This window comes from Cytobacillus sp. Bva_UNVM-123 (genome assembly GCF_046351715.2).
Lineage (GTDB): Bacteria > Bacillota > Bacilli > Bacillales > Cytobacillaceae > Cytobacillus.
On sequence record NZ_CM177772.1, the window covers coordinates 748,610 to 806,280 of the forward strand.

The 57,671-nt window shown below is 37.9% G+C and carries 59 protein-coding genes and 1 riboswitch (1 of these 60 cut by a window edge); of the genes, 53 read left to right on the plus strand and 6 right to left on the minus strand.

The annotated features are described in order from the left end of the window. Positions 1 to 306, minus strand: partial view of a M15 family metallopeptidase gene (locus KDN24_RS03650; RefSeq protein ID WP_409975337.1) — the beginning only. The gene continues 447 nt to the left of window position 1, outside the view; the window shows 306 of its 753 coding nt (coding positions 1–306); its start codon is at positions 304 to 306; its stop codon lies off the left edge, out of view. A 485-nt stretch (positions 307 to 791) separates the two neighbouring features. Between KDN24_RS03650 and KDN24_RS03655 the strand changes: the two genes are divergently transcribed. From KDN24_RS03655 to KDN24_RS03770, 24 genes are all read left to right on the plus strand, one after another. Beyond that, positions 792 to 1,448 carry a response regulator transcription factor gene (locus tag KDN24_RS03655; protein WP_409975338.1) on the plus strand — a complete coding sequence of 219 codons (657 nt, stop codon included), beginning with the start codon at positions 792 to 794 and terminating at the stop codon, positions 1,446 to 1,448. Between the two features lie 7 nt (positions 1,449 to 1,455). After that, on the plus strand, positions 1,456 to 2,880 hold the full coding sequence (locus KDN24_RS03660; RefSeq protein ID WP_409975339.1) for a sensor histidine kinase: 1,425 nt from the start codon (positions 1,456 to 1,458) through the stop codon (positions 2,878 to 2,880). A 19-nt stretch (positions 2,881 to 2,899) separates the two neighbouring features. Continuing rightward, on the plus strand, positions 2,900 to 3,658 hold the full coding sequence (locus KDN24_RS03665; RefSeq protein ID WP_409975340.1) for a hypothetical protein: 759 nt from the start codon (positions 2,900 to 2,902) through the stop codon (positions 3,656 to 3,658). A gap of 239 nt (positions 3,659 to 3,897) precedes the next feature. Next, on the plus strand, positions 3,898 to 4,383 hold the full coding sequence (locus KDN24_RS03670; RefSeq protein WP_491348310.1) for a hypothetical protein: 486 nt from the start codon (positions 3,898 to 3,900) through the stop codon (positions 4,381 to 4,383). Between the two features lie 400 nt (positions 4,384 to 4,783). Further along, complete coding sequence (locus tag KDN24_RS03675; protein ID WP_409975342.1) at positions 4,784 to 6,487, plus strand: methyl-accepting chemotaxis protein; 1,704 nt, start codon at positions 4,784 to 4,786, stop codon at positions 6,485 to 6,487. 759 nt (positions 6,488 to 7,246) lie between these two features. Next, positions 7,247 to 8,491, plus strand: a complete 1,245-nt coding sequence (locus KDN24_RS03680; RefSeq protein WP_409975343.1) for an alanyl-tRNA editing protein — start codon at positions 7,247 to 7,249, stop codon at positions 8,489 to 8,491. Positions 8,492 to 8,662: 171 nt separating this feature from the next. Beyond that, positions 8,663 to 8,980: a DUF3870 domain-containing protein gene (locus KDN24_RS03685; protein WP_409975344.1), complete on the plus strand. Its 318-nt coding sequence runs from the start codon at positions 8,663 to 8,665 to the stop codon at positions 8,978 to 8,980. Between the two features lie 169 nt (positions 8,981 to 9,149). Beyond that, entirely contained in the window at positions 9,150 to 9,974 is an 825-nt protein-coding gene (gene dppA / locus KDN24_RS03690; protein ID WP_491348311.1) for a D-aminopeptidase DppA, read from the plus strand. Between the two features lie 14 nt (positions 9,975 to 9,988). Then, positions 9,989 to 10,918 (plus strand): ABC transporter permease, encoded by a 930-nt coding sequence (locus KDN24_RS03695; protein ID WP_409975346.1) that lies wholly within the window; start codon positions 9,989 to 9,991, stop codon positions 10,916 to 10,918. Positions 10,919 to 11,087: 169 nt separating this feature from the next. After that, entirely contained in the window at positions 11,088 to 12,041 is a 954-nt protein-coding gene (locus tag KDN24_RS03700; RefSeq protein WP_409975347.1) for an ABC transporter permease, read from the plus strand. A gap of 9 nt (positions 12,042 to 12,050) precedes the next feature. Further along, positions 12,051 to 13,049: an ABC transporter ATP-binding protein gene (locus tag KDN24_RS03705; RefSeq protein WP_409975348.1), complete on the plus strand. Its 999-nt coding sequence runs from the start codon at positions 12,051 to 12,053 to the stop codon at positions 13,047 to 13,049. 73 nt (positions 13,050 to 13,122) lie between these two features. After that, on the plus strand, positions 13,123 to 14,769 hold the full coding sequence (locus KDN24_RS03710) for a peptide ABC transporter substrate-binding protein (protein ID WP_409975349.1): 1,647 nt from the start codon (positions 13,123 to 13,125) through the stop codon (positions 14,767 to 14,769). A gap of 664 nt (positions 14,770 to 15,433) precedes the next feature. Further along, entirely contained in the window at positions 15,434 to 16,354 is a 921-nt protein-coding gene (locus KDN24_RS03715; RefSeq protein WP_409975436.1) for a S66 peptidase family protein, read from the plus strand. Between the two features lie 12 nt (positions 16,355 to 16,366). Beyond that, the gene (locus KDN24_RS03720; RefSeq protein ID WP_409975350.1) at positions 16,367 to 17,467 is read left to right on the plus strand and encodes a mandelate racemase/muconate lactonizing enzyme family protein; all 1,101 of its coding nucleotides are present in this window, start codon (positions 16,367 to 16,369) and stop codon (positions 17,465 to 17,467) included. A gap of 180 nt (positions 17,468 to 17,647) precedes the next feature. After that, a complete protein-coding gene (locus tag KDN24_RS03725) occupies positions 17,648 to 18,577 on the plus strand; it encodes a C40 family peptidase (protein ID WP_409975351.1) in 930 nt (309 codons plus the stop codon). 2 nt (positions 18,578 to 18,579) lie between these two features. Then, positions 18,580 to 19,602, plus strand: coding sequence for an ABC transporter ATP-binding protein (locus tag KDN24_RS03730; RefSeq protein WP_409975352.1), 1,023 nt, complete (start codon positions 18,580 to 18,582; stop codon positions 19,600 to 19,602). 1 nt (position 19,603) lies between these two features. Further along, the gene (locus tag KDN24_RS03735; protein WP_409975353.1) at positions 19,604 to 20,392 is read left to right on the plus strand and encodes a serine hydrolase; all 789 of its coding nucleotides are present in this window, start codon (positions 19,604 to 19,606) and stop codon (positions 20,390 to 20,392) included. 398 nt (positions 20,393 to 20,790) lie between these two features. Further along, a complete protein-coding gene (locus KDN24_RS03740; RefSeq protein WP_409975354.1) occupies positions 20,791 to 21,804 on the plus strand; it encodes a siderophore ABC transporter substrate-binding protein in 1,014 nt (337 codons plus the stop codon). A gap of 19 nt (positions 21,805 to 21,823) precedes the next feature. After that, positions 21,824 to 22,840 (plus strand): ABC transporter permease, encoded by a 1,017-nt coding sequence (locus KDN24_RS03745; protein WP_409975355.1) that lies wholly within the window; start codon positions 21,824 to 21,826, stop codon positions 22,838 to 22,840. Continuing rightward, entirely contained in the window at positions 22,837 to 23,901 is a 1,065-nt protein-coding gene (locus KDN24_RS03750; protein ID WP_409975356.1) for an iron chelate uptake ABC transporter family permease subunit, read from the plus strand. Before KDN24_RS03745 ends, KDN24_RS03750 begins: the two co-directional genes overlap by 4 nt. Continuing rightward, positions 23,898 to 24,650 (plus strand): iron ABC transporter ATP-binding protein, encoded by a 753-nt coding sequence (locus KDN24_RS03755; RefSeq protein WP_409975357.1) that lies wholly within the window; start codon positions 23,898 to 23,900, stop codon positions 24,648 to 24,650. The genes KDN24_RS03750 and KDN24_RS03755 overlap by 4 nt, the downstream gene beginning before the upstream one ends. A 455-nt stretch (positions 24,651 to 25,105) precedes the next feature. Beyond that, positions 25,106 to 25,249 (plus strand): cytochrome c oxidase subunit 2A, encoded by a 144-nt coding sequence (locus KDN24_RS03760; RefSeq protein WP_409975358.1) that lies wholly within the window; start codon positions 25,106 to 25,108, stop codon positions 25,247 to 25,249. A 20-nt stretch (positions 25,250 to 25,269) separates the two neighbouring features. Further along, on the plus strand, positions 25,270 to 25,752 hold the full coding sequence (locus KDN24_RS03765; protein WP_409975359.1) for a cytochrome c oxidase subunit II: 483 nt from the start codon (positions 25,270 to 25,272) through the stop codon (positions 25,750 to 25,752). Then, a complete protein-coding gene (locus KDN24_RS03770) occupies positions 25,749 to 27,401 on the plus strand; it encodes a b(o/a)3-type cytochrome-c oxidase subunit 1 (protein ID WP_409975360.1) in 1,653 nt (550 codons plus the stop codon). The genes KDN24_RS03765 and KDN24_RS03770 overlap by 4 nt, the downstream gene beginning before the upstream one ends. A 168-nt stretch (positions 27,402 to 27,569) precedes the next feature. Here the strand turns inward: KDN24_RS03770 and KDN24_RS03775 are convergent, their stop codons facing one another. Both KDN24_RS03775 and KDN24_RS03780 read right to left on the minus strand, forming a co-directional pair. Continuing rightward, positions 27,570 to 28,007 (minus strand): Dps family protein, encoded by a 438-nt coding sequence (locus tag KDN24_RS03775; protein WP_409975361.1) that lies wholly within the window; start codon positions 28,005 to 28,007, stop codon positions 27,570 to 27,572. Positions 28,008 to 28,152: 145 nt separating this feature from the next. Then, a complete protein-coding gene (locus tag KDN24_RS03780; protein WP_409975362.1) occupies positions 28,153 to 28,734 on the minus strand; it encodes a YqaA family protein in 582 nt (193 codons plus the stop codon). Between the two features lie 212 nt (positions 28,735 to 28,946). On the opposite strand from KDN24_RS03780, the gene KDN24_RS03785 reads away from it, so the two are divergent. Further along, positions 28,947 to 29,816, plus strand: a complete 870-nt coding sequence (locus KDN24_RS03785) for a sulfite exporter TauE/SafE family protein (RefSeq protein ID WP_409975363.1) — start codon at positions 28,947 to 28,949, stop codon at positions 29,814 to 29,816. 67 nt (positions 29,817 to 29,883) lie between these two features. Here KDN24_RS03785 and KDN24_RS03790 read toward each other — a convergent pair whose 3' ends face one another. Next, positions 29,884 to 31,077, minus strand: coding sequence for an FtsW/RodA/SpoVE family cell cycle protein (locus KDN24_RS03790; protein ID WP_409975364.1), 1,194 nt, complete (start codon positions 31,075 to 31,077; stop codon positions 29,884 to 29,886). Positions 31,078 to 31,321: 244 nt separating this feature from the next. Next, positions 31,322 to 32,680: a magnesium transporter gene (gene mgtE, locus KDN24_RS03795; RefSeq protein ID WP_409975365.1), complete on the minus strand. Its 1,359-nt coding sequence runs from the start codon at positions 32,678 to 32,680 to the stop codon at positions 31,322 to 31,324. A 387-nt stretch (positions 32,681 to 33,067) separates the two neighbouring features. On the opposite strand from mgtE, the gene KDN24_RS03800 reads away from it, so the two are divergent. The 28 genes from KDN24_RS03800 to KDN24_RS03935 all read left to right on the plus strand — a co-directional run bounded on the left by KDN24_RS03800 (position 33,068) and on the right by KDN24_RS03935 (position 56,942). Then, positions 33,068 to 33,934, plus strand: coding sequence for a PHP domain-containing protein (locus tag KDN24_RS03800; protein WP_409975366.1), 867 nt, complete (start codon positions 33,068 to 33,070; stop codon positions 33,932 to 33,934). Positions 33,935 to 34,071: 137 nt separating this feature from the next. Continuing rightward, positions 34,072 to 34,773: a GntR family transcriptional regulator gene (locus KDN24_RS03805; RefSeq protein WP_491348312.1), complete on the plus strand. Its 702-nt coding sequence runs from the start codon at positions 34,072 to 34,074 to the stop codon at positions 34,771 to 34,773. 116 nt (positions 34,774 to 34,889) lie between these two features. Beyond that, positions 34,890 to 35,312 (plus strand): phosphonate C-P lyase system protein PhnG, encoded by a 423-nt coding sequence (phnG, locus tag KDN24_RS03810; protein WP_409975368.1) that lies wholly within the window; start codon positions 34,890 to 34,892, stop codon positions 35,310 to 35,312. Between the two features lie 62 nt (positions 35,313 to 35,374). After that, the gene (gene phnH, locus KDN24_RS03815) at positions 35,375 to 35,983 is read left to right on the plus strand and encodes a phosphonate C-P lyase system protein PhnH (RefSeq protein ID WP_409975369.1); all 609 of its coding nucleotides are present in this window, start codon (positions 35,375 to 35,377) and stop codon (positions 35,981 to 35,983) included. Further along, positions 35,971 to 37,101 (plus strand): carbon-phosphorus lyase complex subunit PhnI, encoded by a 1,131-nt coding sequence (locus tag KDN24_RS03820; protein WP_409975370.1) that lies wholly within the window; start codon positions 35,971 to 35,973, stop codon positions 37,099 to 37,101. The genes phnH and KDN24_RS03820 overlap by 13 nt, the downstream gene beginning before the upstream one ends. Continuing rightward, positions 37,094 to 37,948 carry an alpha-D-ribose 1-methylphosphonate 5-phosphate C-P-lyase PhnJ gene (locus KDN24_RS03825; RefSeq protein ID WP_409975371.1) on the plus strand — a complete coding sequence of 285 codons (855 nt, stop codon included), beginning with the start codon at positions 37,094 to 37,096 and terminating at the stop codon, positions 37,946 to 37,948. The genes KDN24_RS03820 and KDN24_RS03825 overlap by 8 nt, the downstream gene beginning before the upstream one ends. Next, entirely contained in the window at positions 37,949 to 38,788 is an 840-nt protein-coding gene (locus KDN24_RS03830) for an ATP-binding cassette domain-containing protein (protein WP_409975372.1), read from the plus strand. It begins immediately after the preceding gene. A gap of 57 nt (positions 38,789 to 38,845) precedes the next feature. Beyond that, positions 38,846 to 40,024, plus strand: a complete 1,179-nt coding sequence (phnM, locus tag KDN24_RS03835) for a phosphonate metabolism protein PhnM (RefSeq protein ID WP_409975373.1) — start codon at positions 38,846 to 38,848, stop codon at positions 40,022 to 40,024. A gap of 27 nt (positions 40,025 to 40,051) precedes the next feature. After that, complete coding sequence (gene phnL / locus KDN24_RS03840) at positions 40,052 to 40,768, plus strand: phosphonate C-P lyase system protein PhnL (protein WP_409975374.1); 717 nt, start codon at positions 40,052 to 40,054, stop codon at positions 40,766 to 40,768. Between the two features lie 142 nt (positions 40,769 to 40,910). Next, a complete protein-coding gene (gene phnD, locus KDN24_RS03845; RefSeq protein WP_409975375.1) occupies positions 40,911 to 41,945 on the plus strand; it encodes a phosphate/phosphite/phosphonate ABC transporter substrate-binding protein in 1,035 nt (344 codons plus the stop codon). Between the two features lie 33 nt (positions 41,946 to 41,978). Further along, a complete protein-coding gene (gene phnC, locus KDN24_RS03850) occupies positions 41,979 to 42,767 on the plus strand; it encodes a phosphonate ABC transporter ATP-binding protein (protein WP_409975376.1) in 789 nt (262 codons plus the stop codon). Continuing rightward, on the plus strand, positions 42,757 to 43,542 hold the full coding sequence (locus KDN24_RS03855; RefSeq protein ID WP_409975377.1) for a PhnE/PtxC family ABC transporter permease: 786 nt from the start codon (positions 42,757 to 42,759) through the stop codon (positions 43,540 to 43,542). Before phnC ends, KDN24_RS03855 begins: the two co-directional genes overlap by 11 nt. Next, positions 43,542 to 44,408, plus strand: coding sequence for a PhnE/PtxC family ABC transporter permease (locus KDN24_RS03860; protein ID WP_409975378.1), 867 nt, complete (start codon positions 43,542 to 43,544; stop codon positions 44,406 to 44,408). The genes KDN24_RS03855 and KDN24_RS03860 overlap by 1 nt, the downstream gene beginning before the upstream one ends. Before the next feature lie 292 nt (positions 44,409 to 44,700). After that, positions 44,701 to 45,477 carry a hypothetical protein gene (locus KDN24_RS03865; protein WP_491348313.1) on the plus strand — a complete coding sequence of 259 codons (777 nt, stop codon included), beginning with the start codon at positions 44,701 to 44,703 and terminating at the stop codon, positions 45,475 to 45,477. 51 nt (positions 45,478 to 45,528) lie between these two features. Continuing rightward, a riboswitch (cobalamin riboswitch) is annotated at positions 45,529 to 45,717 on the plus strand. A gap of 277 nt (positions 45,718 to 45,994) precedes the next feature. Further along, complete coding sequence (locus KDN24_RS03870; protein ID WP_409975380.1) at positions 45,995 to 46,987, plus strand: ABC transporter substrate-binding protein; 993 nt, start codon at positions 45,995 to 45,997, stop codon at positions 46,985 to 46,987. 46 nt (positions 46,988 to 47,033) lie between these two features. Next, positions 47,034 to 48,011, plus strand: a complete 978-nt coding sequence (locus KDN24_RS03875) for a FecCD family ABC transporter permease (protein ID WP_409975437.1) — start codon at positions 47,034 to 47,036, stop codon at positions 48,009 to 48,011. Between the two features lie 3 nt (positions 48,012 to 48,014). Beyond that, entirely contained in the window at positions 48,015 to 49,484 is a 1,470-nt protein-coding gene (locus KDN24_RS03880) for a bifunctional ABC transporter ATP-binding protein/adenosylcobinamide amidohydrolase (RefSeq protein WP_409975381.1), read from the plus strand. Beyond that, the gene (gene cbiB / locus KDN24_RS03885) at positions 49,481 to 50,446 is read left to right on the plus strand and encodes an adenosylcobinamide-phosphate synthase CbiB (protein WP_409975382.1); all 966 of its coding nucleotides are present in this window, start codon (positions 49,481 to 49,483) and stop codon (positions 50,444 to 50,446) included. The genes KDN24_RS03880 and cbiB overlap by 4 nt, the downstream gene beginning before the upstream one ends. Continuing rightward, a complete protein-coding gene (gene cobD / locus KDN24_RS03890; protein WP_409975383.1) occupies positions 50,421 to 51,497 on the plus strand; it encodes a threonine-phosphate decarboxylase CobD in 1,077 nt (358 codons plus the stop codon). Before cbiB ends, cobD begins: the two co-directional genes overlap by 26 nt. Further along, the gene (locus tag KDN24_RS03895; protein ID WP_409975384.1) at positions 51,479 to 52,057 is read left to right on the plus strand and encodes a bifunctional adenosylcobinamide kinase/adenosylcobinamide-phosphate guanylyltransferase; all 579 of its coding nucleotides are present in this window, start codon (positions 51,479 to 51,481) and stop codon (positions 52,055 to 52,057) included. The genes cobD and KDN24_RS03895 overlap by 19 nt, the downstream gene beginning before the upstream one ends. Continuing rightward, positions 52,054 to 52,917 (plus strand): cobyric acid synthase, encoded by an 864-nt coding sequence (locus KDN24_RS03900; RefSeq protein WP_409975385.1) that lies wholly within the window; start codon positions 52,054 to 52,056, stop codon positions 52,915 to 52,917. The genes KDN24_RS03895 and KDN24_RS03900 overlap by 4 nt, the downstream gene beginning before the upstream one ends. Further along, positions 52,904 to 53,695: an adenosylcobinamide-GDP ribazoletransferase gene (gene cobS / locus KDN24_RS03905; protein ID WP_409975386.1), complete on the plus strand. Its 792-nt coding sequence runs from the start codon at positions 52,904 to 52,906 to the stop codon at positions 53,693 to 53,695. Before KDN24_RS03900 ends, cobS begins: the two co-directional genes overlap by 14 nt. Continuing rightward, entirely contained in the window at positions 53,653 to 54,288 is a 636-nt protein-coding gene (locus KDN24_RS03910) for a histidine phosphatase family protein (RefSeq protein ID WP_409975387.1), read from the plus strand. Before cobS ends, KDN24_RS03910 begins: the two co-directional genes overlap by 43 nt. After that, complete coding sequence (locus KDN24_RS03915) at positions 54,222 to 54,656, plus strand: bifunctional adenosylcobinamide kinase/adenosylcobinamide-phosphate guanylyltransferase (RefSeq protein WP_409975388.1); 435 nt, start codon at positions 54,222 to 54,224, stop codon at positions 54,654 to 54,656. The genes KDN24_RS03910 and KDN24_RS03915 overlap by 67 nt, the downstream gene beginning before the upstream one ends. Positions 54,657 to 54,705: 49 nt before the next feature. Next, a complete protein-coding gene (locus tag KDN24_RS03920) occupies positions 54,706 to 55,290 on the plus strand; it encodes a cob(I)yrinic acid a,c-diamide adenosyltransferase (RefSeq protein ID WP_409975389.1) in 585 nt (194 codons plus the stop codon). Between the two features lie 104 nt (positions 55,291 to 55,394). Continuing rightward, positions 55,395 to 55,886 carry an ECF transporter S component gene (locus KDN24_RS03925; RefSeq protein ID WP_409975390.1) on the plus strand — a complete coding sequence of 164 codons (492 nt, stop codon included), beginning with the start codon at positions 55,395 to 55,397 and terminating at the stop codon, positions 55,884 to 55,886. Between the two features lie 448 nt (positions 55,887 to 56,334). Then, a complete protein-coding gene (locus tag KDN24_RS03930) occupies positions 56,335 to 56,574 on the plus strand; it encodes a histidine phosphatase family protein (protein WP_409975391.1) in 240 nt (79 codons plus the stop codon). Beyond that, the gene (locus tag KDN24_RS03935) at positions 56,574 to 56,942 is read left to right on the plus strand and encodes a histidine phosphatase family protein (RefSeq protein ID WP_409975392.1); all 369 of its coding nucleotides are present in this window, start codon (positions 56,574 to 56,576) and stop codon (positions 56,940 to 56,942) included. Before KDN24_RS03930 ends, KDN24_RS03935 begins: the two co-directional genes overlap by 1 nt. 39 nt (positions 56,943 to 56,981) lie before the next feature. Here the strand turns inward: KDN24_RS03935 and KDN24_RS03940 are convergent, their stop codons facing one another. After that, entirely contained in the window at positions 56,982 to 57,545 is a 564-nt protein-coding gene (locus KDN24_RS03940) for a GNAT family N-acetyltransferase (protein ID WP_409975393.1), read from the minus strand. Between the last annotated feature and the right edge of the window lie 126 nt (positions 57,546 to 57,671).

A 57,671-nucleotide genomic window follows, 5' to 3' on the forward strand; every position in this document is an offset into this window, starting at 1 on the left:
ATTGATCTCTGGATTCTCTAACACGGTTGGAACATCTACTTTCACCAAATCATCAGGTTCATATGTTTTATCTAAGCTCAGCTCTTTATTGACAAGGGCATATAAAGTTGGATCTTGATTATATTTATTTGCAATTCCTTTAGACTCCTTACTTGTTTGCGCTAACGAGTCAGTAGCCGTCTTACCTTGTGGTACAGTTTGACTATTATTTAAGGAATCAGCTTCTTCTGGAGAATTTGTACAAGCTGTTAGTCCGATAGTAAGTATGCTAGCTCCGAGTAAGCTAATCCATCTGTTAGTCCTCATTTCATTCACTCCTTTATCCCGCATCAACGGGCTGTAAGCCCCCCACTTCAAGAAGTTGTGGAAACAAAAAATTCTAAGTGGGGGATCTAACAGCCCCTAAATGCCCGATTAGTCCAACTAACAATCAGTGGGGGATGGGGCAGACTAAGAACGCGACGTCCTCCCAAATGCTTCTCATTTGGTCGTGCGATGTATCGCTGACGAAGCCTTCCTTGTCCTGTCGCAACGTCTGTTACTAGCACATCCTGTGCATCGGAAAACCCCCACTGATTGAAGTTTCACTATATACAAATTAGTTTAGATGTCCGATATATGAGAAGTTAGATGAAGTTGTAACGAAGTTGTAAAGGATGAATCTCCCCCTCTTAATAATTATGATTTTGTGATTGAAAAATATGACTTTTGCTATAATTGACATTGCAATATTTACAAATAGATGTTAGTAATAGGCATATATCGATGAAAAAGGAGGGGAACAATGCCCCTTGAATAAGCGAATATTAATCGTTGAAGACGATGTCAATATATCGAAAATAATTAAAATGAATTTAAATCTAGTGAACTACGATACTGTGGAGGTATTTGATGGTTTAGTAGCTTTGGAGCTTATCAATAAGGAGAAATTCGATTTAATTTTGCTGGATGTTATGATTCCGGGCTTGGACGGCTTCGCTTTAATGGAGCGAATCAAGAGCTATGACATTCCAGTTATTTTTCTAACAGCTAAAAATTCTGTATTTGATAAAGTGAACGGACTCAAACTTGGTGCTGAAGATTACATGGTCAAACCATTTGAAGCGATTGAACTTTTAGCACGGATTGAGACGGTACTTCGAAGATTCGGAAAGGGAGAGAAGCTCTTCCAAATTAATAATGTCAAGCTGTTTTTACATAAAAGAGCCGTTACATTAGATGGGGAAACTATCGAGCTAACACCGAAAGAATACGACTTGCTTCTTGTTTTATTGAAAAATAAAAACATTGCACTGTCACGTGAGCAGTTACTTGATCGGGTATGGGGAGATGCCTACTTTGGTGAAACAAGAACTGTAGATATGCATATAAAATCTTTGCGCAAAAAGCTGAATTTACATGATCATATAAAAACGATCTATAAAATTGGCTATCGGTTGGAGGATTAGTTTAAGGATGAAATTTTGGCAAAAGATTTATTTATACTCACTTCTAACGTTTGTACTGATTTTTAATCTGTCGTCCATATTAATTATTGAACGCAATCATAGTAAGATGCTCGATCAGGAAATCACGAGCACACTGAACGAGAATATGAATATTCAAACGAGTGTCAATGCGATTATGCCGATTATGCATATTTATGATTCTGATGATTACGATCGGACTGTATTAGAACAAATCGCCAATGAGTTCATCTTCCAAAATCATAATCAGAAAATTTACATCGAAATTAATGATGAAAATAACCTACCAATTTATAGAAGCAATGAAAATCTAACATTGCCTAAGTTGCGAAAAGAGTCTGAAGGTATAGAGACTGGAGAGATACGCTATATTTTACGGGATGTTGAAAACCAAACATTGCTTAGTACAACGAATTTAATTGAGGTCCAGAAAAAAACATATTTGTTTACATATACGAAGGATATTACACATCTCTATCAGGAAAGAGTAGAACAATATCAGTTCTTTCTTAAGATGGATCTTGCTGCTTGCTTAATATATATGTTAATCATGGTCTTTATTAGTAAAGGGCTGACAAGACCGATTGATAAATTAATTAAAACCGTGAAAGTGATTGCACGGGGTGATTTTACAGAGCGAGTATCGATTCATTCAAAAGATGAAGTTGGAATATTAGCTAATAACTTCAATGTGATGGCCGAAGTTGTGGAGAAAACGATTAATGAGTTGGAGTTGCGTAATAGTGAAAAGGAACGATTTATTCAGAATTTTACGCATGAGATCAAAACGCCATTAACTTCAATTATGGGCTACGCGAATTATTTACGTTTAACGAAATATGATGAGGAAACGTTTGTAGATGGTTTGAGCGTGATAAGCAGTGAAGCTAAACGGCTTGAATCGCTTTCTTTTAAGCTGATGGATTTGATTTTATTAAAAGAGGATCAATTTCAAATGAAGATTCATGATTTAAAAGAAATGGTAGAGGAAATATTGCCATTACTAATAATCAACGCACAAGAGAAACAAATTGCGATTAGGATGGAATGTCAAAGCTGTAGGCTTCAGTTTGAGAGCGATTTAATGAAATTGGTAATTATGAATTTAGTTGATAATGCCATTAAAGCATCACCAAAAAATAGTCTAATCGTGATTCGAACGTATTGTGAAGAGAATCGGGCTGTGCTAGAGGTGATTGATCAAGGAGTAGGAATTCCGAAAGAGCATTTTGATAAACTATTTGAACCATTCTATATGGTTGATAAGGCTCGGACAAGAAAACATAATGGTGCAGGACTCGGTTTATCTATTTGTCAGAGCGTAGCGAATTTACACCATGCTTCTATTGAGGTTGAAAGTAAGGAGAAACATGGAACGACGATCCGAGTTGTATTTAAACTTCAAGAAAGATAGTTATTTAGGGAGAGAGCTAATGAAGCAGATTATTCGAGTTGTACTAGTAGGCATTGTCATTTTACTGCTGGCAGGATGTTCAGGTTTCTATCACTCTATTCCTAAAGATACAGTAATGGTAAAGAAGCTGAAAGCTAAGCAGGAATTCAATGTAAAGAGTGACACCGTTCTTTCGGAGGAAGCTATCAAGACATTAAGCTTAAATGCTATTGGTAAGTATTATGATCATCATCTAAGCATGGATAACGTCGAAATCGAATTGAAGAACATTGATTATAATCAGCTGAAAACACTATTATCCAGTGCAATTAAAGATTTAAATTTAGAACAGGAGGAAGTGGATTCCTATCTATTGCAGCTGAATAAAGCTTCCAGCGGTCTATATTTTGTTAAAATTACGAATATATTTAATGAATTTGACATGTATACTGTTGCCATAAATCCATTGAATGGTGAAATTCTTGGTGCTGCCAAGAAAAAAATTTACACGAAATTAAAAATTAATGATTCTGAACGAATGACTGAAGACGAGCTAAAACAATTTGCTAAGCAATTTATCGAGAAGAAGGAAATGATAACTGTTCCTATTGATTCAAGCAGAATAGAAAAGCGAAGTCTTGAGGAGATGTTAAGTGAACTGCATTATGTGAGTGAGGATAGACAAGTTTATTGGCAAATGACCATCAATCAAAATACACAGGAAGTCCTTGATTTTTCTAAGGACCTAATGGCAGTTTTCGAGATCGCTGCAGGAAAAGATGAGTATAAAGAGCGCTAAGTGTGGATTTGAAATAAAGTTGTACTGTTTATAAAAAAGTCGTACCGTTTTGAAGAAAGTTTAACCGTTTATAAAAAAGTTTAACCGTTTATAAAAAAGTTTGAACAAAACCTCTATATTAAAATGTAATACGGGGATTCTATTTACTTGCTTATTTAACAATCGGGCCATATTGTTGAATATGAACTATAATTATCATAGCGGTACTTGTAGACGATTGATAAAGGAGAAAATCCATTATGTTTAGTTTTTTATATAAAGCAAAATTAAAAAAAGATGATTTAAAAGGTATAGCAAAATTAATGTATCAGGATGTATCAGATGATTCATGGGATAAAGAAAACCTTACTAAAAGAAATTTAGACTTCACTATTGAAAGCATTCGTTATGTTGATATCTATGTAAAAAGATTAATGAATACGGAGTTTGGTACTGAACTGTTAAATAAACATTTTGATAATTTAGTGAATCGTATAGGTGCGTATATTGGCGAGGTTATAAAAAATAATATTAATCAAGATTTTTATTGGTTTGAGTCTGATTCAGTACGTAATTATTCACCCAATCTTGAGTTTAATAATAACAACTCAAAGAGTGTTCTTTATTCCAAAAAGAAGGATATGGTGATATTACCTTTGAATGTGGTATCAGAATTTTTGAAAGGGAGTTCCCCCTACAGTAATCTTCTTTCTTACGTAGAAGAAACTATTAAGCAAAATACTTAAAAAAAATGTTACTCCACAAACGGCGCGATTGCTGAAGATCATAGGATTAAAATGATCAAACTTTTTTATTAAAAATGCATACTAATTCATAAGAGAAGAATCCATTTTGATTAATCTTTTTTCAAAACGGATTCTTTTTATTTGACCTAGAATGAGTTTTTGCGGAATACATTTGATTAAACTTTATTCCAAAGCTACACTAAGTCAAACGTTTTACTCCACCAAAAACTAGTTCTAAATAGATAAGAAAAGGTGTATAGTACCTATTATCCTACTTATTGCACCTTCATAATTGTTAATCTTTTGTAAAATGTGATGAATTTAACACTATATAGAGAGATAATCAATTATAATAAAGAGATGATTTATAGGACTTTAGTTATAGAAAAGGTGGTTTGACTTGAAAAAATCAATACTTTATCGATTGATTGTCATTGTTGCTGTTGTTATTCTTCTTAGTTTAGCGATCATTTCATTTGCAAATAATAGAATGACTTATTTAAAGGTTAAAGAATCTGCTGGAATGGAGCTTTATGGGTGTGCCAATATAACGACTGGACTATTATCAGTCGATGAAGTAAATCAGCTTAATTCACTTTCTCCAGCGAAGGCAGAAGAAGTTGGCAAGAAGATCGATTGGACAACAGAAATGAAGCCGATTTTCGAAAACCAATATATTATTTCTTCAGATGGAAAAGTTCTGGTTGCAGACACGAAATCACAGTCACAAGGTATTAAAGTAGGTGATCAAACACCTATTGAACTTGATAAAATAAAAGCTCTTTTAGATACAAAAGAACCGGTATTCTCTGAAATATATGAATACGCAGGCATGAAGCGTTTAACAGGTTATGCACCTATTTTTAAAAATCATGAAAGAAATGGTGAAATTATTGCCATCAGTGCGATTGATTTTAATGCAGAAATTATTACAGAAAGAACATGGAGCATGTCCTCCTCAACGATATTTGTTGGGATTGCCTCCCTATTAATTGCCGCTCTTATTATCATTCTTTTTGTAAGGAGAACAATCCTTCCATTAAGACGTTTGACAGAATATACGAAGCAAATATCACAGGGTGATTTAAGTATTGAAATGCAAACAATAAAAGCAACTGGGGAAGTTCATACATTAAATGAAAACTTCAATGCAATGGTGACAAACTTAAAAAGTGCGCTACAACAAACTTCAGCGACATCTAAGGAATTAGCGGCTTCGACGGAAGAGTTGTCTGTTGGTTCCTCAGAAATTACGAAAATTGTTGATGAAGTATCTAAAACATTTCAAGATATTGCAGAATCGGCAAATGATCAATCGAAAGAAGCGGAAAGTATTCAAAATGTGTTCCAAAAAATAACGGAACGAACGAATGAAATGACAGAAAGAATCCAAATTACGTCACAAGATTCGTTAGAGGTCTCATCATTTGCAATGAAGGGCAATACGATTATTGTAGAATCAATGGAGCAAATGGGTCATATTCAATCAAGTACAGAGGATATTGCACTGACCATGCGCGAATTAAAAGGGAAATCAAACAGTATTAATGATATATTGAACATCATTATGAATATTTCCAAACAGACTCATTTATTAGCCTTAAATGCATCAATTGAAAGTGCAAGAGCTGGTGAGCATGGAAAAGGCTTTGCGATTGTGGCGGAGGAAATTCGTAGTTTAGCAGAGGAAACATCGAGTAGCATCGAAAGCATTAAATCAATTATATATGAAATCGGAAGTAAAACAGAGGAAGCAGTCAACCTGACGGAAAAAGGAAACCGAATCGTCCATGAAGGAATCGAAAAAGTAAAAAATGCGGGCGACTCCTTTAATCAAATTAAAGAATCTACCAAGAAATTAAGCGAAGACGTAGTGACAGTTCTAAACGCTACCGTTAGCATTAAAGATGAAATTAAGGAAGCGAATCATCAAGTGACAAATATCGCCTCCATATCGAAGGATATTTCGAATCAAATGCAGAACGTTGCTGCCTCATCAGAAGAACAAGCTGCTTCCATGGAAGAAATATCAGCAGCAACACAAACACTTGTCAATATGGCAAATGATATGGAAAGCTTAGCGAATCAGTTTAAGCTTGACTAATTTTCTACCTAAAAGGCTATCTCGAACTGGGCAAAAATAACTGCCCAGTTTTTTTATTGGATAGCTTTAAACGTATAATGATAGGTTAACTTATAATGAATTACAGTCAAAAGAAAAAGGGATGGCAGTGGTCTCAAAGAGTGCAAATGAGACCCCAGGTTGCAGAAAAAGAGGTAGCAGTGGTCTCAAAGAGTGCAAATGAGACCATAGGTTGCAGAAAAAAGAGATAGCAGTGGTCTCAAAGAGTGCAAATGAGACCATAGGTGGCAGAAAAAGAGTTAGCAGTGTCCCAAAGAGTGTAAATAAGACCATAGGTTGCAGAAAAAAGAGGTAGCGGTGGTCTCAAAGAGTGCAAATGAGACCACAGGTTGCAGAAAAAAGAGATAGCAGTGGTCTCAAAGAGTGTAAATGAGATCACAGGTTGCAGAAAAAAGAGGTAGCGGTGGTCTCAAAGAGTGTAAATGAGACCACAGGTTGCAGAAAAAAGAGATAGCAGTGGTCTCAAAGAGTGCAAATGAGACCATAGGTGGCAGAAAATGAGATAGCAGTGGTCTCAAAGAGTGTAAATGAGACCATAGGTTGCAGAAAAAGAGATAGCGGTGGTCTCAAAGAGTGTAAATGAGACCATAGGTTGCAGAAAAAGAGGTAGCGGTGGTCACTTGCAAAATCCATATCGATAAAAAAGAGGAAAAATCTTGTGAAAAATGATGTTTTCAGGCAAATTAAAGTTATGAAAAAAAGCGAAAAGAGATGATTACTTTGTCAGCAGAAATAAACGGTAAAAATGTAACTGAGAAAAAACTATATTATAAAGATCCATACATAACCTCATTTGTGACAAACTTATTAAAGCAAGAACAAGATGAAGAGGGAAGATGGTATGCTGTTTTAGAAAAAACGGCCTTTTATCCAACTGGTGGTGGGCAGCCGCACGATACTGGTACCATTCATCATACGGAAGTTCATCAGATGGAAGTAATTGATGTTGAAGAAATAGATGGGGAAATCCGTCATTATTTAAAAGAGAAAATCCGCGATGTGACCAAAGAGGTATCAGGTCAGATTGACTGGAATAGAAGATTCGATCATATGCAGCAGCATGCTGGACAGCATATATTAACAGCGGCCTTTGTGGAATTATTTGATATTGCAACAGTTTCCTTTCATTTAGGAAAAGAAACATTAACGATTGATCTTGATATTGAGGAATTAACGGAAGAGCAAGCTCAAGCGGCTGAAGACTTGGCGAACCAAATTATTTTAGAAAATCGCCCTATCCAAACAAAATGGGTTTCACAAGATGAATTGTCTCAATACTCCCTTCGTAAGCAATTAAGTGTAACGGATAATATTCGCCTTGTCATTATACCTGAATTTGATTATAACGGCTGTGGTGGAACACATCCAAGATCGACAGATGAGGTTGGGACGATTGCGATTTTGGGCTGGGAAAAGCAACGGAAGAATACGCGAGTTCAATTCATTTGTGGGAATCGTGTTCGGAGCCAGTTTCACGAAAAGCATAAGATTGTTAAAGAATTGACGGGGCTGTTAAATGCTCCAGAACAAAAAATTATCTCTACTGCAAAACGATTACTTGAAAATGGGAAGACACTCGAAAAGAATATAGAAGAACTACAAGGAATGCTCATTGAATATGAAGCGAAAGCTTTACTTGCGAATGCGCTGCAATCTGAAAAGGGAATCATTGTCAGCAATGTCTTCCAAAACAGAAGTATTCAGGAAATTCAAAAGCTCGCCCGAACTATTACGACTCTTTCTAATGAATCACTCGTTTTCTTTATAAATGAAGCGGATGAAAAGCTGCAATTTGTTTGTGCAAAAGGTTCAATGCCGTCGTTAAGCATGAAGAGCATTTCAGCCAATATTCTTCCATTAATAAATGGAAAAGGCGGAGGAAATGACTTGTTTGCTCAAGGCGGAGGAGAAGCCATACTGACAGGCGAGCAATTGCTTAGTCATATGCTTAAGAAAATAGATTGAAACCAATCAAAAAACTTACGGTTAATTAAATATTTAGAAAAATCCAATAAAAATGTTGTCTTGCTGTCCCTGTTGTATTACAATTCATTTAAGGGCTATGCATTATGATGAATGTTTATGTTATCCACATGAATACCTCTCGTAATATCCTTGCTCTGCAGGAGGCACGCTATGTTTCAGGAAACGACTGTTTATATTGTCGGTGACAGTAAGACCGCATTAAACAATCCAATTATGCAAAAATATAATAGCTTCTTTATCGGACTCGTCATCGATAGAGAAACAGATGAAATCGTTGATGCAGAGTGTTCATCGACTATTAATTTAACTTCTTTGTTCATAAGATCATTATTTAAAGGGAAGTCAATTATGGAAGTCGATAGGATGCTTGAGGAAATCGAGCAGCGTTACTTCGGTTCATCACAAAAGGCTTTGATGGTTGCTTTTAAAAATGCAAGTATTAAATATACGCAATTAATAAATAAGTAAGCTGCTTTTTCTGTTTGACGCAGATAAAATCCAGCTGTTGGAGATGAAACTTTCCCCTCTGACAGCTGGATTTTTTATTTGTGCTAATCGGAAAGTTATTTTGGTACATACTTGTCATTTTTAGAAAAAGAAGAACATTAAATAGAAATATAAGGGGGGCAAGCAAGAAATGAAATTATATGTATCAGTAGATATGGAAGGAATTACAGGTTTAGCAGATTATACTCATGTTGATTCTTCAAAGCATAACTATGAGCGCAGCCGTCTTATCATGACAGAAGAGACAAATCACGTGATTACCGCAGCATTTAATAGTGGGTGTAAGGAAGTTTTAGTAAATGATAGTCATTCGAAAATGAATAACCTCTTAATTGAGAAGCTTCATCCAGAGGCATTGCTCATTACAGGTGATGTGAAGCCGTATTCGATGGTGCAGGGGCTGGATGCGAGCTTTAGTGGAGCTATGTTTGTTGGTTATCATGCAAGGGCTTCAATGAGAGGGGTTATGTCCCATTCGATGATCTTTGGTGTGCGAAATATGTATGTTAATGATGTTGCTGTTGGAGAGATGGGCTTAAATGCGTATGTTGCTGGCTATTATGGCGTTCCTATTCTGATGGTGGCTGGGGATGATCGAGCAGCACTGGAGGCTGAAAAGCTGATTCCTCATGTAACAACGGCGATCGTAAAAGAAACCATTACCCGTTCAGCTGTTAAATCGCTCACTCCTGCAAAAGCAGGTGAGCTTTTAAGAGAAAAAACAGCTGCTGCATTAAAAAATAAGCAGCTTGTCGAGCCGCTTATTCCTCCGAAAGATCCACTATTAAGAATTGAGTTCGCCAATTACGGGCAGGCCGAGTGGGCAAGTCTTATGCCTGGGACAGAGCTTGAAGAAAATACAACGATCGTACGCTATCAAGCAAAGGATATTCTTGAAGCCTATCGCGCCATGCTCGTGATGGTTGAATTAGCAATGAGAACTTCATTTTGTTAGGAAGTGTTATGTAAATGACTGTTTATGTAGTGAAACGACTCATTGCCATGCTGATTACACTTTGGCTTATTATTACGTTGACATTTTTCCTTATGCACTCTATTCCAGGTTCTCCTTTTACAGATGAAAGGGCGACAAGTGAAGCGGTGCAAAAAAACTTAGAAAAATTTTATCATCTTGATCAACCACTCTATGTTCAATATGGCATGTATTTGAAATCAGTCATCACTTTTGATTTTGGCCCTTCGATCAAAAAATCATCGCAAACTGTGAATGATTTGCTCGGAAGGGGATTTCCAGTTTCCTTTGAGCTCGGAATTGTCACCCTAATCGTAGCGGTTATTTCAGGAATAACGCTCGGTGTCATTGCTGCACTTAGGCATAACGGGTTCATTGATTATCTAGCCATGACGATTGCGGTTCTCGGAATTTCCATTCCAAACTTCGTGATGGCCACTTTATTAATTCAACAGGTTGCTGTTAACTGGGGGATACTTCCAGTTGCCACATGGGTAAGTCCAAAGCATATGATTCTTCCAACTTTAGCTCTAGCAACAGGGCCAATGGCGATTATTGCTAGATTAACGCGAGCAAGTATGCTTGAGGTTTTAACCCAAGATTATATTAGAACGGCAAAGGCAAAAGGACTATCTCCGGTAAAAATTGTTTTTAAACATGCATTAAGAAATGCGCTTTTACCTGTAGTTACCGTACTGGGCTCATTAGCAGCCAGCATTTTAACTGGAACGTTTGTCATAGAGAAAATCTTTGCCATTCCGGGAATGGGTAAGTACTTTGTGGAAAGTATTAACCAGCGTGATTATCCCGTCATCATGGGGACTACTGTATTTTACAGTACGATCTTAATAATTATGCTCTTTTTAGTCGATATTGCTTACGGTCTCCTCGACCCACGAATAAAGCTACATAAAGCGAAAAGCTGAAGCGGCTTGAGCAGGGGCGACAAGCTTAAGCTGTGCTGATAAGGTGGCTGTAGTTTAGCCTCATGTCAGCATGGCTTAAGACCTCGAGCCCCTAGCCGCTGAAGCTAGACAATGAAAAGCTGAAGCGTCTTGAGCCCCGATTCATCGAAGTAAGAAAGGAGGGGAATGAATGGAGTTAAGAAAAGAAAACGAACGAAATATTGCTCCAAATATTCCAGATGAATGGTTTACTCCAATCAATAAAGACAGTGCTGGTGCGGAAGCGATTGTTAGGCCAAGTTTAAGCTATTGGCAAGACGCATGGCGCCGCCTGCTAAAAAATAAATTAGCCATGCTCGGATTGATTTGTCTTATTTTATTAACAATAATGGCCATCTTTGGGCCGATGATGTCACCTCATCATGTTGCAGAGCAAAAGCTTGCTAACCAAAATCTCCCACCATCAAGCGAATATTGGTTTGGGACAGATGAATTAGGGAGGGACATGTTTTCTAGAACATGGCTTGGTGCCAGAATATCCTTATTCGTTGGAATTGTTGCGGCCCTGATTGATTTTGCAATTGGTGTCGTTTATGGAGGGATTGCTGGTTACAAAGGTGGAAATACGGATCATGTAATGATGAGAATTATTGAAATCCTGTATGGATTGCCGTATTTGCTTGTTGTTATTTTAATTAGTGTTGTCATGGGACCAGGCTTGTTCACGATTATCTTTGCCCTTACTGTAACGGGTTGGGTAGGAATGGCGAGAATTGTAAGGGGGCAAGTACTGCAAATTAAAAACTATGAATTCGTTTTCGCTTCAAAGACATTCGGAACAAAAACAGGAAGAATTATCCGAAAAAACTTACTTCCAAATACAATGGGCCCAATTATTGTGCAAATGACGTTGACGGTTCCATCCGCTATTTTTGCAGAGGCATTTTTAAGCTTTCTTGGACTAGGCATTCAACCGCCTTTAGCAAGCTGGGGTTCAATGGCAAGTGATGGACTATCAACCATTCTTTCAGGACATTGGTGGCGGTTATTCTTCCCTGCATTCTTTATTTCACTCACAATGTTTTCATTTAATGTACTAGGGGATGGATTGCAAGATGCACTTGATCCGAGGCTAAGGAGGTAAACAAACATCATGGAAAAAGTTCTTGAAGTGAACAATCTTCATGTTGCCTTTCAAACATATGGGGGAGAAGTGAAGGCTGTCCGAGGTGTTACGTTTGATCTTTATAAAGGAGAAACATTAGCAATTGTTGGTGAATCAGGCTGTGGGAAGAGTGTTACTTCGCAAAGCATCATGCGCCTAATTCCAAACCCACCAGGAAAAATTACAAATGGTTCTGTTTTATTTAAAGGAAGAGATTTAACAAAAATAAAAGAACCGCAAATGAGAGATATTCGCGGTGCTGATATTTCGATGATTTTCCAAGACCCGATGACGGCTTTGAATCCGACCATTACTGTTGGAGAGCAAATCGTTGAAGGAATTTTGCAGCATAAGTCAATATCAAGACAGGAAGCCCAAAAAAAGGCTTTGCAAATGCTTGAACTTGTCGGGATTCCAGATCCAAAAGAACGCTTAAAGCAGCATCCACACCAGTTCAGTGGTGGAATGAGACAGCGGATTGTCATTGCTATGGCACTTGTTTGCCAGCCAGAAATATTAATTGCAGACGAACCAACGACAGCTCTTGATGTTACGATTCAAGCTCAAATTCTTGATTTATTTAAAGATATTCAGAAGAAAACAGGCGTATCCATTATTCTGATTACCCATGATTTAGGTGTAGTTGCACAAGTTGCCGACCGAATTGCAGTCATGTACGCGGGGAAAATCATTGAAGCAGGATCAAGGAGAGAGATATTTTACAACCCGCAGCATCCTTATACAAAAGGACTATTAAACTCAGTTCCACGACTTGATCTCGAGGATGCAGAGCTTATCCCAATTGGGGGCTCTCCACCAGATTTGTTTTCGCCGCCAACCGGCTGTCCATTTACAGCGAGATGCAGCTATGCAATGGAAGTTTGTGAAAAAGTTTATCCTTTTAGAACAGAGCTGAGTCACGAGCATTATGTTGAATGCTGGCTTCAAGACGAACGTGCTATGAATATGCTGGCAAAAATGACGTGAAGTTCTTTTCTATCAGCAATGCTCATATAGCTGAAAATAAAAAAATAAGGATGATAAAAAAGGGGGAAAGAAAATGAAGAAGATTTTATCTCTGTTGTTCGTAGGGTTGTTAGCTGTTGTGCTTAGTGCGTGTACGGCCAAACAGGATGCAGGGACTGAACCGAAAAAGAATGATAATGAGAACAAACAGGAGGAAGGGACGAAGGAGGATGTAGAAAAGGTTCTATATTTGAATAATGGGATGGAACCAACATCATTTGATCCACCGATTGGCTTTGATTCTGTTTCTTGGAGCCCATTAAACAATTTGATGGAAGGTTTAACACGCCTTGGGGAGACACATGAACCAGAGAAAGCAATTGCTGAAGGCTGGGATGTGTCTGCTGACGGGAAAGTTTATACATTCCATATCCGTGAAAATGCGAAATGGTCTAATGGGGATGATGTGACCGCAGGTGATTTCGTGTTTGCTTGGAAAAGGCTATTAAATCCTGATACCGGCTCTCCAGCCGCATTTCTAGGTTATTTCATTGAAGGTGGAGAGGCTTACAATAATGGAGAGGGAACGGCTGATGATGTGAAGGTAAGAGCTGTAGATGAAAAAACATTTGAGGTCACATTAATAAGCCCACAAGCGTATTTCTTAAGTGTTATTACGAATCCAGCTTTTTTCCCAATCAATGAAAAAGTGGCAACAGAAAATCCAACGTGGTTTGCTGAAGCAGCAACATTTGTTGGAAACGGGCCATTTAATTTAACTGAATGGGAGCATGATAGCCATTTTGTGATGGAGAAAAATGAGCAATATTGGGATGCGGCAAATGTGAAGCTAGACAAAGTTCATTGGGCTATCATTGATGACACAAATACAGAATATCAAATGTTTCAAACAGGAAACTTAGACACTTCTGGCATTCCAGCTGATTTAAGTGAGCAGCTCTTTGAAGAAGGAAAAGTTCAAGTTGAAGATCAAGCTGGTGATTATTTCTTTAGATTCAATGTCACATTGGAGCCGTTCCAGAATGTAAATATTCGTAAAGCATTTGCAATGGCAGTTGACCAACAGCAAATTGTCGAATATGTAACGAAAAAAGGGGAGAAGCCTGCATACGGATTTGTTTCATACGGATTTAAGGATCCTTCAGGGAAGGATTTCCGAGAAAAATCAGGTGATTTAATCAAAACAAATGTGGAAGAAGCAAAAGCATTATTAGCAAAAGGAATGGAAGAGGAAGGTTATGATACACTCCCTGAGGTCACATTAACATATAGTACAAGTGACTCACATAAGAAAATTGCGGAAGCTCTTCAGCAAATGTTTAAGGACAATTTAGGTGTAGAAGTAAAACTAGCAAACATGGAATGGAAGGTATTTGCTGAAGAACAAACAGCATTGAAATTCCAGCTTTCACGCAGCTCCTTCTTAGCAGATTATGCAGATCCAATCAACTTCCTAGAAAACTTCCAAACTGGACTTTCTATGAACCGCACCGGTTGGAGCAATGCTGAATATGATCAATTAATTAAAGATGCAAAGAACGAGGGAGACGAAACAAAGCGCTACGAATTAATGTACAAGGCAGAAAAGATTCTATTTGATGAAATGCCGATCTTCCCGCTTTATTTCTATAATCAAGCATACTTGCAAAATGAAGCTGTTACAGGGATTGTTCGTCATCCAGTTGGATATATCGAGCTGAAAAATGCGGATAAAAACTAGTTAAAGCTTTGAATTAAATGTGAATCTTGTAAAATTCGCTTTTGAAACTATTGAGGTCGATTCTCAGCAGAGCACCAAAAGAATCGACCTCATAACCAAGAAGGTATGTAAGATGAAAACGATACTATAGTATTTTACAAATTTTGTCTACTTAGGCTGATAAATGTGTATAATCGGCTGATAAATAGCAAAACTCCGCTGATAAATAGCTGAATTTCGCTGATAAAATGTAAAAAGTTGGATATCGCTGAAAAATGGGGCATAAACTAAAGTTTAAATAATGTTAGCACCTATAATACTGCATAAAAAAAGCAAAGGTATTCGCCGAAAGGACTTGGCGAACGCCAAGTTTTTCTAAAAGAATAAGAAAGAAAATTTATACAGCTACAGTCCTTGATACTATCGTATTTTACATTAAAGTTCATATCTTTTTTGCACTGAGTTGATTGGAGTGGAAGACGCGAGACTTCTGTGGGAAAAGCGGACTGGTGAGACCCCGCAGGAAAGTGAGCGACGAGGAGGCTCACCGTTTGCCCCACGGAAAGCGAAGCGTCTGGAACGGAAATCAACGGACAAGTTAATAAATAGTTTGCAGTGGCTGAATGGCTTGTCAGAGTGCTTGCGCTTTTTTAAAGACTTTCAAGAAAATAAAGGGTGTGACAGCATGTTAGTGAAACCGAAGCGACTAAAAAAAGGAGATACGGTTGGCATAATCGCACCTGCAAGCCCACCGAATCAAGAAAATTTACAGCGTTCCTTCGCATTTTTAGAAGAGTTAGGTTTAAAGATAAAGGTAGGCAATCATGTTTATGCACAATATGGTTATTTAGCTGGAAGTGATCAAGATAGGTTAGCCGATTTACATATGATGTTTTCGGATCGAGAAGTAAAGGCGATCATTTGTGCAGGTGGGGGATATGGCACAGGGCGAATTGCTTCGCAAATTGATTATGCTTTAATTAAGAGAAACCCAAAGATTTTCTGGGGCTACAGTGATATTACTTTTTTGCATACCGCAATTCGACAGAAAGCAGGTCTTGTCACCTTCCATGGTCCGATGCTTGCCTCCGATATTGGAAAAGTAGATGTGGACCCTTTATCTAAGGAATGTTTTAAGCAGCTTTTTGAGCCGATGTTCATTGAATATACGAATGAAATTTCCCCTTTGGAAGCCTTAATAGATGGAAATGTAATAGGGGAGGTAACTGGTGGAAATTTAACTTTATTAGCTAGTTCCATTGGAACATCGTATGAACTTGATACGAAAGGAAAGCTGCTTTTAATTGAAGATATTAATGAGGAGCCGCGTTCAATCGACCGGATGCTGAATCAACTGCATATGGCTGGAAAATTGACGGACGCAGCCGGCTTTATCATTGGTGATTTTAATAATTGTGTTCCTGAAAGAGAGCTCTCCTTAAGTCTTGATGAGGTAATTGAACATTATATTTTTTTAGCGAATAAGCCGGCATTAAAAGGCTTTAAAATCGGACATTGTTCACCACATATTTCAATTCCACTCGGTGTTAAAGCGGAATTAAATACGGAAGAAAAACTACTAACGATCGAAAGTGGGATTCAATAAAGGGTGGTATATATGAAAATAGCAAAAATCGAAACTTTTAAAATCGCAATTCCACTTAGGAAGCCTTTTAAAACAGCATTACGGACAGTAAATACGGCGGAGTCTCTTATCGTAAAAATTACATGTGATAATGGGGTCATCGGCTGGGGAGAGGCACCACCAACGGTAGTTATAACGGGTGAGAGTCTTTCAAGTATTGAATCAGCCATACATGACGTATTAAAACCATATTTGGAAAAACAAAATTTATTAAATTACGAATCTATTTTTCAAGGGCTTCAAACGAATCTTATCGGAAATCCGAGTGCAAAAGCAGCGATAGACATGGCTTTATATGACTGTTTATCACAGCAATGCAATCTCCCGCTTTATCAGTTTCTTGGTGGGCATAAAAGTGAAATTGAGACTGATTTTACGGTTAGTGTGAATGGTCCGGAGGAAATGGGGGAAGATGCTGTCTCTTATGTGCAGCAAGGGTTTGATGTGCTGAAAGTAAAGGTTGGGAAGGATGATATTTTAACAGATATTGAGAGGATTCGTGAAATTAGAAAACGGGTTGGGAATAAAGTAAAGCTTCGTCTTGATGCCAATCAAGGTTGGAAGCCGAAGGAAGCTATACAGGTTATTCGAAAAATGGAGGAGCTGGATTTACAGATTGAGCTGGTAGAGCAGCCTGTTAAAGCATGGGATATTGCGGGGCTAAAGGAAGTCACTGATCATGTGGATACGATGATTATGGCTGATGAGAGCGTTTTTTCGCCAAAGCAGGCGTTTGAAGTGATAAAAACGAGAAGTGCGGATTTAATTAATATTAAATTAATGAAGTCTGGCGGCATTTATCAAGCCCAAATTATAAACCAGCTCGCAGAAGTTTGCGGTATGGAATGTATGGTCGGAAGCATGATTGAAACAAAAGTTGGCATTTCAGCTGCAGCTCACTTTGCTGCTAGCAAGAAAAACATTACCCGCTTCGACTTTGATGCTCCTTTAATGATGGCTAAAGAACTTGTCGATGGCGGCATTAAATATGAAGGTAGAAAAATTGTTCTCCCAAAGGAACCGGGTTTAGGAATTCGCAATGTTCAAGTAAAGAATAACCATATGAGTGTCTGAGGCGAAAACTTAATCGCAGATTAACGGGCTGTAAGACCTCCACTTCAAGAAGTTGAAATAAGAAAGAAATTCTAAGTGAGGGGCAACAGCCCGTGGCCCGATTGGTTCAACTAACAATCAGTGGGGGATGAATGAAAACCCCCACTGATTGAAGTTTCACTTTATAAGGGAGGGGTATACTTGGAGATTAAAGAAAAATGGCTTATCAATGTTCCAGTTGCAACTTTATGGACGTCATTTGATTCTGCAAGGGAAATTGATAAAGACGCGATCACTAACCCTGCTCATATTGAAGGTTGGCTGAAAGATTTATCCTATGAAACGAGTCTCGAGCTATGTAATAAAAATTTAGTCCAGTCGCAACTATTATATGGAGAAGAAGTAATAATTTTAGAAGAAAAGGGGGATTGGGTACAGGTAGCGATACCGACTCAATCCTCATCAAAGGATAGCAGAGGCTATCCAGGCTGGCTGCCAAAGGAACAAATAATGCTTACGGTAGGTTGGAAAATAGAGAGTAGTCCAATTGTTGTCATAACGGAAAAGCAGACGTCACTTTATAACTTTTCCAAAGAACCCCAGCTCGTATTAAGCTATCAAACATGGCTTCCGCTTATTAATAGAGAAGATCAATGGATTCAAGTTCAAACGCCATCGGGAGAGGGTTTTTTGAAAGCGGAAGATGCTGCTGTGTATGAGTCGATAAATCACTTACCGAAAGGCAATGGGAAGGATATCGTATCAGAAGGTGAGCGCTTTCTCGGTTTAGCTTATTTATGGGGTGGAATGAGCAGCTTTGGCTATGATTGCTCCGGTTTTAGCTATTCAATGTGCAAAGCAAATGGGTATATGATTCCTCGTGATGCACATGAGCAGGCTAAAGAAGGAGCTGACATTGTATTGGATAAAATACTGCCTGGGGATCTCTTGTTTTTTGCTTATGAAGAGGGAAAAGGCAGTATTCATCACGTCGGGATCTATTATGGGGATGGCAAGTTGCTGCATTCACCAAATACAGGAAAAAGCATCGAAATAATTGAGATGAAAAATACAATTTATGAAAAGGAGTTATGTACAGCAAGACGCTATTGGCAGGAGATGGAGGAATAGTCATGGCAAATGATGCATTATTACAGGTGAAACATCTTAAGAAACATTTCGCACTCGGAAAAGGACATATTTTAAAGGCGGTTGATGATGTTTCCTTTCAAATCAAAAAAGGAGAAACGTTTGGGATTGTTGGTGAATCTGGCTGTGGAAAATCTACAGCTGGCCGCACAATTATTGGACTGTATGATCGGACAGAGGGTGAGGTCCTGTATGAAGGGAAAAATGTCCATGAAATGACGGAAAAAGAAAGGTTTGCCTTTCACCGAAAAATGCAAATGATCTTTCAGGATCCATACGCTTCATTAAACCCTCGCTCAACCGTACAGGAGATTATTTCTGAGCCGATGGAGGTTCATAAATTATATCCAAACAAAAAAGAAAGATTGGCACGAGTGTATCAATTATTGGAGGATGTTGGCCTTAATCGAGATCATGCTAATCGCTACCCTCATGAATTTAGTGGCGGACAAAGACAGCGTATTGGAATTGCACGTGCCTTATCATTAGATCCAGATTTCATTATTGCTGACGAGCCTATTTCTGCACTAGATGTTTCTGTTCAAGCACAGGTGGTCAACTTACTAAAAGGTTTGCAAAAAAAGAAGAATTTAACGTATTTGTTTATCGCCCATGATCTTTCGATGGTTAAGCATATTAGTGATCGAATAGGGGTTATGTATTTAGGGAATCTCGTCGAACTTACCGAAAGTGCAAATCTTTATCAAAATCCACTTCACCCCTATACGAAGGCTTTGCTATCAGCCATTCCCATTCCTGATCCAGATGTTGAAGATGAACGTGAAAGAATCATTTTGCAAGGTGAGCTTCCAAGCCCGATTGATCCACCAAGCGGGTGTGTGTTTAGAACACGCTGTCCATATGTAATGCCTGCCTGTTCAGTAGAAAAGCCTGAGTGGAAAGAAATCGGAGAGAGTCATTTTGTTGCTTGTCATTTATACGATCAAAATATAACAGGCGACCCGAATCGTCCCGAGGTAGCTGTAACAATTCGAGGGAGAAAATAAGATGAGATTCTCGACGTTAGAAAGAGAAGTTTTAAAGCTGATAGATGCCTGTGAAGGTAGGGTTGGGCTTGTCATTGCAAGCAATGATGGAAAAATCGAAATCAATCATGATGAAAAATTTCCATCAGCAAGCTTAATAAAGCTCCCAATATTAATTGAAGGATTTCGTCAGTTTGATAGGGGGCTGCAAGATTTACATGAATCGATTCCAATTTCACATACTGATAGAGTAGAAGGATCGGGTGTTATCCACGCATTATCATCTGATTTAGATTTGAAAATAATTGATTTAATGACTTTAATGATTATTGTCTCAGATAATATCGCAACAAATTTATTAATTGAGCGGCTTGGAATGGAACAAATAAATAAATGCATGCGGTTCATCGGAATGAAAAATAGTCAGCTTAATCGGAAGATGATGGATTTTGCGGCTTTGAAAAATGGTGTTGATAATTATACGACAGCAAATGATATGATAATGTGCTTAAAAGCGATAGCTGAACGAGAATATTTAACTATCGAAAGTGTTGAACAATCATTGCGAATGATGGAAAAACAGCAATTTAAAGATAAGCTTGCTGCGACAATTAGCGATGAAGAAATGATTGTTGCTAATAAGACTGGCGGGTTGCCTGGGGTTGAACATGATTGTGCGCAATTTCGTTATAAAGACGAAGTGATCTATGCAGCGGTATTAATCGATCGGCTCCCATATCAGTCAGCAGGTCAGCAAACACTGTCAAGCATTGGAAATTTAATCTCAGCCTATATTAAAAAAGGAAACTAGCCTTTGAATGCATTCTATCGAATATGTGAAAATAGATGTGAGGCTTGTTAACTTCAAATATTGCTCAAAAAATAAATCCAAGCTATTTGATAGGAAACTCTTATCAAACAGCTTTTTTTTGTTTAGCGTACAATGCCAAATACATTTTTCACTTAGAAGCCATATTTAAAAATTAATGTTATAAAAAATGTTGATAATGTTTTTTGATTTGGTATACTTGAATAGAACATTGAAATTGATAATCAATATCATTTATTTTTATGTTGTCGCTGTGCACTATGTAAAATCGAGATAATTTTATTTAAATTGCTCATAAAAATAGAACATTGATATTAATTTCATCAATTCAATACTCTGTTTGTCTATTAAACTTACATATAAGGAGAGAGGTATAAGAAATGGGGAAGTTTAAATTAACTGTCATTATGGCAATTTTTGTTTTGATGTTGGCAGCTTGCTCAAATTCAAGTAATAAAACTGGTGAGACTAAAACGGATGAGAAAGTAAATGATTCTACTGAAGTTGCAACGGTTGAAATCACTGATGCCCATGGAACTGTTACTGTTCCTGTAAACCCAAAGAATGTCGTTGCTTTGGATAATAGAACGTTTGAAACTTTAGCTGATTGGGGAATTGAATTAGCGGCTGTTCCAAAGGCTGTAATGCCAGCGGATATAAAATATGTAGATGATGAGTCAGTTCAAGATATTGGAAATCATCGTGAACCAAATCTTGAAATTATCGCAGCTGTAGACCCTGAACTTGTAATTGTCGGTCAAAGATTTGCTAGCTATTATGAAGATATAAAAAAATTAGTGCCAAATGCAGCTGTTATTGATCTTAATGTTGACGTTTCTGAGGAAGCTGAGACACCTGGAGAAAACTTAGTAAATGGACTTAAAGATGCTACAATCGCTTTGGGACAAATTTTTGATAAAAATGAAGAGGCCAAACAATTGCTAGCTGATTTTGATCAATCTATCAAAGATGCTAAATCTGCCTATAATGGAACGGATACAGTTATGAGTGTTATCGTTTCTGGTGGAAATATTGGTTTTTCAGCTCCTCATACTGGACGTGTTTGGGGACCAATGTATGAAATTTTTGGATGGACTCCGGCATTAGAAGTTGACAAAACTACTTCAGATCATCAAGGTGATGAAGTTTCTGTTGAAGCTATTGCAGAAAGTAATCCTGATTGGCTTTTCGTACTAGATCGTGATGCTGCAGTATCTTCTACAACTGATGCTGTTCCTGCTAAGGATGTTATTGATAATTCACCTGCTCTTCAAAAAGTTACTGCTGTTTCTAAAGGACAGATCATTTATGCACCAAATGACACTTATACAAATGAATCAATCCAAACTTATATAGAGTTATTTGAAAACCTTGCAAATACTTTAGCTAAGTAGTGTAAAGGAGTATAACATAGTGCCGAAAAATGTCATTACCGGGGTTGAGAAAAATTCTCAACCCCAGCTTTATAACCACAATAAGATATGGACAAAACCTTTTATATTAGCGATTATAGTTGTTATTATTTTAGGCATTATATCACTGTTTACTGGAGTTTATGATATACGCGGACAAGAGGATGGAATGGAAATGTTTTTCATAACTCGTGTTCCAAGAACAGCTGCACTAATGCTTACTGGAGCTGCCATGTCAATGGCAGGACTCGTAATGCAACTTATTACACAGAATCGTTTAGTTGAACCTACCACAACAGGAACTATTGAATGGGCAGGTTTGGGCCTTCTTTTTGTTTACTTATTATTTCCTGCACCAACGTTAGTACTAAGAATGACTGGTGCAATCATTTTTTCTTTTATAGGAACGATGATTTTCTTTTTATTTTTAAGAAGAGTTAAACTTCGTTCGTCTTTAATTGTCCCGATTATTGGGCTGATGCTTGGAGCAGTCATTTCTGCAGTTTCTACTTTTATTGGCCTCCTTTTTCAAATGACGCAAAATATTGAAGGTTGGTTTGTAGGTTCTTTTGCGGCAGTTCAAGTTGGAAGATATGAATATTTATGGTTAATTGTTATCATTACTTTTCTTATTTTTATTTATGCTAATAGATTGACTTTAGCTGGACTAGGGGAAGATGTTGCAACAAGTCTTGGAGTAAATTACAATAGGATCGTTCTTTTAGGGACTGGTCTTATTTCTATTGCTGTTGGAATTGTTGCAGCTGTTATTGGTAACTTACCTTTTCTAGGTTTAATTGTCCCAAATATTGTTTCAATGTTTAGAGGAGATGATCTTAGAAGTAATTTGCCTTGGGTATGTGTGATAGGAATGGGTACTATAACTGTTTGTGACATCATTTCTCGAACAATTATAATGCCTTTTGAGGTACCTGTCTCTTTAATACTTGGAACAGTGGGGTCAGTCGTATTTATTGCTATTTTATTGAGACAAAGAAGACCAAGGAGGCTAAGATGAACGCATTGGAATATAGACATAAAGAAAATGTCGAAATCGATTCTAGCCTTGGTAATGAAAATAGATCAGCTAGAGCTTTTCGTTCTAAGCAAGATGAAAAACGTTATTGGATTTTGCTCATAACATTGATTGTTTTGGGCGTTCTTTCTGCGTATGGACTTTTAGTTTATAACAATCCGGTTCCAGTAGATTCACCTTCTTTTATCCCAGTTGTTAAGAGAAGGATAGTAGCTCTTGTTGCAATGATTATTGCTGCAATTTGTCATAGTTTGTCGACCGTTGCTTTCCAATCGATTACGAATAATAGGATTATTACTCCTTCACTTTTAGGTTTTGAATCACTTTACTCAACAATTCATACTAGTACAATCTTTTTCTTTGGTGCTAGTGCATTGATAAATTTTACTGGTATTGGATCATTTCTATTTAAAGTTATTGTAATGGTCTTGATGAGTTTGATTCTTTATGGATGGTTGCTTTCTGGAAAGTATGGGAATTTACAGCTTATGCTTTTGGTTGGAATTATTATTGGAACTGGACTGAATTCTGTGTCAACTTTTATGAGAAGACTTCTTGCGCCGTCTGAGTTTGATATTTTACAGGCAAAATTGTTTGGTTCTGTCAATAATGCGGATGCTGCATATTTCCCAATTGTCATTCCGATCGTAATCATTGTAGCATTATTACTTCTTGCTTATTCTAAGAATTTAAATGTATTGTCACTTGGAAAGGATGTCTCTACTTCTTTTGGAGTTAAACATCAATCTAGTATAATTTTTACACTTATATTAGTTTCTGTTTTGATGTCCATTTCAACGGCTTTAGTTGGACCACTTACTTTCTATGGCTTTTTAGTTGCAACTTTGAGTTATCAAGCGACTCCAACTTATGATCACAGATATATTTTTCCAATGGCCCTTGCTATAGGATTTTTGATCCTAACGAGTGCATACTTTTTTATGTATCATGTATTCAATGCTCAAGGTGTAGTTTCAGTTATTATCGAACTGTTTGGTGGTATAATATTTTTAATTGTAATTTTAAGGAAGAGGGCTCTATGATAAAGATTGAAAATGCTAGAAAGTTGTATAATGATAAGGTAAAAATAGGACCTTTGAATATTGAAATACCAAAAGCTGGTTTTACTTCTTTAATTGGACCAAATGGTGCTGGAAAGTCTACGACACTTTTGATGATAGGTAGACTTTTGGATATGGATGAAGGTCAAATTATGGTAGCAAATATGGATGTTTCTGACTGTAAATCAAAAGACTTAGCAAAAATTGTGACTATTTTGCGACAAGAAAATCATTTTGTAACAAGGCTTACTGTTAGACAACTAGCTGGATTTGGACGTTTTCCTCATTCAAAGGGAAGATTGACAAAAGAGGATGAGGCGATTATTTCTAAATACATCGATTTTTTAGACTTGACTGATCTTGAAAATAGATATTTAGATGAGCTTTCAGGTGGTCAAAGGCAAAGGGCATATGTTGCAATGGTTTTGTGCCAAGAGACTGAATATGTACTTTTGGACGAGCCTCTGAACAATCTTGATGTTGCTCGTTCTGTTCAAATGATGGAACATTTGAAACATGCTGCTAATGAATTTGGAAGAACAATTCTGACTGTTATGCATGATATAAATTTTGCAGCCAAATATTCTGATAGAATTTGTGCTATGAAAGATGGACAAATTGCCGCTTTTGGAACGGTAGAAGAGATTATGGACCCAAAAGTTTTGACGGATATTTTTGAAACAAAAATAGAAATTATCGATGGTCCTTATGGGCCAGTAGCGATTTATTAATTATAAAATTAAAAAAAGAAGCTTCTCAAAAAAATGAGTATGTCCAAGAAACCTAATGTAAATTAGATTATTTTTTGTATTCGTATTTAAAATATCTCTTCGATGATAAGGTGACCGTAGAATTCAACTCTAGCGTTGAGATTGATATAGAGATAAATAGTTGATTAATAAGGAGAAAAGCCGTCTAAAAAGATGGCTTTTTTTCTGTCATTATGCAGCTATACGAACCAAAGATAATAAATAGTGAGTATTTAAATTATACATATGTTGACTTCTTCTACTATCTTCTAATCCTTCATTATAGTGTTTTCTCTATAAATACTTGTTTTATGTTAATAACTAGAATGATATTGTGAAGACTATTTTCCACACATATTTAAAATAATGTTGGTAATACTACTTATTGCAGGGGGCTTTTTCCATCATTTCCAATTAAGGCTAGGAGAGAACGAGAGATGACATTAGAGAAACGAAAAGGAAGCAGTGATAATGATCAAAAAATGTCACTGCGAAGTACACTTACATCTGTTCTGTCTTTAGGTATTTTTGTGCTTTTATGTTGGCTAGGGACATGGGCATTATATTTAACTCGTCTTTAAGATGAAGAGAGGGATCATAATTGAAAATACATAAGTTTGAAAAAATCTGGCTTACCTTTGGAACAGCAACCTTACTATTTTTTTTAATTGTCATCGGTGTGAGTGCCTTTTACTTAGGAAATCAACCGCCTAGCTGTCTATTAACGATTGATCCGGAAAAAGTAGAACAAACGGCGCCATTTAATCAGCCTGGACTAAAAAAAATTGGAGAGAATGAATATAGATTAACAGTCGTGGCTTCAGCGTTTAATTATGATGTCGGTACTGATAATAAAATCGTTCAAGTTCCAAAAGGCTCAACTGTTCATTTTTATGTGACAACGAAAGACGTTGTCCATGGCTTTGGGCTAGCTGGTACGAATGTTAATATGATGCTTGAGCCAGGCTATATTAGTACTTATACAAATACCTTTAGGAAACCAGGCACGTATACGTTATTATGTAATGAATATTGTGGGGTTGGCCATCATTTAATGGCTGCAACCATTGAGGTGACAGGATGAAGACAAAAGGATTCGGCAGTATTCATCAAGGAGATTCAAAGGTCGCAATGGCCCATTTATATGTTGCCTTTATCGCCTTATTTATCGGAGCGACAGCAGGTCTATTGCAGACGCTAGTGCGTTCAGGGAAATTAACATTGCCTGCAGGCATTGGCTATTATCAATTGCTCACTTTACATGGGGTTGTGCTGGCACTTATTTTAACGACATATTTTATTATCGGCTTTATCATTGCAACCCAAAGCAAAACAGCAGGAGAATATAGCAATGGGGAGCGAAAGTGGTTATGGATTGGCTATATAATTATGACGATCGGGACTGTCTTAAGTGCAATTCTCATTCTCTTAAATGAAGCAACCGTCCTTTATACGTTTTATGCACCACTACAAGCACATCCTGGATATTATATTGGCCTTGCACTCGTTATTGTTGGTAGCTGGATGAGCGGATTCGTTGTTTATCATCGACATGCTAGATGGAGAAAAGATCATCGGGGAGAAGTATCTCCGCTATTAAGCTTCATGAGTGTGATTACTATGCTGTTATGGCACATAGCCACTTTAGGTGTTGCGGCTTCCGTTGTTATTCAATTTATCCCTTGGTCTTTAGGATATACAGAACGCATTGACGTATTAATTAGCCGTACACTGTTTTGGTATTTTGGCCATCCACTCGTTTATTTTTGGCTTTTGCCTGCTTATATGTGCTGGTATGCGATGATCCCACAAATTATTGGCGGCAAAATTTTCTCTGACTCACTGGCGCGTTTTGCCTTTATTCTTTTATTATTGTTTTCGATTCCAGTCGGATTTCACCATCAGCTGACTGAGCCAGGTATTGATCCGGCTTGGAAGTTTTTACAGGTTATTTTAACTTTTCTCGTTGTTATTCCATCGTTCATTACAGCCTTTAGTCTTTTTGCAACGTTTGAGAGAAGAGGACGTGAATTAGGGGCAACAACCCTTTTTGGCTGGTTAAAAAAAATGCCTTGGAAAGATGTTCGTTTTCTTGCTCCATTTGTCGGAATGTTTTGGTTTGCTTTTGCTGGAACGGGGGGAATTATTAATGCCTCACACCAAATGAATCAAGTTGTACACAATACGATTTGGGTGACAGGGCATTTTCATTTATCGATTGGGGCTGCTGTTATGCTGACCTTTTTTGGGATTACATATTGGTTAGTTCCTTCGATTACTGGACGAAAATTAACGAAGAAAATAAATAATCTCGGGATTGCTCAAACGATTACTTGGTCAATAGGAATGCTTTTTATGTCAGGTTCAATGCACTGGCAAGGATTGCTGGGAGCACCAAGGAGATCGAGTTATTCAACGTATATGGGAAATGCAGATACTCAATCATGGGGAGCCTATCAATTAGCTCAAGCTGTTGGAGGTTCAATCCTCTTTATCGGAGCGATCCTAATGTTAATTGTGTTTGTAAATCTTGTGTTTTTTGCACCAAGAGGGGAGGAAGAATTTCCTGTCGGCAAAGCGGCTGATGAAGCCGAACCAACCCCGAAAGTATTTGAAAACTGGAAGCTTTGGATTGGCTTATCATTTGCACTAATCTTATTTGCCTATACAATCCCATTTATAGATATTGTGCAAAACCTTCCGCCAGGTTCTAAAGGATTTCGCTTATGGTAATACGAACGTGAATATGTAATGAGAAGCAAGATGAAAAGCCTGTAAGGTATACGGTTAGATAAACAATCTATTACCGATACCGTACAGGCTTTTTTGTTATGATACATTTTTCTCATGATGCTGGCTCTACTATGTGATATTAAACACTGACTTTTTTTGGGAGTTGTATTATTCTCCTAAGTAAGAAGTAAGCATCCAAATATGAAGATCAAGCTTAGCTACTAAACCAACAGCAAGGTCGTTAATACTATCATTATCTTCGTCGTCAGCAAGCTCTGCTAAAGCTTTAAGCTCAGCTTGAAGCTTTTTATAGTCAGCCAGAAGGCTTGAAACCATATCATTTGCATTCAATTTGCCATTTTCTTCTTCGATTGTTGCAACATTCAAAAATTCTTTCATTGTTGCAATAGGAGTTCCACCGTTAGCTAATAATTTTTCTGCAACCTCATCAACGACATCTGCGGCTTCATTATAAAGCTCCTCGAATTTTTCATGAAGAGTAAAGAAAAATGGCCCTTTAACAAACCAGTGATAATTATGAAGCTTTGTGTAAAGAACACTCCAGTTAGCGACTTGTACGTTTAATGCTGCATGTAATTTTTCCATTTCTAATTCCTCCTTATAAATAACTTCTATCTTTATTATACCAAAACTAAAATTAAAATCAATACTAAATTATAATAATTACTATTTAATATTAAATATAAAATCAACCCAGCTGATATGAACCGGGTTATAGGATGTCACAGTATTATTTATTCTTTTTCTTTTTACGGATAATTATGTAGAGTATATAAATAATAATCACGAGAGCACTGCCGATAAATGTTAATAAGGTAAAGTTCTCCTCTATAAATGGCTTTGCTTGTGCTCCGAGAGCCATGATGATAATTGCTTCTAAAAAGAAACGTGCACCTCTTCCGATAATCGACCAGATGACAAGAACACGAAGTGAAATCTTGGATATACCTGCAAAGATTGTAAACACTTTGTACGGGATTGGTGTAAAAGCAGATATTAAAATAGCCAGAGGGCCATATTTATTAAAATAATGTTCAACCTTTTGGATTTTTTCTTCTGAAATAATTAATCTTAAAACAGGTCTTCCTAATTTTTTTCCGATAAACCAACCGAATATTGCCCCGAGAACAGATGCGACTGTCGTTAAAAATGCATACCAGAGGGCACTATCGGGATTTGCTATGCTCATTGGTATTAATAAAACATCCGGAGGAATCGGAAAAAAAGAAGAATCAGCAAAGGACACAAAAAACAATCCAATTAATCCATATTCCATGAGCCATTCTTCAATTGAGTGAATTAATTCAGACATTATTGTATGTTCTCCTTTACACACTTCACTTAATAATACAAAAGAAGTATAGCATTAATCATCTCGATCGTCATGCAGAAAGAAAGTTACTTGGAAAATTCGGAGTTAACTTAATAAATTTGACAAAAGTCTTGCAAAAAAATAAATGAGTAAGCATTAGAGGGAAAAATAATTTACAATGGAGGAAGGCCATAAAAGTTAGGAGTCTTTCTATGTTATTAATTTTATTTTTTTTATTAGGTGCTTGTATTAGTGTATTATCTGGTTTCTTCGGTGTTGGTGGGGGCTTTATTTTAACACCCTTGCTCATGCTGTTTGGGTTTTCGCCAATTGAAGCAGTAACGACAAGCCTATTGTTTACACTCGGGACATCATTTTCTGGTATTACGACTCATATACGCTATAAGAATATCCTTTGGAAAAACGGAATTATTCTTGGCATAAGTGGAATTGCAGCTACACAGCTAGCTCGTCCATTCGTGCTCTATCTTGAAAACAAAGGTTTAGACGATATAGTCATTCCTGTTTTTTATATTATTTTACTTTCGTATTTTGCCTTGACGATGTTTAAACAGGGAAAGAAGACAGATACGACAGATAGCAGCAGTACTTCTCCATCGTTAATTAAAATGATTTTTATTGGGGCTTTTGCCGGTTTTGTCTCGACAACATTAGGGGTTGGCGGAGGTTTTATTATTGTACCGCTCTCAGTTGCTCTTTTAGGATTTGAACCGAAGAAAGCGATTGGAACGAGTTTGTTTACGATTTTCCTTATCGTCCCAGTAGCCTTTTTATCATATGCTTTTACGGTAACGATTAATTATAAAATCAGTTTACTGCTCGTTGCAGGTGGTTTAATTGGTTCTTCCTTTGGAGCAAAACTCACTAGGTATTATGAAAATAGGGAGATAAGCCTCCTTTTAAGCGGCATTTATATTGCCACATTAATAAGTGTCATCCTGAAGCTTGTTCATTTAAGCATAGCAGGGCTTGTCTTATTAGGCGTCTTTATTTTGTATTTTCTCATAAAATCAATTTTGCGAGTTCGAAGCTATAAGGACAAGAAAGTGGAGCCTGAGTGATAAGAAGAAGGGGCTATCTCTAAATCAGTTTGATTATAGAGATGCCCCTTTACTATATAATTACTTATTAACTCCCTTGTTTTGCCACATATTTCGAATCTGAAGCAAACATGTAATTTTTATGATGATATTTCATTCCAAATATTAATCCCATGGCCATCATATTCCCCATTAAAGAGCTTCCCCCATAGCTTATAAAAGGCAGTGGAATGCCTGTTATCGGCAATACTTGAATCGTCATCCCGATATTTTGGAATACGTGGAATGTGATCATACTAATAATCCCTACACAAATATATGTATTAAAGGGATCTTTCGTATCAAGTGCTGTTTTCGTTAAATGGTAAATGAGGAGGAAGAATAAACTAATCACAATACTTCCGCCGATAAAGCCATACTCTTCCCCGATAACACTAAAAATAAAATCTGTATGGCTGTCAGGAATATAGACTTGTCTGCCGCTAAATCCCTTACCCGTAATCAATCCTGAACCAATGGCTTGTAATGATTTATATAGCTGTAGACCTGCACCTTGCTTGTGGCCGATCGGATCAAGCCAAGAATAAATCCGGAAAAATTGATACGTATCGACTTTCAAATATTTTACGAGTATTTCTGGTGCGCGAATAACGAGATAAAGAATAATCCCCGCGAATGTACCGCCTAAACCGTATATAGGCACGATAATCTTCCAAGAGATTCCTGATGCTAAAATAATTCCTGCTAAAATGGCAATGATAACGAGTGCAGTACCTAAATCTCTGACGATAATGAGTCCTAAAGGAAGGGCGGTTACCAATCCTAATTTGATTAATAAAAAGAAATCTGTTTTCAATGTTTTTTCAATAAACTTTTCATGGTGGCTTATAATGACTTTACTTAAAGCAATGATTAGAAAAACCTTCACAAATTCAGATGGTTGAAATTGCCCAATATAAGGAATAAGATACCATAGCCTTGCTCCCTTTTTTTCAGGAACGAGACTTTCGGGTGCAACAAATAAGCCGATTAATAGTAATATTCCAAGTCCATACAAAACCCAAGAAAGCTTTTTTACTTGCTCACCATCAAAATACATTACGACAGCAATAATAAAAATGCCAACCGCGTAATTTTTTATTTGGCTTAGCACAAAATTGCCAGTATATTGTCCAGACGCCTGACCACTATAGATGGCAACACAACTAATAACGAAAAATATAAATAAAAGAAGAGCTAGTGTCCAATCGAATCTGTCCGTTCCCCTAATAGGCTTTTTCATACAACATGCACCTGTTTCTATTTCTATTCTCTTTCTATCGTTAAAAAAGTGTGAATTTCTGAGTTAGTTGAGTTTCTAGCTCTAACGTACGAGACATGTAATCACGCATAATAATCGTAACAAAGAAAAAATACCCTTTCAACTGCATTCCTACACATTATTAGACGTACTAGAATGCTGGATGGTTTCGATAAAAATTCGTCATTAAAAAGCAAAAAGCACGGAACGATAAACGCTCCATGCTCTACATTAAATAATTGATAAACATAGTGGCAATTCCGAAATACGTTACAAGAGAGAAAATATCATTTAATGTCGTAATAAGTGGTCCTGATGCAACAGCAGGATCAATTTTGAAATGGTACAAAATAAGTGGAATAATCGTCCCAGCCAATGTTCCGATGATTAGCGTAAAGAAAAGGGAAGAGCCTACAACAGCCCCTAGAACTGCATTGCCTTGCCAGAAAAATGCAATTAATGCAATAATAATTCCGCAAATTAAGCCAATAATTAAACTAACGCCAAATTCCCGCAAAATGAGTTGAATAACAACTTTTTTATCAATATCATTTGATGCTAGCCCTCTAACAACGACTGCGAGTGATTGAGTTCCAGTGTTTCCAGTCATGCCTGAAATCATCGGCATGAAAAAGGCCAGTGCAACAACCTTTTGTAATGTATCCTCATATCCACTAATAATACTGCCTGACAAAATACCAATAAATAAAAGCAAAATAAGCCAAGGGAGCCTTCTATAGGCAGCGACAAATGCTTTCGTTTCAAAATCTATTGATTTACCCGAAGCTGAGAGTTTTTCGATATCTTCATTTGCTTCCTGAATGACAACATCGATGATATCGTCAACAGTTGCAATTCCCATTAACACATTCTCTTCGTTTACAACGGGAATGGCGAGAAAGTCATATCTTTCAACAATTCTAGCAACTTCCTCCTGATCCGTATCTACGGTGACGGAAATTACCCGTTCATACATAATCGTTCTTATGACTTCATCAGGATCTGCAATGAGAAGGTCACGGTATGAGACGACTCCTACCAGCTTCCGATCTTGATCAATTACATATAGGTAATTAATCGTTTCGGCAAATTCAGCAAACGATTTCAGTTTATCAACAGCGTCTGTAACCGTATAGTAATCCCTAATCCAAACAAATCTATTTGTCATTAACCGCCCAGCTGTCTCTGGTGGATAATTCATAATATGCTGGACGATTTGTGACTCGCTTTTCTTCATTCCAGAAAGAAGGGAAGCAATTTTATTCGGTGATAAATCATCAAGAAGAACGGCTAAGTCATCATTGTCCATTAAATCAAGAACTTGCCCGGTTTTTTCAATTCCTAGTTTATTTAATACGTCAAGCTGAGCATCTTTGCTAAGCTCTTGAATGAGATCCGCAAGAATGTCTATGTTCATAAAAAGCAAAAAACGTGCTTTATGCTTCTCTGGTAGGTCCTCATATATTTGTGCAATATCATAGGGATGCAATTCATCAAGAATCGTTTCAAATTCTTTTTTCTTATTTTCCTTTAATGTTTTAATGATGTGAAGAGAGATTTGATTTTCTGTCATGTTATGAATCAATGATCTCACACTCCTTTCGCTGGAATGAGTTGTCTCTTATCGCAGGTTAACGGGCAGTATCCCCCCACTTAAGAAGATCTCTAAGTGAAGAATGAGCAGCCGCAAACGCCCGCCGATGGACAGGAAGTCCAAAACATGCGAGAACCACGTGTGGTGTTTTGAGCGTGTGATTGCTTCAACTAAGTATCATTGGGTAGACAAGCCACTGATGGAAGCTTCACTTTATAGTATCATGCCATGTTCATTATAAAAAAATTAACTACAAATTTAAACGAAAAATCTTTTTTTCTTCATAATTAATTTTTACATGCTTTTTACATTAGATTAATCTTCATAACATGGTAACAAGTTACGATGAGACTAAATGAATATGAAGGTGGTGCGAATATGAAGATAGAGTTGCATTGTCATACAAGAATATCAGACGGTTCTTCAACGTTTATGGAAATTTTGGAATTGGCAATGGAGCAAAGGGTCACACATATTGCGATCACAAATCATGATACGACAAAGGATTTAAAGGAAATGATGGAAATAGGGAAAGCAAGTGGAATTGAGATTATTCCAAGCATCGAAATTTCCGGCTACGACTTTAAAAGAAATCGCAAAGTTCATATATTAGGCTATTTTATTGAGCCTGATCATAAAGCACTTCATCATCTATGCGACCCATTTGCCCAAAAGCGTCATTCTGCATCGAGAGAAATGGTCTATCGTCTAATCGAAGCAGGATACAGAATCACTTGGGACCGCTGTCTAGCTATCGCTGAAGGGAGTACTGGCGTATTTAAGCAGCATATAATGCTTGCTCTAATGGAAGCAGGCTATACAGAATCTATTTACGGAGAGCTATATAAAAAACTATTCAATCGTGGGGGAAATGGTGAACAGCCAGGACTTGCCCTTATTCCGATTGAATATATAGATGCTCATTTAGCAGTGAAAGCAATCATTAATGCTGGCGGTGTGCCTGTGCTTGCCCACCCAGGACAATATGGAAATTTCGAAATCGTTCCAGAATTAGTTGAATTAGGGCTTCAAGGGATAGAAGTTTGGCATCCATTACATACAAAGGATGATGAGCTTACGGCGATACAATCTGCGAAACAATATCGTTTGATTATGACAGGTGGTTCTGATTTTCATGGGACATATGGGGAGCATGCAGTCTTACTTGGAAGCAAAAGCCCTGGTATTGAATGTTTAAATGCGTTGAAAGCGAGAAAAGAAAAGCTGCTGAAATTAATAGTATAAAGTGAAAAGTCCTAGTCAGATGATTAGGGCTAATTTTATCGAGCATAAATGGACGCCCGCGGAAAGCGGTGCCTGAAACACAAATCAACACCCCGCTCTAACAGATTCATTTTATTAGAAAGGACTGCGAGATATAAATGGATGAAAAAGCTATGTTAGTAGATGTACTTACTTTAACAATTAATGAGGGTGTATATAAACCTAACGAAAGACTCCCATCAGAGAATGAACTGGCAGACCAATATAAAATCCCAAGAATAGTCGTAAGAAAGGCATATGAACAACTTCAAGAGCGTGGACTTGTCTATGCAAAGCAAGGAAAAGGAAGCTATGTTCAAGCTAGGAAGCAACAGATTCCGCTCATTCTAACAGGTAATGTAAGTTTTACGGAGAAAATGAAAGAGCTCAATTTTAGGCTCGTAACGAAAAATATATTTTGTAAACAAATTCATTATGATCAAAGAATTTTCCAAGCTTTGCAAGCAAGTGAAAATGAACCCGTTTTTAAAATTGGTCGATTAAGAATATTAGATGATTGTCCAATTGCCTTTCATACATCTTATGTATCTCAATCAAATTTTCCTCATATTGAAACAGAAGGTCATTCCATTACCTCCATATTTGAATTTTATAAAAATAAAGGGTATGAATCATTTGCCTCAACAGAAAGTCATTTAAGTGTTCTTTTTCCGAGTGAATATGAAAGGGAATTATTAAATTGTTCAAGTTTAATTCCTCTTTTGCAAATTGAAGCGGGCTGTATGGATAAAAGAACTGGCACGATTTTAGAGTATTCGCGAATTCTTTATCGAAGTGATCGTTTTATGTATGTGATTTAACTTTTATCGTAAAAAATGACTTTACAAATAATCAATGCTTTTTACAGTTATTTAACATTCATAAAGTTGGCAACAAGATAAATTGAAGATGACAAAAACAAAGCGGAGGTCTATAGATGAATCGAAAGCGAAGGACGGAAATTTTAATCAATAGCCCTTTTGAAGTTGCAGAAGCATTCGCACAGGAAATTCAAGGAAGCTACTCAATTACACTTATTCAAAAGCCAGAAAGTGGTCTCGTCATGTTAAAGATGCGTGAGACTGCAAAGAAGTCGTTGTTTTATCTTGGAGAGGTTTTCGTTACTGAATGTAAAGTGCAAATCTATAATTCCATCGGAATCGGCATTATAAAAGGAGATAAGCCTGAGCTTTCTTTTCATCTTGCGATCATTGATGCGGCATATGGTGCAGGCTTGATGGAAACGAAAGCATGGACCTCAATCCTTGAAGAAAAGGAAGCGGAGCTATTCAAGCAAAGACGGAAGCGAAATCAAGAAATCATGCGAACAAAGGTAAGTTTCGAAACAATGGATGTGTAACTTCATCCAGCATTTACGCCAAAGACAGTGCGGCAAATTTTAAGCAAAGGTAGGGGAATAGCTTGAAGCTTGATATTGTTCATGATCTTCAATCTGTATACAGGGATATTGTGAGTTCGACTGCAAGACCGGGTACTCTTTCAAACTTGGAAAAGTATGCAGAAAAGGTTGAGGTTTTACGAGAATGCCCAAAAAGTATTGTTCTGCTAGCCTTTACATTGCTTGATCAAGAGGTCACCTTCAATGTTTACTCAGCACAGGAAGAAATAATTAAACGACAAATGAATCAATTTACTTATGCAAAGGCAGCTGCTGTTGAGGAAGCGGATTATATCTTCGTAATGGGAGATGCCCCAACCGGATCATTGGAAAAGGCCATACAACAAGCAAAAGTGGGATCATTGCGAAACCCTCATGAATCTGCAACGGTTATTGCCGAGGTAGAAATGATTACAAATGAAGAAATGCTTTATCTTAAAGGACCTGGTATTCAGGAAAGGAACCAAATTTCTGTAAGTTCTTCTGAAGATTGGGTAGCGATTCGTGAACGGAAAAATGCGCAATATCCTCTCGGGATTGATCTCCTTTTTATAGATCGTCAACATAAGCTTCTATGCTTGCCACGCACAACCCAAATTAGGAAGCAGGTGAAGGATGAATGGGCTATGTAGCTGTTAAAGGTGGAACAATGGCAATTGAAGAATCTCTAAAGCGCTTGAAGTTTGAAAGGCTCCGAAAAGGCTCTGTACTGGAAATTGAAAAAATTGAAGCAGGCTTGCGTGGCCTTATTGATCAAGTAATGTCAGAAAGCAGTCTGTATGATGAAAGACTGGCAGCATTAGCTATTAAACAAGCAGAGGGGAACCCAGAAGAAGCAGTATTTCTCTTAAGAGCTTATCGCTCTACATTGCCAAGAAAGCATTACTCAAATGTGATTGAATCAAATGAAATGATAGTAGAGAGAAGAATTTCGGCAAGCTTTAAAGATATTCCAGGTGGTCAGCTTCTAGGTGCTACGACTGACTACACACATCGGCTCCTCGATCATGCTCTTATAAAGGAAAGTGAACAGGAGGCTCTGCAATGGCTTGAGAAGTTTCATGAAGACATTCGTTTACACTCAACAGAATTAAATTTGGAACAAGTGAAATTTCCGAAAGTACTTGATTATTTAAGAGCGGAGAGCTTAATTTCCCCATGTGAAAATAATGATGGAGAGCCTGACGATGTGACAAGAAAAAGTTTGGAATTCCCTTCGAGCAGAAGTGAGAGACTGCAAATTTTAACGAGAGGGCAGACAGGAGCTGTTACATCTCTCGCCTATGCCTCCATTCGTGGGTACGGCTCTGTACATCCAACAGTAGGGGAGCTTCGTGTTGGACATTTGCCCATTCATATTAGTCATCCGTTTGAGGTTGGCGAAAAAGAGGATGACTATTATATTGGCGAAGTAAAAGTGACGGAAATCGAGATGCTTATTCCGGCTGCAGTCGAAAAAGAATACGGCGATAAAGAGCTTGATTTTGAAATCGGCTATGGCATCAGTTTTGGACAAAACGAAACAAAGGCGATTTCGATGAGTATCCTTGATTATAGCTTAGAGCATCCCGACTATGATTTTCCGAGTCATAATGAAGAATTTGTCCTGTACCATATCGACTCTGTTGAATCGACAGGTTTTATTTCACATTTGAAAATGCCTCATTATGTTACTTTTCAGTCCAAGCTAGATAGTGTAAGAAAAACGAAATTAATGCGGAACAAGAATGAGGTGAGTGAAGTTGAATGAAGCGTATAATTTTGCCTTTTTCGATGAAGGATCAAAGCGGGAAATAAGAAGAGCAACCTTGAAGGCAATTGCCATCCCTGGCTATCAAGTGCCCTTTGCTTCAAGAGAGATGCCGATCGGACGAGGATGGGGAACGGGAGGCTTGCAGCTGACTCTTTCACTTATTGGAAAGGAAGATGTGTTAAAGGTTATTGATCAAGGTTCTGATGAATCAGTTAATGCTGTTAGCATTAAAAAGCTTGTGAAAGATACAACTGGAGTCAAAACGACTGAGCATACGAGCGAAGCAACCTTAATTCAATCTAGACATCGAATTCCTGAAGTTCCGTTAACAGAGGAACAGATAGTTGTGCTGCAAGTACCTATACCAGAACCTCTTAGAATGTACGAACGAAGTGAGCATGAAACGAAGAAGCTTCATGCAGAGAAGGAATATAGTGGAGCATGGCTTATGCTATTTGAACAAATTATGAGATATGGCACGATGACAACCGCTGCTGACCATCCTGTTATCGTTCATGATCGATACGTCATGGCTCCGAGTCCGATCCCACGATTCGATAATCCGAAATTAAATAATAGTACAGCATTAATCTTATTAGGAGCAGGCAGAGAAAAGAAGGTATATGCGGTTCCTCCCTATACGAAAGTTGTTTCACTTGCCTTTGATGACTATCCATTTCAAGTTGAATCCTTTGTTCATAAAAGCTGTAGGCAATGTGGAAATGAGAATGTTTATTTAGATGAACTGCTCGACGAGGAAACGGGAGAAACGTATTATCTTTGCAATGATACGAGCTATTGCCTTGAAAAGCTAAATGAGAACGAACTGGCAGGAGTGGAGTAAATGGCAAAATTTGAAGGTCCAGTTTTAACTGTTAAGCATGTAAATAAGCAATTTGGTGGAGGCTGTTCAAAATGCAAGGAAAGAAGTTTTTTAATGAAAAATTACTGTTCTGCTTGTGGAACGGTTTATGCATGCCAAGACATTTCCTTTGATGTCTATCAAGGTGAAGTAGTGGGAATTGTTGGAGAAAGCGGGAGTGGAAAGTCTACGCTCATGAAATGCTTATATTTTGATCAAGATGTGACAGATGGAGAAGCTTATATATCAACATATGAAAACGGTCAAAGAAATCTTTTCCAACAATCGGCGCAAGAAAAAAGATATATTCGCAATCATGTAATGGGAAAAGTGTATCAAAATCCTTTTTTAGGTTTAAAGATGGATTTCTCTTCAATTGGCAATATCGCAGAAAAGCTTATATCTGCTGGCAGCCGCCATGTATCACAAATGGAAGCAAGGGGAATGGAGCTTTTAGAGAAAGTGAATATCCCAACCCATAGACGTAAGGAAGCACCGAAGAACTTTTCTGGTGGTATGCAGCAACGAGTTCAAATTGCGAAGGCACTTTCTAATCGTCCCCCACTTCTTCTTTTAGATGAAGTGACGACAGGTCTTGATCTTTCAGTTCAAGCTAGTGTTCTAGACTTGATTAAACAATTGCAAAGAGAATGGCAAATTAGCATTGTGCTCGTATCACATGATTTAAGCGTCATCCGTATGTTAGCTGATCGAACATTCGTCATGCTTGAAGGGAGAGTAATTGAAGAAGGGCTGACAGACCAAATACTTGAGGATCCACAGCATCAATATACACAGCAGCTTGTACATTCAATGCTTTAAGCGTATTTATGAGAAGCTTGCCGATTTAAATAGTCCAATACAATGGAGGAATTGCTTTTGTATTTAATTACAAATGGAAGATTAATTACAGAGGAAGCTGTTTTAGAAGGATTTGATCTTTTAATCATAGATGACAAGATTAATAGAATCGCGCGAAAAGGGGAAATGAATGCGAATCCTACTATCGAAATCGTCGATGCATTAGGAGGCTATGTTTCACCTGGCTTCATTGATATTCATTCTGACTATATCGAACATATGGCTGCCCCGAGACCAACTACTTTAATGGATTTTCACTTAAGTATACGAGAGTCGGAGAAGGAGCTTATTACACATGGCATTACGACAATGTTTCACTCACTTTCCCTTTATAAAACGACTGAATACACGTATAAACCTATTCGCGAACCTAATAATGTTAAAAGATTAATCGATATTATCGAAGCGACGCATTATGAGAAGCATTTAATCCGTCACCGTTTTCATGCCCGCTTTGAAATAGATAATACAGATGGATTAGATAATTTGAAAGAATATATTTCTGACAAAAAGGTTCACCTCGTTTCATTTATGGACCATTCTCCAGGACAAGGCCAATATCGGCATCTCGAAATATATCGTAAGACAGTGAAAAGCTATAACAATATGAGTGATGAAGCGATTGATGCGATTATTTACCGTCATCAGGTAAAGGATAAAATTTCGGCTGATGATATGAGGGAAGTAGCCCAAATGGCGAATCGCAATGGAATTGCGGTTGCCTCACATGATGATGATTCAATGGAAAAACTTGAGCTAGTAAAGAGCATCGGCACGACGATTAGTGAATTTCCAATTACGCTTGAGATTGCCAAAAAAGCGAAGGAGATGGGGATGTATACGATTGCTGGAGCTCCAAATGTTCTCCTTGGCGGGTCACATAGTGGAAATTTAAGTGCAGAGGAAGCGATTCGAAATGGCGTGATTGATATTCTTTGCAGTGACTATTATCCAGCAGCTATGCTTCATGCAATCTTCAGTTTAACTGAAAAGCAAGGACAGAAACTAACGGAAATGATTAAGCTTGTCACGTTAAATCCAGCGAAGGCTGTCAAGATGGAGCAGGAGATTGGCTCCATTCGAGAAGGAAAGAAAGCGGATTTACTCATTATTGAAAAACTAGCAGACGGTTTTCCAGTTATTACAGGAGTTTTTGTTGATGGCAAACTAATTCAAAAGACAAATTATCGAATTTGATTCTTACGAGTGGAAGTGGGTGAGCATGTGGAGCATTTATTGGAGATAAAACATTTATCCAAAACCTTTACCCTTCACAATCTTGGTAAAAAAATTCAAGCGGTAACGGATATTAATCTTGCAATCAAGCAAGGGGAGTTCGTCGGGATAACTGGAAAGAGTGGCAGTGGAAAATCAACGATTTTAAAAAGCATTTATGGTACGTACAAAATTCAAGAAGGCAGTATTTTATACCATTCGAAAAAATTTGGCCCGATTTCTCTTACAACGGCTTCAGCAAGGAAAATGATCTATTTGCGTAAACATGAGATTGGCTATGTGTCGCAGTTTTTAAGTGTAATGCCAAGAACGACTGCGAGAGAGCTAGTGAAGCAATCTCTATTAGAAATGGGAACAGCTGAGGAGCAAGCTTTTCAGGAAACGGAAAAAATACTCAAGCATTTTGAACTGGATCAAGAGCTTTGGGATAGTTATCCTGCAACATTTTCAGGTGGGGAAAAGCTTAGGCTAAATATTGCTAGAGCAATGGTAAAAAAACCCCGCCTTCTCCTCCTCGATGAACCGACTGCTAGTTTAGATGAAGACTCAAAAAGAAAAGTAAAAATGTTAATTGAACAGCTTATGAAAGAAGGAACAACCATGCTTGGAATATTTCATGATCTAAAGTTTATGGAGCATTTATGTGACCGAGAGTACAGTATGCAGGATGGAGTTGTTTCAAACTCTATTTCAATTCATTCCTAAATATTCATAAATTTTACAATCTCTTAACTTATTATAACGTGAATTTAACAGTTCCTTTATTTTCAAATTGTATAGTTAGTAACGGAGATGACAAACTATTTTGGAAATGAAGTGTACTATTTATTGAGAAGGAGAGTTGGAAATGAAGAACACAATTTTGTTAATGATTTCGTTAATCATGGTAGTTGTTTTTGCGGGTTGTTCAACTTCTGCAGGATCGAAGGAAAAAGATACACTTATCATCACATGGCTGCCCAATGAGTCAGGTGCAGATTTAGGAGAAACACGTGAAGCTATTGGAGAAGTTCTCGAAAAAGCAACTGGCAAGAAAATTGAGCATAAAACAACAACAGATTATCTTGTCGCAATTGAAGCGGTAGCGAATGGAAATGCTGATCTAGCATTTTTAGGTGCACAAGGTTACATAGAAGCAAATAAAAAGAATAGTAAAGTTCAGCCATTAGTTGTTCCAAGTGGCGAGTCTGGTACACTCGATGATGCCGTTTATTACAGTTGGTTAGCGGTCCAAAAAGAAAATGCCGATGAGTATAAAAATGGCAATGATTACTCAATTGATCAAATTGCCGGAAAGAAATTCTCTTTCGTATCAAACAGCTCTACTTCCGGTTTCAAAGTTCCATCAACTGGAATTGTTGATTATTTCAGCAAAAAGGATGAATTCAAAGATTTAACAGCTGATGACTTGCTTGAGGGTGGAGGAGATAAGTTTTTTAGTGAAGTATTGTACGGAGGTTCACATCAAGGTTCAGGGGTTAATCTTTTAACAGGGAAGGTAGATGTAGCAGCGTTTTGTGATACATGTGTGAGCAATTATGTGGAAATCGTAGAAGGGGAAGAAAATCGCCCAGGTTCTATTTATAAAGTAAGTGATGGGGCAGCAGAACCGTTTAATACGGTTATTGGAAAGGAGTTTGCACTAATTTCAGTTACGCCTGTATTAAATGCCCCATTTGTCGTAAATACAGAAACGGTCAATGAAGAATTGCAAAAGAAGCTGCTCGACACATTAACTTCAGATGAAGTAGCAAATAATGAAAAAATCTTCGTTCCTGCAGAATCCGAATTTAAAGGTTTATTTAAGAAAAAGTCTGGAAATGAACGGTTGGTTAAAGCGGAAGATTCTTGGTTCAATCCGATTCGTGAATTGTCTAAATAATAGACACGAATATGTTTGAAAGGAAGTTAACATATGACAGCGTTACTCGAAATAGCCCATGTATCGAAAAAGTTTGGCAATGATACGAAAGCGTTATCCGATGTTAACTTCTCTGTGAGAGAAGGAGAGTTTGTTTCCATTATTGGTCCATCTGGGGCGGGAAAATCAACTCTCCTTCGATGTATTAATCGTATGATTGATGCTTCAAGCGGAGAAATCAATTTTGATAACGTAAATGTCCTTAGCTTAAGTAAAAGAGAGCTAAAGAAAACACGGACTAAAATTGGCATGATTTTTCAGCATTATAACTTAGTGAATCGACTTACTGTCATCGAAAACACTCTCCATGGCAGACTTGGCTTCAAATCTACCTTAGCTGGTATGCTTGGTTTGTATTCTGAAGAAGAAAAACAACAGGCGATAAAAATATTAAAGGTACTAGGCTTAGATGAACAGATCTTTAAACGTTCAGACCAATTAAGTGGCGGACAAAAACAGCGAGTTGGTATCGCTCGCGCCCTCATCCAAAATCCAAGAATGCTGCTTTGTGATGAGCCGATTGCCTCCTTAGACCCAAGTTCTTCAAAAGTCATTATGGATCATCTTAAAAATATTTCAGAAAAGATGGGTATTACCGTCCTCGTTAATCTTCACCAAGTTGATGTCGCATTGAAGTATTCAGATACAATTATCGGAATTAATAGTGGGCAAGTCGTCTATAATGGCTCACCGAAAGAGATTACTCCAGATGATATTCACCGCATTTATGGCTCTGAAGCTGGAAAACTTATTTTTAATACGGGTGAAATTCATGCGGGTTGACATTTTTAGGAAAAAGAAGCTTAATTCTGCTGGTTTAATCCTCTTAGTCTGTGTGGTTACCTTTATTGCGATAACAATTACTGAATTTAGTCTAGCAAAAGGATTTGCAGCTGTCCCGAAAGCAATCCAATGGTCATTTTCGAATTTTTATCCGACGAAGGATTCGGTAACGAAGCTACCGGATATATTCGCTAAATTAATTGAAACCTTGCTCATTTCTGTTGCAGCAACAACTGTTGCTGCTTTGCTCGCGATGCTATTTGCGGTGCTAGGCTCAAATACGACGAGGGTGAATGCTTTCTTTGGCGGAATTTGCCGAGCGATCGCCACGATCTTTCGTAATATTGACATTACTGCTTGGGCGATGATTTTACTGTTTTCATTCGGACAAAGCTCATTGACGGGCTATTTCGCCCTATTCTTTGGGTCATTTGGATTTTTAACGAGGGCATTCGTGGAAACGATTGATGAGGTGAGCGGCAGTTCGGTTGAGGCATTAAAAGCAACAGGAGCAGGCTATTTTTCAATTATCTTTCAATCTGTCATTCCTTCTTGTATACCACAAATCATCAGCTGGGTGTTGTTCATGGTTGAAACAAATATTCGCAGTGCTACATTGATTGGATTGCTTGCTGGTTCAGGAATTGGATTTGCTTTTGATCTTTATTATAAAAGCTTAAATTATAATGCTGCTAGCCTTGTTGTCATTGTCATTGTGATCTCCATTCTATGCATTGAGTTTGTGTCAAACTATGTGAGGAGGGTCATTTTATAATGGAGATAGATAATAAACTCGAAAAATTATCGTCTAAGGCATTGTTAACGAATACTCCTCCAAAACGAATCCGAATAAGACCATTAACGAAAGCAACAATCGTATTGCGGAGTACACTTGTTGTTTTAGCCATTTTGACCGTTTATGCTTTTTATACGCTTGATTCGAAAGATGTGAGCCTTGTTCAAGGTTTGGTTGCAACGATTCAAAATATTAAAGTGATGTTTTTGGAGCCGCAATTTAATCACTTTACCTTTACACATGCATTGAAACAAGTGATGGTTACATTAGGGCTTGCGTTTTTAACAACGATATTCGGTGCGATCATTGCTGTCGTTTTAGGTTTATTTGCAGCGCAAAACTTATCTTCAAAACGTGTGTCCGCTATTATTAAGGGATTTGCTGCATTTATACGAGCGGTTCCTACTGTCCTTTGGGTATTGATATTTGCCGTTGCAGCAGGTTTAGGAAGTGTTGCCGCTGTCATCGGAATGACCTTTCACTCGGTTAGTTATTTAATTAAGGCATATTCTGAATCATTCGAAGAGCTTGATAAAGGTGTAATTGAAGCATTGCAGGCGAGTGGGGCAAGCTGGTGGCAAATCGTTTTTCAAGCGGTGATCCCTTCATCGATTACGTATATGATTTCTTGGACATTTTTAAGATTCGAAATAAACTTTGCTGTTGCCATTGCTATGGGAGCTGCAGCTGGTGCTGGCGGAATAGGCTTCGATATGTTTATGGCAGGTAGCTTCTACTATGACATTCGAGAAATTGGCACTGTCACCTATTTTATTTTAACTGTTGCGATTTTGCTCGAATTACTTGCAACCCAAATAAAAAAACGGTTAAAAGTAAATATTTAGTTTTTTCGAAAGAGTCGGCGGAATTTTCATGCTGCCTCTTTACATTTGTATTAAATTATTTTAAAAGGAAGCAATTTTATATTATTTTTGCTAGAATAAGGGGAACTTATATCATACAGATGAATGCTTAGCTTATTTTAGCTAAGTGGAAAGTTTGAGTTTATTAACACACTAAAGTAGAATGAAGTTCAAATAATATTAGCATTTATAATACCGCATAAGAAAAGCTAGGGCATTCACCGAAAGGACTTGGTGAACGCCAAGTTTTTCTAACTTTTCGGAGGTTTCAAAGTTGAAAAAAAGGAACCATAATGTTCGCGATATCATTTATATCCATTTAAATGAACGTGAGCAATACGTCGTTACATATGGAATTGAATTTGTAGAGTTTGCGGAATCTTTATTTGAATCACTAAACAATTTACTATTGTTAAAGCACCGCTTTGATGATGGTGATTTTAATATGCACACTTTGCATGAGTATGTTCCGAGGGAAAAGCTAAGCAAGCTGATGGAAGAGGATGTATATGGGTATGGTGACTTTTGCTGGATCGATTTTGAGGAGGAAGAATCCTTAAATGAACTATCGGAACAAGGAATTGCTGAACTTCTTTATCTCGGTCATATGAAAGAACATTTGAAGTCGCCTTTTTATAATCAATTAAGCAATCGTTACGTATATTTAGCTCATGATGATGGCTTTATAAACAAAACATATTACCGAAATTATAATAATTTTTATAAAATGCTCGGGACAGTAATTCCAAGCAAAATAGACCAAATAAAGGTCGAAAGATCCCTGTTTAGTTTCAAAAAACCAAAACCATATCCACCAATTCCAAACGAGATTTTCACCTCATTGAAATCTTTTATGAAGGAAGGCGTTCTTCTTTCCATTAAGGATGCAGAGCAAAGCCGAGTAAAAATGGAAGTTCCCATTTGGGTAATCGGTGATTTTGCTGATATGGATGATATGTATGAAGAATATGAAAGCGTTGTAAATCAACCTTGTGAAGCAAAGCTCGTTTTTGATAAAAAATCGAGAGTGTGGAAAATTATTAGTTCATAATACGCTATTCTGCTAAATTATCGTGTATAATCGAAATTAGCGGAAAATTTCATATATAAGACTAGAATGGGTGTCTTCGTTTTTGAAGACTTAAAAGGGAAGTTGGTGTAAATCCAACGCGGTCCCGCCACTGTAAATGGGAGCTTGCTGCAATGGCCACTGTACTAAAAATGTATGGGAAGGCGCAGAAAATAGCGATGACCATGAGCCAGGAGACCTGCCTGCTTCTACTAGCACCATCAAACCTACGAGGATAGGAGGTGTTTGACAGGTTAGATTTCCTTTGTTTTTCTAATTTACCTATGCAAACATCTCCATTTCAAGTGTGGAGATGTTTTTTTTGCTAGTACGAAAATTTAAGTTTATTAACGTACTAAAGTAAAATAAAGTTCAAATATTAGTCGCGTTAATAATACCGCATAAGAAAAGATAGTGCATTCGCCGAAAGGACTTGGCAAATGCGAGTTTTTCTAATGAAAAATGTTAAATGTGAAGGATTTAAGGAGGAAATAAAAAAATGAAAAAGCTTTATTCATTATTATTTGCACTTCTACTAGCAATGGGGGTATTGGCTGGTTGTGGTGATAATGCAGACAAACCGAAAGACAACACAGAAACAGAACAGAGTACAGGAGCAGATGAAAAACAAGATGCAGAGAAGGAAGCAGCTGCTTTTCCAGTTACGATTAAAGACGCTCTTGATAATGAGGTAGTTATTGAAGCGAAGCCAGAAAGAATCGTTTCTTTAATTCCAAGTAACACGGAAATTGCTTTTGCGTTAGGATTAGGCAATGAGGTTGTTGGTGTGAATGATTATGATAATTACCCAGAAGAAGTGAATGCAATAGAAAAAGTCGGCGGTATGGATTTTAATGTTGAGAAAATTATTTCTTTAAATCCTAACCTCGTTCTAGCTCATGCTTCAAGCGCACATAATTCAGAAGCAGGTCTACAACAATTAAGAGATGCTGGAATTACTGTCCTTGTTGTGAATGATGCGAAGAACTTCGAGGAAGTCTATGATTCAATTAATATGATTGGTACAGCATCAGGAGAGAAGGAAAAGGCAGACAAGCTTGTGGCTGACATGAAAGCAAAGCTTGATGAGTTAAAAGCAAAAGCGGAGGAGATAAAAGCAGAAGACCGTAAAACGGTTTTTGTTGAAGTATCCCCAGCACCTGAAATTTATGCGGTTGGTGTAAATACGTTTATGAATGAAATGCTAACGATGCTTCATGCAGATAATATTATTACTGAAGAAGGATGGCCGAAAATAGATCCTGAAGCGATTATTGAAAGAAATCCGGATGTTATTATTACAACTCACGGATATTATACTGAAGACCCAATTGCAGATGTATTAGGAAGAGATGGCTGGCAGGATATTTCTGCTGTGAAAAATAAACAAGTGGTAGATGTGAATTCAGATAAGGTTACCCGTACAGGCCCAAGGCTTGTCGAAGGAGTAGAGGAACTTGCAAAAGCGATTTACCCTGAAACATTTAAATAATAAGTTTATTGCTTATTTGCTTGCTGTGGCATTTCTTTTTACGGCAATGCTGTTGGGCATTTCAATTGGAACAGTTGCTGTTCCAGCGATGGATATTATTAACATAATCGGTGCTGAAATCTTCCGCTTCTCACCAAATGAAAATATTGATTCTATGTATGCGAATATAGTCATGAATATTCGCTTACCTAGAGTTATACTAGCAGGTTTAGTAGGGGCATCTCTCGCGATAGCGGGGGCTGCCTTTCAAGGATTATTAAGGAATCCTCTCGCAGACCCATATACACTAGGAGTCTCATCTGGTGCCTCTGTGGGAGCAGTCATTACGTTATTCTTCGGTATTTCCATTCCATTTGCCGGTTTATTTACACTCCCATTGTTAAGTATTCTTTTTTCATTTATCACGATTTTTCTCGTTTTATTATTTGCCCGTCAAATTGAACGCTCGATGAAAGTGGAAACGATCATTTTAACTGGAATCATTTTTAGTTCTTTTTTAGGTGCTTTAATTTCACTTATGATTGCTTTAACAGGGGAAGAGCTGCGACAAATTATTGGCTGGCTTCTTGGCAGTGTATCGATGAGAGGCTGGGCTTATATAAAAATTATTCTGCCATTTTTTGCGATTGGTTCGATTATTCTTTTGCTGAATAGCCATGAATTGAATGCGATGTCTTTTGGCGAGGAAAGGGCTCAGCATATCGGTGTGAATGTTCAAAAGAGAAAGATGATGATTTTAATAGCAGGTTCAATCCTAACTGGTGCTGCCGTAGCGGTATCAGGAACCATTGGATTTGTTGGTCTAGTCATCCCACATTTGACAAGATTGTTATGGGGTCCTGACCATAAGCATTTATTGCCACTATCCATTTTTACAGGAGGCGGCTTTTTAATTCTAGCGGATCTTGTAGCAAGGACCATTATCTCACCGACAGAGTTACCGATTGGAGTCATTACCGCCATCATTGGAGCACCGGTTTTTGCCATAATCTTAATGAATAGACGAGCGGAAAGTAGAGGATAAAGGATGCTTAATGTTCAACAATTATCGGGTGGATATTTTGGTTCATCCATCTTAAAAAATGTGAGCTTTCAATTGGATAAAGGGGAGCTGCTCGGAATATTAGGTCCGAATGGAAGCGGGAAAACAACATTGCTCAAAATGCTAAGCGGGATACTACCTTTTTCAGATGGAGAAGTTTTATTGAAAGGAAAATCATTAAAAGATTTTTCCGCAAAAGAATTAGCAAAAATCATTGCTGTTTTGCCGCAGCATTCTAGTGAGGCCTTTTCTTATACAGTGAAGGAAACGGTTGGGCTTGGCAGATATGCTCATCAAAAAGGCTGGTTTCAAACTTGGTCAGAGAATGATGAGCAAATTGTAAAAATGGCGATGGAGCAGACGGGTGTATCACATTTTGAAAATCATTATATTCATGAACTTTCTGGTGGAGAAAGGCAGCGTGTTTTTCTCGCACAGGCACTAGCTCAGGAGCCTGAAATATTATTGCTTGATGAACCGACGAACCATCTTGATCTTTCTTTTCAAAAAGATTTATTGGACTTATTAAAAAGCTGGACAAAGGATAGAGAACTGACTGTCATTTCAATATTCCATGATTTAAATTTAGCGGGGTTATATTGTGACAGACTTATCCTTCTTGAAGGCGGCGAAATTAATATAAATCACACTCCAAATGAAGTGCTGCGCGAGGAAAGAATTCGCTCTGTATACAATACAAAAATTAAAAAACAGCCACATCCGATTGTTGCTGCTCCACAGATGGTGCTTTTGCCCGAAGAATTTGCGGATAAGAAAGAGACATATTATATTGATACAAGTTTTCTGGAAATGTTTGAGTCTCATTTCGTATTGCGCTCTCCACTTCCGCTTAGAACAATGTCTTCAGGTGTAGTTGGTTCAGGTACAGGCTGGCATCATACATTTGTGAATCGCCATGTTAATAAAGATTATGATTGCACAGATCATCGGCGGGAAATGGTCGATTATTTAAAAGCTCACGGATTCGAACCGACTGAAACTGTCGGCATGATGACAGCCGTTATGCTTGATGATGTTAGCTTTCAGTTTTATAAAGAGGAAGGCTTTGCTGTTTTTGTCGTTGTAACAGCAGGAGTGGGCAATGCAATTGATGCGACAAGAGGGATAGAGCATCATTTTCAAATGGTACCAGGCACAATCAATACATGGATTTTCATCAGTGGGGATTTGACGGAGGAAGCCTTTATCCAAAGTATTATGACAGCTACCGAGGCGAAAGCAAAAGTGCTCCATGAATTAGAAGTGAAAGATCATGTAACAGGTACAATTGCGACGGGAACATCTACAGATAGTATATTAATTGCTTCTACTCAGAGAGGGAAAAAACTCGATTATGCTGGAACGATTACTCCGTTAGGAAAGGTCATTGGAAAAGGTGTTTCGGAATGTACGAGGGATTCGATCGTAAAAAGTAGAAAACGGGTGAAAAAATGATTGTTAGTCACCTAACTGCGCTTACACTCGCTGTTCTTATTGATCTTATTATCGGCGATCCTCCGAACTGGCCACACCCTGTTAGATGGATGGGATCTCTTATTGCAAAACTTGATAAAGCTTTGAATAAGGGAAAAATGAAAAAATTAACTGGAATAGTAATGGTTCTAATTGTTTTATCTATTATTGGTAGTCTTGCTTTTCTTATTGTAACGTTCTTTTATTCGCTTCATATAGCTGCTGGGATTTTTGTAGAGGCCATTCTTATTTCATCAGCTATCGCCCAAAAAAGCTTGAAGGAAGCTGCAATGACCGTTTATGAACCTTTAGAAAAGGGGGATATGGACGAGGCGAGGGAGAAGCTTTCTTATATTGTTGGTAGAGATACAGAGTGTCTCGATGAGCCTGAAATGGTTAGGGCAGCAGTTGAGACAGTCGCTGAAAATACGAGTGATGGGATTACAGCTCCATTGTTTTGGGCGTTGATCGGGGGAGCACCGCTTGCCCTAATTTACCGAGCGATTAATACTTGTGATTCCATGGTCGGTTATCGAAATGAAAAATACGAGAATTTTGGCTGGGCTTCCGCTCGGCTCGATGATATTGTGAATTGGATTCCGAGCAGAATGACGTCCATATGTATACTAGCTGGGAGTCGCCCTCTATACGTAAGCAGGAAAAAAGCGAGGGAGATCATTTTGCGCGACGCCATCAAACATCCAAGTCCCAACTCAGGCTGGGGTGAAGCAGCAGTTGCAGCGATTCTAGGTGTTCAGCTTGGCGGAATCAATTATTACAAAGGAATCGTTTCTAACCGCGCGACAATGGGAGATCCGCTAGTCAAAATGGAAAAAACCCATATTTTAGAAACGAATAAAATTGTCTCGCGCACGATTCCGATCTTCTTATTATGGCTTTGGCTAGGAGGAATGTTCATTGAATTTGCCAGCACATGGTTCTAATCCCCAATATTTATTTAACGCGTTGAATATTCCGCTCCCAACGAACAAACTCGATTTTAGTGCAAATATTAATCCACTTGGTCCTCCACCCTTATTAAGAGAAAATTGGGAGCAGCTCTATGAACTCGTATCTGATTACCCTGATCCAAATGGATATAAATTGAAAAAATTGCTTGCTCAGAGAGAAGGTATTGAGGAAAGCCAATTATTACTTGGCAATGGTGGCGCTGAAATTATTTCGCTTATTGGTCGTTTGCTTGCTAAAAAAAGAGTCACGATCATTCAACCGACATTTACAGAATATGAAGAAGCTTGTCTGATTAATGGCTGTACAGTTACTTATCATCAATTAATCCCTGACAATTGGGAATTGAGAATAGAAGATATTAAAGTGAAACTGCAGAATTCCGATGCCTTATGGCTATGTAATCCATGCAATCCAACAGGTATCTATTATTCAAAATCGATCATGTTTGAATTGCTTATTGAATGTCAAAAACAAGACTGTCTCCTTATTATTGATGAGGCGTTTTATGATTTTCTGTCAAACTATGAATCAATCGTTCAGTATATAAAAGAGTACGAACATTTGCTTATTATCCGTTCGATGACAAAAATGTTTGCGATCCCAGGGCTGCGTCTCGGCTATTTAATGGCAAATCAGTCTATTATTGAGCAGCTATCTGCTTTTCAACCGCAATGGAGTATGAATGCACTTGCGTTAAAGACAGGTGAATGGTGTCTCGAAAGTGAATTATATATAGAGGAAACGAGAAAATTAATCGAAATGGAACGTGAAAGATTAGTTTGTTTTTACAAGGAAAAGGAATTTATTGTTTCTCCTTCATGTGTTAATTTTTATTTAGTAAGAGATCGTACAATGACGAATCAAATGCCATTCTTTCAGTTTCTCCTTGAAAAAGGAATTATTCCTAGGCATACACTGAATTTCCCAGGTCTTGATGGGAAGTGGCTGAGATTTGCTATTAAAGCTCCACAGCATCATAACAAACTGATGGAGGCGGTAACAGAATGGCGGAATCGTCGATAGTCTTTATTAGTGGGGGAGTTCGAAGCGGAAAAAGCAGCTTTGCTGAAAAGCTTGCTGCCGAAAGTGCCAGAAAAATAAGCGGGCATCTTCATTATATTGCTGCTGGACAAAATAGTGATGCTGAAATGGCAGAAAGAATTATACGCCATCAAAAGGATCGCCAAAAGAGTGGGCTCGCTTGGAAAACGTGGGAGCAGCCTATCGAATTAGCTGAGATTGCAGCCGTTTTTTCCAAAAAAGATATTGTGCTGCTCGATTGTTTAACGACACTACTAAACAATGAATTTTTTAAGCAAGAAGAGCAATGGATGAATAGTGATTTTCAAAATAGTGTTAAGCAGTCCATTTTAGAAGGAATTGAATTGATTTCACAGCAATGTAATCAATTCATTATTGTTAGTAATGAAGTGTTAAATGAGGTGCAAGGAAAGAATGAGCTTGTCTTCGTTTATGGAAAAATGCTAGGAGAGCTCCATCAAGAAATCGTTGCGAAAGCAAGTCGGGCATTTCTAGTCGAGGCAAGCATTCCCCTTCTCATGAAAGGAGCCGAAAAAGCATGAATGGAATTATGATTCAAGGAACAGGCTCAGATGTTGGAAAAAGCTTAATTGCCACGGCATTATGCCGCGCATTTGCCAATGAAGGGTATAAAGTTGCCCCTTTTAAATCACAAAATATGTGTAATTTTTCATATATAACGCATGATGGAAAAGAGATTGGCAGAGCGCAAGGGCTTCAAGCAGAGGCAGCGAAAACGATGGCAAGTAAATGGATGAATCCCATTTTGTTGAAGCCAAGACGTAATCAACGTTCAGAAGTTGTTTTACTAGGAGAAGTAGCTGAAACGATTTCTGGAGTAAACTATCGCGACTTATTTTATGAAAAGGGTTTGCAAACAATCAAAACAGCCTTACAGAAATTATATGAGGATTATGAACTGCTTATTTTGGAAGGAGCAGGCAGTCCAGTTGAGATAAATTTAAAAGACAAAGAGCTCGTTAATATGAAAGTGGCGAAGATGGCAGATGTTCCGGTCATAATTGTTGCTGATATTGAGCGGGGTGGCGTCTTTGCTAGTATTGTCGGGACATTAGAACTGCTCACGAAAGAAGAAAGAAATAGAGTGAAAGGACTCATTATTAATAAGTTTCGCGGGGATGAAAAGTTATTCGCGGATGGGGTGAGCTGGATTGAGGAAAGGACGAATCTTCCTGTACTTGGCGTGCTCCCTTATATTGAAAATCATATGATTTCAGAAGAGGACTCATTATCTGTTCGTCATGCCCCTTCACCATCTATCCCACATGAAATAGATGATAACAAATATGATGAACTGGCCACACGCTTATTAGCACATCTTGATTGGAAAAAGCTAAAAGAGATTATGTTCTGTCGAGGAAATACCAATGAGCTGGTTTAGAGGTTTACTCATTAATCTTCAGTTTTTTACGTCAATTCCGATTCGGATAGAGCTGCCTATGGACAAAGCCCATCTTGAAAAAACGATTAAGACATTCCCAATATTAGGTCTCATTCAAGGTGGAATTTATACATTAATTGTCTATGGTTTTCTTCATTGGACACCATTTTCGAATTTGGCCGTGGCTTTTGCTGTTTGGCTAGCGGGGATTATTATCACAGGTGGTATTCACCTTGACGGCTGGATGGATACTAGTGATGCCTTTTTTTCTTATCGTGATAAAGAAAAAAGGCTTGAAATTATGAGCGATCCGCGTACAGGTGCATTTGGTGTTCTGTCAGTTATCGTTTTATTAAGTGCCCGTTTTCTCTTTATTTATGAAATCATTTCGCTAATAAATCCATTTTCATATTTGTTCATTGCACTGCTGCCCTTCTTTAGCAAAATGGTGATGGGTGTATTGCTTTTACAAGTGAAAGAGGCAAAAAAGACAGGATTAGGCTACTTATTCAAACAAGCTGCAAAGAAAGGAACACTTATCATTTACCCGATCTACCTAGCTGTTTTAGTCGGAATTGCAGCTGTTGTCATTCCTGAAGCTTTATTAGGGATTTTCTGCTTTATCGTCGTATCAGTACTAGTTCTTTTCTTTTTACAGAAAAAAATTATTTCTTCATTTGGCGGAATGACAGGGGATGTGCTTGGTGCAAGTGTGGAAGGGACGGAGGTGCTTCTATGGATGACATTGTGGCTATTACATTATTTCGTCATGGGTTAACAGAAGCGAATAAGCGTCACGCCTATCTCGGCTGGACTGATTCACCTCTTTGTCCGCTTGCAAAGGAAGAACTTAGGGAAGTCTCAGCTACTTATCATTTGCTTTTTTCCAGTGATTTAGAAAGATGCCTTGAAACAGCGAGAAGGATGTTTCCAAATGCTGCTCCAGTTCAAATGCGTGAGCTGCGTGAAATGAACTTCGGTTGTTGGGAAGGAAAAGTTTATGAAGAGCTGAAGGATGATCGAGAATATCAGCAATGGCTTAATGCTCCAACTTCTATTCAACCACCATATGGGGAGTCCTTTACTGAATTTTCGTTCAGAGTTATGGATGGTTGGGAGAAAATGATTAATAAGGTATTAGCAGAAAATGTGGAGAAAGCGGCCATTATGACTCATGGTGGAGTCATTCGCTTACTATTAACAAGGTTTGCTCCAGAGGTAAAGGACTTCTGGGATTGGACTCCTGCTCATGGAAAAGGTTATAAGCTTATTTGGAATCGGAAGGATTTAAGGAGGGGTGAGCGATGCACTTTGTTACAGGAGGTGCCTTTAATGGCAAATCCAAATGGATCAATGAATATTATCAATTAAGAGACACTCCTCATGTATGGATTTCAGGCTACCATGAAGCGGCTATCCCGGAAAAACCTCCGACGGTGGAAAGCATCATTGTGATGGAAGGGATTGAAGTATGGCTCAAGTTTTGGACAGAACAATTAAATATTCAAGAAGCTCGTGCCAGATGGCAGCTGTTTTTGCATAGTTGGCTGCAGTGGGAAAAGGAAACAGTGAAACGGAAAATAGTCTTAATCGGAACAGACATTTCGAAAGGAATCGTTCCAATGCTGCCTGAACAACGGAAATGGCGTGATATGACGGGATGGGCTTATCAAGATGCTGTGAAAGTAGCGGAACGAGTGGATTTAATTTGGTATGGGATTAATCAACAAATAAAATAAAAGGAAAAGCCGAGGCGATTTGCCAAAGCTTAAGAAAGGGGTAAGGAAAATGAGAATTTATACACGTACAGGTGATAAGGGGAAAACAAGCATTATCGGCGGCAGAGTAGAAAAGGATGATATTCGTGTTGAAGCATATGGAACAGTTGATGAGGTGAACTGTTTCGTCGGTCAGGCGATGGCTCAGCTTGATCGAGAAAAATTCGCAGATGTTTTGGATGATTTAGAAAAAATTCAACATGAACTTTTTGATTGTGGCGGCGATTTAGCAAATGTCTTAAAAGAACGCCAATTAAAACTGACAAAGGAAGCAGTTGAATATTTAGAAAAGAAAGTTGACGCCTTTATTGAAGAAGCACCAAAGGTGGAACGTTTTATTTTACCTGGGGGCACAGAAGCTTCTGCATCGATTCATATTGCGCGTACAGTAACAAGAAGAGCAGAAAGATTAGTTGTCTCTTTAATGAAGGCAGATCCTGAAATTTCTGAGATTACTCTACAATATTTAAATAGGTTATCAGATTATTTCTTCGCATTAGCGAGAGTGATAAATTTCCGATTAAACGAAAAAGACGTAGAGTATGTCCGCAGTGCAAAAGTATTTCGTGAAGGAAAGCGGAAGGAAGATAAATAAGAATAGCGCTAGGCGCTGAGGCTAGACAGTTCTCTAACTTCAAAAATTATTTCTTTTCTTTTAAAATCATGAATGCTTGCTCAACCGGGAAGGAGTTTTAATAAATGAAAAGGGTGAAACTGACTTGGATGGCGCTGCTCGTTGCACTTACAGTAATCGGTGCAGCCATTAAAGTTCCTGCGATCATTGGCAGTGTTGCTTTAGATGCCTTTCCTGCATTGCTAGCGGCCGCCATTATGGGTGGACCAGCAGGTGCGATCGTAGGAGCATTAGGGCATTTACTATCAGCTCTCATTAGTGGAATGCCAATGGGTCCGTTCCATTTCATAGTAGCAGCAGAGATGGCGATTTTGGCTTTTCTCTTTGCTGTTCTTTATCGAAAAGGGAAAAAATGGCTGGCGGGAGGATTCTTTATTCTAGGCAATACGTTTGCCGCCCCTTTGCCATTTATGTTTTTGATTAGTAAAGCATTTTATTTAACACTCATTCCTTCTCTGTTTATCGGCTCTACAATCAATACTGTAATCGCGTTCATCGTTATTCCTAGATTAGCCCGTATTATGGAGCCGACCTTTTCTAGAGTGAGTATGAAATAATATGCCATTTTGGGTCAGCAAGGGCTAAAAAGTGGGTTGCTTGGTTCTAAAATTTATGAAATGAGACCACGGTAAGTGCCAAAAAGCGTGCAGCGTGGTCTCAAAGCAAGAGAATGAGACCGCAGCAAGTGCCAAAAAGTGTGTAGCGTGGTCTCAAAGTAAGGGAATGAGACCATAGCAGGTACCAAAAAGCAAGTAGCGTGGTCTCAAAGCAAGAGAATGAGACCATAGCAGGTACCAAAAAGCACTTGCTGTGGTCTCAAAGCATAAGAATGAGACCACAGCAAGTACAAATAAGTCGGTTGCCTGGTCTCGAAGCTAGTGAAACAACCTCAATGCAGCCGAATAGAGTTATTTTTTATACTCGCTAAATAAGATAAGCGCTGAACCTAGAGATTAATCATATTTTTCTAGAGTAATTGTAGACGCTTTTAATAGGAGTGGTCGTTTGTATCATTTATATGTTATCAGGCATGGAGAAACTGAATGGAATACGGAAAAAAGATTTCAAGGGCGTCTTGATTCTGATTTAACGGACAAAGGAAAAACGGATGCGAAAGAATTAAGTGAACGCCTGAAAGAAATTGAGTTTGAGCGAATTATTTCATCCCCTAGCAAGCGGACAATGGAAACAGCTAAGTTCGTTAAAGGGGAAAAAACGACGAATGTTGAAACGGTAATAGATTGATGGAGATAGATTTAGGAGAATGGCAAGGGTTGAGAGAAGAAGAGATTAAGAGTCGCAATCCAGAGGAATTTCATGCTTATTGGAATGAGCCCTCTTCTTTTGAAAGTATTGGTGGAGAGAGTTTTATGGATGTAAAAAGGAGAATCTCTGAATTTTTGCTTGAGCTTGAGCAAACAAAGCCAACTGGAAATATACTTGTTGTCACACATGGGGTTGTCATAAAAGCCCTCTATCTTCTTTGCAGAAATGAATCTATCGAACATATTTGGAAGCCGCCATTCATTCACGGTACAAGCTTAACGATCATTCGTGTAGAAGCTGGAATCATGGAATTATGTCTTGAAGCATGCACGAACCATTGCAGCTAGAGCTATCTTTCAAGGAGCTCTAGCTGTTTTGAAGTTAAATTACTTTGCTTTTTGCGCTTCCCATTCTTCTCGGAGGACACCCATTCGAATAGAATCATAATATTCACCTTGATAAATGCGGCATTTTCTCATTCTGCCCTCAAGCTTCATTCCAATTTTTTCAGCAGCTTTCATCATTCTCTTATTTCCCGACCAAGTTGTAATTCCAACTCGGGCAAGCGGAAGAGCGGAAAAGAGAAAATCTACCCAAAGGGTAAGTGCTTCTGTTCCATACCCACCATTCCAATATTCAGGATCATAGATGGCGATGCCTGCTTCGAGCCAATTGGATTCTTTATGCTCCCAATAATAACTTATCGTTCCAATTATTTTTCCATCTGCTTCTATGACCATTCTTGAAGGTGGTGTATTCTCAGCTGATTGGAGAAATCCTTTTTTAAAAACATCAAACTCTTCAAAAGTAAGTGGAAAGTAGGGGGCATCCCATTTTTTCCACTCGGGATTTTCTACACCGTAAATGTAGTTCCATAACGTTTGCAAATCTTGCTCTTCTATTTTACGTATAATGACCTTATTTCCAATAAGTCTTGTTTCTGCTGTCATTCCATCTTCTCCTTTTATCGTATTCTTTCATTTTATCAGAAAAATAGGAATACATCATAAAAAACAATCATGAGCATCTGCTCTCAATCCTATGTAAAAAAATGTCATCGGCTTCATTTCTGCGCT

Excerpts from the sequence above, each read along its gene's own strand:
- KDN24_RS03785 (WP_409975363.1), top strand. The coding sequence starts at position 28,947 with ATGTTATTAATTTTATTTTTTTTATTAGGTGCTTGTATTAGTGTATTA.
- KDN24_RS03775 (WP_409975361.1), bottom strand. The coding sequence starts at position 28,007 with ATGGAAAAATTACATGCAGCATTAAACGTACAAGTCGCTAACTGGAGT.
- KDN24_RS03695 (WP_409975346.1), top strand. The coding sequence starts at position 9,989 with ATGACTGTTTATGTAGTGAAACGACTCATTGCCATGCTGATTACACTT.
- KDN24_RS03740 (WP_409975354.1), top strand. The coding sequence starts at position 20,791 with ATGGGGAAGTTTAAATTAACTGTCATTATGGCAATTTTTGTTTTGATG.
- phnD (WP_409975375.1), top strand. The coding sequence starts at position 40,911 with ATGAAGAACACAATTTTGTTAATGATTTCGTTAATCATGGTAGTTGTT.
- KDN24_RS03660 (WP_409975339.1), top strand. The coding sequence starts at position 1,456 with ATGAAATTTTGGCAAAAGATTTATTTATACTCACTTCTAACGTTTGTA.
- KDN24_RS03760 (WP_409975358.1), top strand. The coding sequence starts at position 25,106 with ATGACATTAGAGAAACGAAAAGGAAGCAGTGATAATGATCAAAAAATG.
- KDN24_RS03770 (WP_409975360.1), top strand. The coding sequence starts at position 25,749 with ATGAAGACAAAAGGATTCGGCAGTATTCATCAAGGAGATTCAAAGGTC.
- KDN24_RS03735 (WP_409975353.1), top strand. The coding sequence starts at position 19,604 with ATGAGATTCTCGACGTTAGAAAGAGAAGTTTTAAAGCTGATAGATGCC.
- KDN24_RS03895 (WP_409975384.1), top strand. The coding sequence starts at position 51,479 with ATGGCGGAATCGTCGATAGTCTTTATTAGTGGGGGAGTTCGAAGCGGA.
- KDN24_RS03805 (WP_491348312.1), top strand. The coding sequence starts at position 34,072 with ATGGATGAAAAAGCTATGTTAGTAGATGTACTTACTTTAACAATTAAT.
- cbiB (WP_409975382.1), top strand. The coding sequence starts at position 49,481 with ATGATTGTTAGTCACCTAACTGCGCTTACACTCGCTGTTCTTATTGAT.
- dppA (WP_491348311.1), top strand. The coding sequence starts at position 9,150 with ATGAAATTATATGTATCAGTAGATATGGAAGGAATTACAGGTTTAGCA.
- KDN24_RS03880 (WP_409975381.1), top strand. The coding sequence starts at position 48,015 with ATGCTTAATGTTCAACAATTATCGGGTGGATATTTTGGTTCATCCATC.
- KDN24_RS03875 (WP_409975437.1), top strand. The coding sequence starts at position 47,034 with ATGCTGTTGGGCATTTCAATTGGAACAGTTGCTGTTCCAGCGATGGAT.
- KDN24_RS03665 (WP_409975340.1), top strand. The coding sequence starts at position 2,900 with ATGAAGCAGATTATTCGAGTTGTACTAGTAGGCATTGTCATTTTACTG.
- KDN24_RS03670 (WP_491348310.1), top strand. The coding sequence starts at position 3,898 with ATGTTTAGTTTTTTATATAAAGCAAAATTAAAAAAAGATGATTTAAAA.
- KDN24_RS03700 (WP_409975347.1), top strand. The coding sequence starts at position 11,088 with ATGGAGTTAAGAAAAGAAAACGAACGAAATATTGCTCCAAATATTCCA.
- KDN24_RS03705 (WP_409975348.1), top strand. The coding sequence starts at position 12,051 with ATGGAAAAAGTTCTTGAAGTGAACAATCTTCATGTTGCCTTTCAAACA.
- cobS (WP_409975386.1), top strand. The coding sequence starts at position 52,904 with ATGAGCTGGTTTAGAGGTTTACTCATTAATCTTCAGTTTTTTACGTCA.
- KDN24_RS03715 (WP_409975436.1), top strand. The coding sequence starts at position 15,434 with ATGTTAGTGAAACCGAAGCGACTAAAAAAAGGAGATACGGTTGGCATA.
- KDN24_RS03720 (WP_409975350.1), top strand. The coding sequence starts at position 16,367 with ATGAAAATAGCAAAAATCGAAACTTTTAAAATCGCAATTCCACTTAGG.
- KDN24_RS03940 (WP_409975393.1), bottom strand. The coding sequence starts at position 57,545 with ATGACAGCAGAAACAAGACTTATTGGAAATAAGGTCATTATACGTAAA.
- KDN24_RS03900 (WP_409975385.1), top strand. The coding sequence starts at position 52,054 with ATGAATGGAATTATGATTCAAGGAACAGGCTCAGATGTTGGAAAAAGC.
- KDN24_RS03730 (WP_409975352.1), top strand. The coding sequence starts at position 18,580 with ATGGCAAATGATGCATTATTACAGGTGAAACATCTTAAGAAACATTTC.
- KDN24_RS03685 (WP_409975344.1), top strand. The coding sequence starts at position 8,663 with ATGTTTCAGGAAACGACTGTTTATATTGTCGGTGACAGTAAGACCGCA.
- KDN24_RS03750 (WP_409975356.1), top strand. The coding sequence starts at position 22,837 with ATGAACGCATTGGAATATAGACATAAAGAAAATGTCGAAATCGATTCT.
- KDN24_RS03860 (WP_409975378.1), top strand. The coding sequence starts at position 43,542 with ATGGAGATAGATAATAAACTCGAAAAATTATCGTCTAAGGCATTGTTA.
- KDN24_RS03910 (WP_409975387.1), top strand. The coding sequence starts at position 53,653 with ATGGATGACATTGTGGCTATTACATTATTTCGTCATGGGTTAACAGAA.
- KDN24_RS03920 (WP_409975389.1), top strand. The coding sequence starts at position 54,706 with ATGAGAATTTATACACGTACAGGTGATAAGGGGAAAACAAGCATTATC.
- KDN24_RS03855 (WP_409975377.1), top strand. The coding sequence starts at position 42,757 with ATGCGGGTTGACATTTTTAGGAAAAAGAAGCTTAATTCTGCTGGTTTA.
- KDN24_RS03925 (WP_409975390.1), top strand. The coding sequence starts at position 55,395 with ATGAAAAGGGTGAAACTGACTTGGATGGCGCTGCTCGTTGCACTTACA.
- KDN24_RS03830 (WP_409975372.1), top strand. The coding sequence starts at position 37,949 with ATGGCAAAATTTGAAGGTCCAGTTTTAACTGTTAAGCATGTAAATAAG.
- KDN24_RS03820 (WP_409975370.1), top strand. The coding sequence starts at position 35,971 with ATGGGCTATGTAGCTGTTAAAGGTGGAACAATGGCAATTGAAGAATCT.
- KDN24_RS03800 (WP_409975366.1), top strand. The coding sequence starts at position 33,068 with ATGAAGATAGAGTTGCATTGTCATACAAGAATATCAGACGGTTCTTCA.
- KDN24_RS03915 (WP_409975388.1), top strand. The coding sequence starts at position 54,222 with ATGCACTTTGTTACAGGAGGTGCCTTTAATGGCAAATCCAAATGGATC.
- phnG (WP_409975368.1), top strand. The coding sequence starts at position 34,890 with ATGAATCGAAAGCGAAGGACGGAAATTTTAATCAATAGCCCTTTTGAA.
- KDN24_RS03935 (WP_409975392.1), top strand. The coding sequence starts at position 56,574 with ATGGAGATAGATTTAGGAGAATGGCAAGGGTTGAGAGAAGAAGAGATT.
- KDN24_RS03790 (WP_409975364.1), bottom strand. The coding sequence starts at position 31,077 with ATGAAAAAGCCTATTAGGGGAACGGACAGATTCGATTGGACACTAGCT.
- KDN24_RS03870 (WP_409975380.1), top strand. The coding sequence starts at position 45,995 with ATGAAAAAGCTTTATTCATTATTATTTGCACTTCTACTAGCAATGGGG.
- phnC (WP_409975376.1), top strand. The coding sequence starts at position 41,979 with ATGACAGCGTTACTCGAAATAGCCCATGTATCGAAAAAGTTTGGCAAT.
- KDN24_RS03755 (WP_409975357.1), top strand. The coding sequence starts at position 23,898 with ATGATAAAGATTGAAAATGCTAGAAAGTTGTATAATGATAAGGTAAAA.
- KDN24_RS03780 (WP_409975362.1), bottom strand. The coding sequence starts at position 28,734 with ATGTCTGAATTAATTCACTCAATTGAAGAATGGCTCATGGAATATGGA.
- KDN24_RS03710 (WP_409975349.1), top strand. The coding sequence starts at position 13,123 with ATGAAGAAGATTTTATCTCTGTTGTTCGTAGGGTTGTTAGCTGTTGTG.